A 56,377-nucleotide genomic window follows, 5' to 3' on the forward strand; every position below is an offset into this window, starting at 1 on the left:
CGGCGCAGGACTCCTTTCGTGGTGCTGTGCTTCGTGGCCATGGCAGCGGCGCTCCTGACCGTCCTGGTGCTGAACATCTCCGTATCCACCGCGCAGTACCAGTTGGTGCAGCTCAAGGCGCAGGCGGCCACCCTTAACAAGGAAAACCAGGACCTGACACAGAAGAAGCAGAACTTCGAAGCTCCACAGAATCTTGCCGCCAAGGCTACAGAATTGGGAATGGTACCTTCCACGGTCAAAGGCCAGATCGACCTGAACACCATGACGGTGACCGGGAAGGCAACTCCCGCAGTCAAGGGCGAGAACCCCGGGGCTGTTCTCGCTCCTCCGGCCGTCGGGGGAGTGCTGGATGTTGTTCCCTCGGTGACCACCAAGGATCCGTTGGAGAACCTCAAGCCGGTTACCCCCGCGGCGCCGGAAGCGTCGGCAACGCAGGCAACTCCGCCGGCAGCCCCGGCTTCCCCGGCAGCGACACCGCCGGTGGATCTTCATGGCGGGTCGGTCCCGGCCCCCCAGCAGAAGACTCCCGGACAGTAGTCCATCCGTCCACTGAACAAGTCCACTGAATCAAGGCCAGCAGCAAGGAATCAACGTGGCTCAGAACCCCGGCACATCGAATAAAACGAAGACGCCGGCGGCACGAAGGCGGCTGCGCGTCGGGCTCGGCATCATGCTGACCCTGCTGCTGGTCGTCGGGGGTAAGTTGTTCATGGTCCAAGGCCTGGACATGGGCGGCATGGCTGAGGCTGCCCTCGCCAAGCGCCTTACTCCCCAGGTCCTCCCTGCCGAGCGTGGCCAGATACTGGACGCGAACGGCACTGTCCTGGCCAGCAGTGTCATCCGGTACAACATCGTGGTCGACCAGACAGTGAACACGAACACTGAGACTTTCCACCGCTACAACGAAAAAACGGAAAAGCTCGACGAAATCACCCGTGACCAGGGCATTGCCGACCTTGCCGCCTTGCTCGGGACCGACGTCGCCAAGGTCCGTGAGTCCTTGACAGGGGACAAGCGGTACTTCGTGGTAGCCAAGGACATCAAGCCCGAGCTGGAGGACCGGATCACCAAGCTGTACATCCCGGGCCTCAAGGCTGAAGGCATCAGCAAGCGCGTCTACCCGAATGGCAGCGTGGCCGGCGGGGTAGTGGGTTTCCTTAAGGACGGGACCACCGGCCAGGCAGGCATTGAACAAACCCAGGACGAGATCCTGCGCGGCACTGAGGGCAAGCGCGTCTTCGAGATCGGTGCCGACGGCCTGCGGATCCCCGTGGCTACTGACGAACTGACGCCCGCCGTCGACGGCAGCGACGTCAAGCTGACCATCAACACCGACATCCAGTACTTCGCTCAACAGGCCATCCAGAGCCAGGTCAACAAGATGAACGCCGAGTGGGGTTCCATCGTGGTGATCGATACGAAGACCGGTAACCTGATCGCCCTGGCCGACACCAATGCCCCGGATCCGAACGATCCCGGCAAAGTCGATGCCAAGGACCGTGGCGTGCGTTCTGTGACTGCCGCCTACGAGCCCGGCTCCGTCCAGAAAATGATCACCGCTGCGGCGGCCATCGAGGAAGGCAAGTCCTTTCCGCTGGACCACTTCACCATTCCACCGTCGTACACGATTGATGGACAGACCTTCACGGACGCTTTCGAGCATGGCACCGAAGAGCGCACTCTGGCGGGCATCCTGGGCTGGTCCATGAACACCGGCACAGTGATGGTCGGAAGCCGCCTGAGCAAAGAGCAGCGGTATGACTACCTGAAGAAATTCGGAATCGGGGAGCAGACGGACATCGGGCTGCCCGCCGAAGCAACAGGCATCCTAGCCACACCCGACCAATGGGATGAGCGCCAGCAGTACACGGTGCTCTTCGGCCAAGGTGTGTCGCAGTCGACGCTGCAGACCGTCAGGGCATTCCAGAGCATCGCCAACAACGGCGTGATGCTCCAACCCCGGCTGATTGACGGTTACATAGGTCCCGACGGCCAGGAGCAGAAAGCCCCTGCCAAGGACTCCCGCCAAGTGGTCTCCAAGGAAACCGCCCAGCAAGTCAGGGACATCCTGGAGAGCGCCGTGACCGAGGGACAGATCAAGGACGCCGCCATCGACGGCTACCGCGTTGGAGCCAAGACGGGTACCTCCCAGGCCCCGCGCGAAGACGGACTGCCGGGATTCGATGGCTACACGGCCTCCATGGTCGGCATGGCCCCCATGGATGACCCCCGGTTCATCGTGGAAGTGGTCTTGCAGCGGCCCAAGGGAAACATCTATGGAGTCACCAACGGACCGGTGTTCCGATCGGTGATGTCACAGGTGCTGAGGACCTACAACGTGGCCCCATCCACCGGAACTCCCGCACGGCTGCCCCAGTTCGTCAAGTAAGCTTCTTGGGCGTCTGTTTCGGCCATCATTCGATCCACCACTAACGGCCCGGGCGCCGCTGGCCCCCGGCCGGTCGTTCCACGAGCACCAACGGAGAACTACGTGTCAGAGCACAAAGAGGCAGCTTCCAATACCGCGACGCCGGAGGCCGGCCGGTCAGGTTTCCGTCCGGCATCCGTTGCTGCGGTGCCCCTGGCCACCATTGCCGGAGCGCTGGGAGTAACGGCCCCTGACGGCAGCCACGACCTTGGCGTCACAGGCATTACGCTCAATTCCCGCGCCGTTGAACCAGGCGACCTCTATATGGCCCTGCCGGGCGCTACGCGCCATGGTGCGGATTTCGTTCCCCAAGCCGTGGATGCCGGTGCTGTCGCCGTGATTACAGACGACGCCGGTGCACGCCAGCTTGCGCTGGCAGCCGAGCAGCCGGTCCCTGTCCTTGTCATCGAGGAGCCGCGGGCCGCCGTCGGGCCTTTGGCCGCGCTGATTTATCGCAGCCAACCGGAGGATGCGGCCTTCCCGTCGCTGTTCGGTGTCACCGGTACCAACGGCAAGACCACCACCACCTACTTCATCAACTCGCTGTTGCGCGCCCTGGGCAAGCGGCCGGGACTGATCGGGACCATCGAGATTGTGGCCGGGGGAGAGCCCATTCCGAGCCTCCTGACCACGCCGGAGTCCCCGGATGTCCACGCGCTGCTCGCATTGATGCGCGAACGGGGCCTGGACGCTGCGTCCATGGAGGTCTCGTCGCACGCGATCTCCTACCGACGGGTGGACTCGGTCATGTTCGACGTAGCCGGATTCACCAACCTCACCCAGGACCATCTGGACCTCCACGGCAGTATGGAGGAGTACTTCAACACCAAAGCCGAACTTTTCAGCGCGGCACGTGCACGCCGGTCCGTGGTCACGGTCGACGACGAATGGGGCCGCAAGCTTGCCGGTCTGGCGGACATCCCGGTCACCACGCTTTCGGCGGCCTCCGGCGGCGCGGCCGATGCTTCCGGAGGCGCCTCGGACGCTGACTGGCGTGTGGCGTCCGTCAATCCGCGCGGGTTGGGATCGGAATTCGAATTGCGGCACTCGGACGGTCGGACCCTGCGCGTCCACACAGGGCTGCCGGGTGACTTCAATGTGGCGAACGCGGCGTTGGCCACCGTCATGGTCCTGGTCTCCGGGGTGGATGAAACCGAACTCCAGAACGCCCTGGATGCGCACGATCCTTTTACGGTTGCAGTTCCCGGGCGTATGCAGCTCGTCTCAACCGAACCCGCTTCAGTTGTTGATTTTGCCCACAATCCCGATGCCCTGGCCCGGGCGCTTATGGCGGTCCGGTCTCCTGAAGAAGGATCGAGGGTTATCGTGGTCTTCGGGGCAACAGGACAACGTGACCAAGGCAAAAGGCCCACCATGGGAGCCATCGCGGCCCGTCTGGCCGACGTCGTGATCATCAGCGATGACGACCCCCACGACGAGGACGCCGCGGCAATCCGCGCCGATGTGCTGGAGGGTGCCTACGCGGCGCGTGAAGAAGAGAACCTGGCCAGCGAGATCATCGAGTCCTATCCGAGGGATGCTGCCATCCGCCTCGCCGTTGACCTGGCCACGGCGAAGGACACCATCCTCATCGCAGGACGCGGCCACGAGGTGTGGCAGGAAGTAAATGGCGTTAACCTCGCCCTGGATGACAGGGTCGAGTTGAGGGCTGCCTTGACATCCAAGGGATTCAGCGTTTCATCGGACCAGCGGATAGAGTCCTAAACCGAGATGATTGCACTTACTGCGGCGGAGATCGCCGACATCACCCATGGCCGTTTGACCGGAGATCCGGGCACCGTGCCCTCCTCTGTGGTTACTGACTCACGGGAGGCGACGCCTGGCTCGTTGTATGTGGCCAAACCCGGCGAGCACGCCGACGGCCACAACTTCGTCGACGCAGCGTTTGAGCGTGGCGCCGTTCTGGTCCTCGCCGAACGCGAAGTGACCGATGCGGACGGCAACCCGTATCCCGCCGTCGTGGTGGATGACGCTGTCCTGGCCATGGGCGCCCTGGCGGCTGAAGCGGTCCGACGCATCCGGGCCCACCGTGAACAGCGCGGCGAGCAGTTCACCGTTGTTGGGATTACCGGCTCAGCCGGGAAGACCACCACCAAGGACCTCCTTGCCGGCGTGTTGTCCACGGCAGGCGCCACTGTGGCGCCGCAGGGCTCATACAACGGCGAGGTGGGTGTTCCGCTCACGGTATTTGCCGCTGACACCGATACCCGTTTCCTTGTCATCGAGATGGGTGCCACCGGCCTGGGCCACATCAAATACCTCGCAGAGATGGTCAAACCGGATATCGGCGTAGTGCTGGTGGTGGGGACCGCCCACGCCGGCGAATTCGGCGGTGTGGAGAATATCGCCAAAACCAAGGGCGAGCTTGTCGAAGCCCTCAGTGAGAACGGCACCGCGGTCATCAACCTGGACGACGGCCGCGTAGCTGCCATGCGCGCGCGCACCAAGGCCAAAGTCCTGGGGTTCACCGCCTCGCCCGCCACCACCGAAGAGGTGGAAGCCCGCAACGTCGTGGTCAATGCCCAAGGCCACCCGGACTTTGACCTCATACTTCCCGACGGCGGCCCTTCAGTCCAGGTGCGGAGCCGCCTGATAGGTGGCCACCACGTGACCAATCTGCTGGCAGCTGCGTCAGCCGCGTTCGCCGCCGGTATTCCAGCCGCTGACATTGCGTCATCGCTCAGCTCCCAGTCGGCGGCCAGCCGTTGGCGCATGGAGCGCACGGAACGTGAAGACGGCGTGACCATCATCAACGACGCTTACAACGCGAACCCGGAATCGATGCGCGCGGCGCTGAGGACCCTTGCGGACCTCGGCCAAGGCAGGAGGACCTGGGCTGTCCTGGGTGCCATGCTGGAGCTCGGCGAAGACTCCATCCGGGAGCACACGGCAGTTGGTACGCAGGTTGTCCGACTGAACATCTCCAGGCTGGTCGTGGTGGGGCGCGAAGCCCGCGCTCTCTATGTGTCGGCCATCCAGGAAGGCTCCTGGGGAGATGAGTGTTCCTTCACTGAAACCGTGGAGGAAGCCTACGAACTCCTGCAGAACGAACTCAGACCAGGTGACCTCGTCTTGTTCAAGTCCTCCAACGGAGTGGGGCTGAGGCATTTGGGTGATCGGATAGCATTACCTCCACGGGCCGAGCCCACCGGAGAAAGCGCGGCTGAAGCTGCCGCAAGCGAAGGGAACGAGCAGCTGTGATTGCACTCTTGATCGGCGCCGGCGTCGCCCTTCTGGTGGCCTTGATAGGCACGCCCCTGTTCATCAGGTTCCTGGTAGCCAAGAGCTATGGGCAATTCATCCGCGATGACGGCCCCACCTCGCACCACACTAAGCGCGGCACCCCCACCATGGGTGGAACCGTTGTGGTGGCGGCTGTGCTCATCAGCTATTTCGTGACGCACCTGATCATGTGGATGATGAACCCGCGGTCCGCCGGCCCCTCGGCATCAGGGCTTCTTTTGCTTTTCCTCATGGTCGGTATGGGCTTTGTGGGATTCCTTGATGACTACATCAAGATCTCGAACAAACGCAGCCTTGGCCTCAATGCCCGGGCCAAGCTCATCCTCCAGGCGGCGGTAGGCATCATCTTTGCCGTGCTGGTTCTGCAGTTCCCCAATGAGGACGGGCTGCGTCCGGCCTCGACGCAGATCTCGCTGGTACGGGACATTCCCTGGCTGGATCTCGCCTTTGGGGGGACAGTGCTCGGTGCGATCCTGTTCATCGTCTGGTCCAACCTGATCATCACGGCGGCCACCAACGGCGTGAACTTGACCGACGGCCTGGATGGGCTGGCCGCCGGCGCATCCATCATGGTCTTCGGCGCCTACACCATCATGGGAATCTGGCAGAACAACCAGGCGTGCGGTTCTCCCAAGGAAGCGGGCAGCGGTTGCTACCAGGTCCGCGACCCCATGGACCTTGCCCTGCTCGCAGCGATCCTCAGCGCCGCCTTGGTCGGGTTCCTGTGGTGGAATACATCACCGGCCAAGATCTTCATGGGTGACACCGGCTCATTGGCCATTGGTGGAGCCGTGGCGGCCTTTGCCATCCTCTCCCGCACCGAGCTGCTGCTGGCCTTCATCGGCGGCCTGTTCGTTCTCATCACGCTCTCGGTCATTATTCAAGTGGGCTTCTTCAAGCTCTCAGGCGGTAAACGGGTCTTCAAGATGGCGCCGCTCCAGCACCACTTTGAATTGAAGGGCTGGGCCGAAGTCACCGTGGTGGTCCGCTTCTGGATCCTCGCCGGGCTGTTCGTGGCCGCAGGCCTGGGAATCTTCTACGCTGAATGGGTGGTGCTGCTGTGAACGAAACCCCTGGGACCATGTCCCCTTCATCCGATCGGCTCAAGGAACTGACCAGCTGGGATGCCAACTGGAGGGGACTGCGGGTAGTGGTGACGGGCATCGGCCTTTCAGGCTTTTCCGCTGCCGACACCCTGATCGAACTCGGAGCCAAGGTTGTGGTGGTGGACGCTGCAACCACTGACAAAGCCAAAGCCCAGGCGGACACTTTGAAAATCGTGGGTGCCGTGGATGTCCTGCTGGGGGAGGACGCTGTCAGTGCCCTCCCCATGATCGAGGGCGGCCTGCCCGACCTCGTGGTGACCTCCCCCGGGTGGCGCCCGGACCAAGCCCTGCTGGCAGCGGCCAAGCGCAAGCACATCGCCGTGTGGGGCGACGTCGAACTTGCATGGCGTCTCCGGGTCCGTGAAGGACGCAAGACCACCGACTGGCTGACCATTACCGGCACCAATGGCAAAACCACCACGGTGGGGATGACGGAGTCCATGTTGCAGGCTGCCGGGCTGAAGGCCATCGCGGTGGGCAACGTGGGAACCCCGATCCTGGATGCCTTGCGGGACCCGGTGGACTATGACGTCTTTGCTGTGGAACTGTCCAGCTTCCAGCTGCACTGGAGCCAGTCGCTCTCGCCCGTGGCAAGTGTGTGCCTCAATGTCGCCGAGGACCACGTGGACTGGCACGGTTCCTACGCGTCCTACCTCGCGGACAAGGCGAAGGTGTACGGGAACACCCAAAAGGCCGCGGTCTACAACGCCGAACAAATCGAAACTGAGCGCATGGTTGAGAATGCGGACGTCGTGGAGGGTTGCCGGGCCATCGGGTTTACCACCAACACGCCTGCCATCAGCATGCTCGGCGTAGTGGACGGCCTACTGGTGGACCGCGCCTTCATCGCCGAGCGCAAGGATTCGGCAGCGGAACTCGCTGCCATGACCGACCTCGGCCCGGTGGCCCCGCGCCACATGGTGGCCAACGCACTGGCCGCTGCGGCACTGGTCCGCGCCTACGGCGTGGAACCTGCGGCTGTGAAGCAGGGCCTGGTGAACTACCTGCCCGGCGCGCATCGTATCCAACTGGTGGCCAAGCACAGCGACATCCTGTGGATCAACGACTCGAAGGCGACCAATCCGCACGCTGCCTCGGCGGCGCTCTCGGCCTTCCAGAACGTGGTTTGGATTGCCGGTGGCCTGTCCAAGGGCGTCAACTACGACGAGCTGGTCAAGGAACATGCACGACGACTCAAAGCCGTAGTACTCATCGGAACCGACACTGCTGCCCTGGAAGCCTCCCTCCAGCGACACGCGCCCGATGTCCCGGTGATAGCCCAACCAAAGGGTGACACTGAGAGTGTGCAGACCGCAGCCGGTAACGCCGCTTCGCCAATTTTCGGCGAGACCATCATGGCCCAGGCCGTGGCGTCCGCGGCCGGAGTGGCAACCTCAGGCGATACCGTCCTGATGGCACCGGCGGCTGCATCCATGGATCAGTTCTCTTCCTACGCTCACCGTGGCGACGCATTCGTCCAGGCAGTTCGCGAGCTTGTGGAAGGGCAGGCACAGACCACCGAGGAGTAACAATGGTCAGCACGCCCACCCGCACCCGCGGCAAAGAGCCGCAGGACGGGAAGAACAAGGCCACGCCCCCGGCCGGCAGGCAGCCCAAAGGGCTACGCCGGCACTGGCGCAGCTTCTGGGAGAGCCTGGAAGGCAAAAGCAAGGCGCCCAACAGCTCCACTTACTACCTCATTCTGGGTTGTGCCCTGGCGTTGACAGCCATTGGCATCATGATGGTGTTGTCCGCTTCCAGTGTCGAAGCCATCTCGGAAGGAAAGTCCCCCTACGCTGATGCGTTGAAGCAGGCCGTGTTCGGCGTCGTCGGACTTGTTGCCATGTACGTCATTTCACGGACCAACGTGAACTGGATGAAGAAATTGTCCTGGTGGGCACTTGGCGCCGTTGTGGTGCTTCTTGCCTTGGTCCAGGTCATGGGCAACAGCGTCAACGGCAACAAGAACTGGATCGACCTCGGAGGTGTCACGCTCCAGCCTTCGGAGATGTCCAAGCTGGTCCTTTGCGTCTGGATTGCTGCAGTGCTGGCCCGGAAACAGAAGCTCCTTAACCGTTGGATGCACGTGATCATCCCCGTGGTGCCGGGTGCCGGACTGGTCATCGGTTTGGTGATGCTCGGCAACGACCTCGGAACCGTCATTGTCATTGCGGCCATCGCCGCCGCGGGCCTCTACTTTGCAGGTGTTCCGGGACGCATGCTGGGCATCGCCGGTGCCGTTGGCGTCGTCGGGGCCGTCCTGGCAACCGTCAGCAGCGCCAACCGGATCTGCCGCATCACGTCCTGGCTTGGTACGGCCTCAGCCTCGTGCACCGAGCAATTCGACTTTGATTTCCAGTCAACCAACGGCATGTACGGCCTGGCCCAGGGAAGCTGGACCGGCCTGGGCCTTGGCCAAAGCCGGCAGAAGTACAACTGGCTTCCGGAAGCCCACAACGACTTCATTTTCGCCATCATCGGCGAGGAACTCGGCCTCGTGGGAACCATTGTGGTCCTGGTGCTTTTCGCCATTCTCGGCATTGCGATTTTCCGGGTAGTGGTTCGCCAGACCGACCCCTTCCAACGGACCCTCGCCGGCGGGATCATGGTGTGGCTCCTGGGCCAGGCAAGCATGAACATGGCGGTGGTAACACAGTTGCTTCCGGTGGTGGGAGTGCCCCTGCCGTTCATCTCATATGGTGGCTCGGCGCTGATCATGTCCTTGTGCGGCGTGGGCGTAGTGTTGTCCTTGGCCCGCGGCCAGCTGCCACCCCAGCAACGTCCACGATTCCTGCCGCGCCGCACACCCAAACCCGCACGAAAGCGTACCTAGTACTTCATGACTTCAGATTCCCACGCCTCCAAGCCTTTGTCGGTCGTCCTCGCAGGCGGCGGAACTGCCGGGCATATCAGCCCCCTGCTCGCCATCGCCGACGCCATCAAGGAGAAGCGTCCGGAGGCGTCCATCCTGACTGTTGGCACGCCGTCGGGAATGGAAACCAGGCTCATCCCGGCGGCCGGTTACGAACTGGCTACCATCGACCGTGTTCCGTTTCCCCGGCGGCCTTCCGTCGATCTGCTCAGGCTTCCGGGCCGCCTGGGTGGTGCAATCAGGCAAGCCCGGCGGATCCTGGAAGATTCCCGGGCCGACGTCCTGGTAGGGGTAGGCGGCTACGTTTGCACCCCCATGTACCTTGCAGCACGGAAGCTCGGCATCCCGATCGTGGTCCATGAGGCCAACATGAAGGCGGGGCTGGCCAACCGGGTCGGTGCCCGGTTCAGCAACCACGTCGCCGTTGCCTTCGCAGGGACCCGGCTGAGGGGGGCCCGCCACGTGGGCATGCCCATGCGGCGTGCCATCTCCACGCTCGACCGGAGCGCATCAGCTCCGGCGGCAAAGGCCATGCTTGGCCTCGATCCCGAGCGTCCGGCCCTGATCGTGACCGGAGGCTCATCAGGCGCGCTCAGCATCAACCGCGCCATCGCCGCGGCTTTGCCGGCATTCGCCGCGGCCGGCGTCCAGACCCTCCACATCACAGGTGTCGGCAAAGCCGTCAAGAACGACGACGGCGGTCTCCTCGCCGGTGACGGCTACCGACAGGTTGAGTATGTGCACGGCATGGAGAACGCCTACGCTGCTGCTGACGTCCTGCTCGCCCGCGCGGGGGCCGGAACGGTCAGCGAAGTCGCAGCAGTTGGCGTCCCGGCGGTCTTCGTGCCTTTGCCGATCGGAAACGGCGAGCAGGCCCTGAACGCGGCTCCCTTGGTTGAGGCCGGCGGTGCATTGCTGGTCGCGGACCAGGACCTTGACCCGCAGTGGCTGGAACGCGAGCTTGTTCCCCTGCTCTTGGACCGCGACCGACTGAACGACATGGCCCGGAAATCCGAGGCCCTTGGTATTAGAAACGCCGATCAGCGCATGGCTGATCTCGTCCTGGAAGCGGTATCCGCATGACCACCAGCATCGCACCCCTCGAGACTCTCGGACGGGTCCACTTCATCGGTATCGGCGGCGTCGGCATGTCCGCCGTTGCACGCATCATGGTTGCCCGTGGAGTTCCCGTCAGCGGCAGCGACGCCAAAGATCTGCCAGTCATGCAGGATCTGGCTGCTGCCGGTGCGCGCATCGCCGTCGGCTATGACGCGGCAAACCTGGGTGACGCCCAGACCGTGGTGGCCGGTTCAGCCATCCGGGCCGACAACCCGGAGCTTGTGGCGGCACGCAGCGGCGGCCTGGCTGTCCTGCACCGTTCTGAAGGCCTGGCATCCACCATGGCAGGACACCGGGTGGTCACGGTTGCCGGTACGCATGGGAAATCCACCACGACATCCATGGTGGCAGTGCTGCTCAAGGAAGCAGGACTGGACCCGTCCTTCGCCATTGGCGCGAACGTTCCCGCGCTTGGTGTTAATGCAGCACACGGCACCTCGGACATTTTCGTGGCCGAAGCCGACGAGTCCGATGGTTCGTTCCTGAACTATCAGCCGCTCATCTCCGTGGTGACAAACGTTGAAGCGGACCATCTGGACCACTACGGGACACCGGAAGCTGTCTTTGCCTCCTTTGATGCGTTCGCAGCGTTGCTGCCGGCCGACGGCGTCTTGCTGGCGTGCGCCGACGACCCCGGGGCGCTGGCACTTGCCCAACGCACCGCGGCCAAGGAAAGCACCCGGGTACTGACTTACGGAACATCACCCGAGGCGGACATCAGGCTTCATGATGGCGGTCCCGGCGAGGTGTCGGTGGGTGTCGGCAATGACGTTCACCGCCTTGATCTCAAGGTGCCCGGACGCCACAACGCGCTGAACGCAGCGGCTGCGTTCGCCGTCGCCCTTGAACTCGGGGTTGCTCCAGCTGCTGCCGCGGCAGCATTGGGCCACTTCACCGGGGCCTCGCGACGTTTCGAACTGAAAGGACAGGGGAGGGGTGTGCGGGTGTACGACGACTACGCACACCACCCTACGGAGGTCCGGGCTGCCCTGTCGGCTGCCCGTTCAGTAGCCGCAGGGCACAAAGTCCACGTTCTTTTCCAGCCGCACCTCTTCTCGCGGACCCGGGAATTCGCCGGGGAGTTTGCCTCGGCGCTGGGGGCGGCGGACACGGCGCTGGTCCTGGATATCTATCCCGCACGCGAGGACCCCATTCCCGGCGTGACCAGTTCCCTGATCTCCGACCGGTTGTCGAATGGGCGCCTGGTGACCGGTGCCGAGGCTGTTGACGCCATGGCGGCGGTTGCCGAGGAGGGCGACGTCGTTATCACCGTCGGTGCCGGAGATGTCACAGCCTATGGGCCCGCCATTGTGGAGGCGTTGGGTGGCTAGCACCCGTAAGCCCACGTTCAAGCCGGCTGCCCGAAGCCCGGAAGCAGCGGCCGGCCGGCCATCCAGGACCGGCGGCCAGGACTCCGGCGGCCAGGACTCCGGTGGCGTCATCAGCGCCCAGCGGGATCTTGAACCTGATGTGACATCGACTGGTAAAGCTGCCGGGAGGGCCTCCTCCAAGGCCGCGGGGCACAGTGACCACAAGGCCGCCGGTAAGCCCGCTGGGAAGCCCGGCAGCACGTCCGGCGGATCCTCGGCGGACAACATCATTGCTTTTCCCGAACCCAAGCGCAGGCGCCAACGCCGCATCATATGGTGGACAGTTTCCGTGGTGACCGCATTTATTGCCGTGCTGATTGGCGGGGCCGTCTTCTCACCCGTCCTGGCAGTACGGACCATCACCGTTGACGGCACCACGCTGCTGACGCCTGACGCCGTCCAGAAGGCGTTGTCCGGCCTCGAAGGCAAGCCTTTGCCACAGGTCACCGAGGGGGACGTCAACGAGCTCCTCAAACCCTTGGTCCAGGTACGTTCGGCAACCATGGAGGCCCGGCCGCCATCGGGGTTGTTGGTGCACATTAACGAGCGCGTTCCCGTTGCCTTGTTGAAGCAGGGCGACGCCTACATCATGGTTGACGTTGACGGTGTCCAGTTGGGCGCAACGCAGGATCCCTCGGCCGTGGCGCTGCCGCTGATCGATGCCGGTGCCGGATCAACCAACACAGAGTTGTTCAAGGCGATCGCCGCGGTTCTGGATACCTTGCCTGCGGATGTCCGGGCCAGGATGTCCACGGCGTCTGCCGCCTCGGTTGACGCCGTGGAACTCAAACTCGTGGACGGAAAGACGGTAGTGTGGGGCAATGCCGAGGACAGGGAGCTGAAAGCGAAGGCACTCGAGGCTTTGCTCAAGATGCCGGCCGATCCCAAGGTTCCCGTCAGCGTCTATGACGTCAGTGTTCCCCGGCATCCATTCACCAAATAGGCAGCTTTGACGATGTAGCTCCGCTGCGGGCGGTAGCCTTAATTCGCGACATTCCCACGACACGCGCAAGCGGTCATTGCATGTGCGAACCATAGGAAATACCGTCGCAGTAGAGTTACTTGACATAACTATAACCTTCAACTAGAGGGTTAAGGTCCAAGGATTCAAGTTGGACTCGATCAGTTTCGCTATAGGACACAAGCAAGGGGCACGAAACGTGGCAGCACCGCAGAATTACCTGGCCGTCATCAAGGTCGTCGGCATCGGCGGCGGTGGCGTGAACGCAGTCAACCGCATGATCGAGGTCGGCCTTAGGGGAGTCGAGTTCATCGCCATCAACACTGACGCGCAGGCGCTGCTCATGAGCGACGCCGACGTCAAGCTTGACGTCGGACGTGAGCTGACGCGCGGCCTTGGCGCCGGCGCAAACCCGGAGGTCGGCAAGCAAGCCGCCGAGGACCACGCCGATGAGATCGAAGAAGTTCTCCGCGGCGCTGACATGGTCTTCGTTACCGCCGGCGAAGGCGGCGGCACCGGAACCGGTGGCGCCCCCGTTGTTGCGCGCATCGCCCGCTCCCTTGGTGCGCTGACCATCGGCGTGGTCACCCGTCCCTTCACGTTCGAGGGCCGGCGACGTGCAGGTTCGGCCGAGGCCGGGATCGATGCCCTCCGCGATGAAGTTGACACGTTGATCGTGATCCCCAACGATCGCCTCCTGTCCATCAGCGACCGTAACGTCTCTGTCCTTGACGCTTTCCGCTCCGCGGACCAGGTGCTTCTCTCGGGTGTCCAGGGCATCACGGACCTCATCACCACGCCCGGCTTGATCAACCTGGACTTCGCCGACGTCAAGTCGGTCATGCAGGGCGCCGGATCCGCCCTCATGGGTATTGGCTCGGCCCGCGGCGAGGACCGCGCGGTCAAGGCGGCGGAACTTGCCATCGCCTCCCCGCTCCTGGAGGCTTCCATCGATGGTGCGCATGGTGTTCTGCTCTCCATCCAGGGTGGATCGGACCTCGGCCTCTTCGAAATCAACGAGGCAGCCCGCCTTGTCCAGGAAGTCGCCCACCCCGAAGCCAACATCATCTTCGGTGCTGTCATTGATGACGCCCTGGGTGACGAAGCACGCGTGACTGTCATCGCCGCAGGCTTTGATGACGTCAAGGCCACCTCGCCTTCCATGGACCAGTCCCGCCCGGCCCAGAACCCCGTCCCGGCTGACCGTCCGGCCGCGCCCTCCAGCGCGCCGTCGAACGCCGCCGCTCCGCAGCACGCTACGGCAGGCATTGGTGCCGCCGGCTTGAGCAACTGGGGCCAGCAGCGTCCTGCCGCCCTGCCCGCTGACTCAGGCTTCGACGTCGACCTCCCCGCAGTGGTGGAGCCGGATCTCTCCGGCAACCGCTCGGACGATCTCGATGTTCCCGACTTCCTGAAGTAAGCCACGTTCGGAGAACAAGTACTTGGTGTTTTTGTGGCGCGATGAAGTCCGGCCCGGCGTCTCCGTAGCCTTTACGGATACGGACGCCGGGAACCTGGCCCTCCACGTGGGGGACAATCCCGGGGAAGTGGACCTCCGCCGCAGCCGGTTGGAGCAGTCCGCGGGACTGGGCTCCAGGCGATTCCAATTCATGGACCAGGTCCATGGAGAGCACGTGGAGTTCATCGCCTCTCACGGCACCGGCCCTACCGCCGATGCCATGGTTTCTGCGGCCACACAGCCCAACGGAGCGCCCCAACCGTTGGCAGTCATGGTCGCCGACTGCGTACCGGTGGTCCTGGTGGGGGCCGATTCCGGCGAACGCCCGGTCATCGCCGTGGCCCATGCCGGCCGACCAGGTGTTGCTTCCGGAATCGTTTCTTCAACAGTCGCTGAAATGCGCCACCGCGGCGCACTGGATATCCGGGCGTGGGTTGGCCCTTCCATTTGCGGAAAATGCTATGAGGTCCCGGAGCAGTTGCGCTCCGAGGTCGCGGCGAAGGTTCCAGCAACGTGGTCTTCCACGTCGTGGGGCACTCCCTCCCTGGACCTGCCTGCAGGTGTCCGGGCCCAGTTGGACGCGTCCGGAGTTGCCGTGGAGTATCTGGGGGAGTGCACCTTGGAGAGTGGCTCGCTGTTTTCATACCGGCGGGACTCCCGTACCGGTCGATTCGCAGGATTGGTGTGGACGCATGACTAGCCCAGGCAATGACGAAGCACGCTGGGACGGTGACGCCCGCGCCGCGGAGCTTGCCGGGCGTCTCCTCGCTGTGCGTCACCGGATCGAGGCCGCTACTGTGGCGGCCGCTCGCTCCGACGCTCCCCGGCTGATAGTCGTCACCAAGTTCCATCCCGCAGGCGATGTCCGCCGGCTGGCCGCCCTGGGGATCACCGATGTGGGGGAAAACCGGGACCAGGAGGCAGCCGCCAAGGCTGCCGGGCTGACGGACCTGGACGTCCGGTGGCATTTCATCGGCCAGCTCCAAAGCAACAAAGCCAAATCCGTGGCCAACTATGCGTCCTCGGTCCAGTCGATCGACAGGCCCCAACTGGTTGATGCCCTGGCGAAGGCTGTTGCCCGTGAGCAGGACGCTACCGGCCGGGCGGATCTCGATTGCTTCATCCAAGTCAGCCTGGACAACGACGCCGGTGCCCATCGCGGCGGCGCCGCTCCAGCGGTTGTCGGTGACCTCGCCGCCAGGATCGAGACTGCTGCCGGCCTGCGGTTGTGCGGGCTCATGGCGGTTGCGCCACTCGGTTCCGACCCTGAGGAAGCCTTCGCGGACCTGTCGCGAATTTCTGCCGCACTGCGCGTCGACCACCCGTCCGCGACGGCGATCTCAGCCGGCATGAGCCAGGACCTGGAAGCCGCTGTTAAGTTCGGGGCGACACACCTGAGAATTGGCTCCGATATTCTCGGTTCCCGTCCGGCCGTGGGGTAGCGTCAAAGTATTGGAATGACGGGCCGGGGTTCCAATATGTCAAGTCATGGCGGCCCGCCTACTGCAGAAATGATAGGAGTGCGACATGGCTGGCGCTCTGCGCAAGACAATGATCTATCTTGGGCTCGCCGACGGCGATGAACACTACGAATCCGAGCAGTCCGTCGCCGCGCACCACGACGAAGAACGCCCCCAGGCACAGGAACGGGAAGAGCGACGCGCGCCCGCTCCCGTCCGGGAAGTTGTCCGTGAAATGCCCCCTGTTGAGGTCGAAGAGGAATACCGCGCACCCGTGACACCAATTAAGCGTGCGGCGTCCAGCCGCGAAGATGCCTCTGGCTTGAGGCAGATCACCACCGTCCATCCCCGTTCCTACAACGATGCCAAAGTCATCGGTGAGAGTTTCAGGGATGGCATTCCGGTCATCATGAACGTCACCGACATGGGTGAAGCGGATGCCAAGCGCCTGGTGGACTTCTCCGCCGGCCTGGTCTTCGGCCTGCACGGCAGCATCGAGCGGGTCACCAACAAGGTCTTCCTGTTGTCGCCGTCGTATGTTGAAGTCATCGGAGATGACAAGAAGGCCAGCGAAACGCAGGCCAGTTTCTTCAACCAGAGCTGACAACCAGCTGTAAAGCGGATGCCAGGCGGGTCACCCTGCCTGGCATCTGTGTTGCAATAGTAAGGACCGATCGGCATTCCGGAACAAGTGGGAGATCTGAGCTAACTCGTGGGCATTGTTTTCGGCCTTATCCATATTGTGTTGTTGCTGTTCTTCATCGCCCTGATCATCCGTCTCGTCTTCGAATGGGTCCAGATGTTTGCCCGCCAGTGGCGGCCGCGGGGTGTGGTTTTGGTTACAGCACATGTGGTCTATTCCGTCACGGACCCTCCTTTGCGAAGGCTCCGTAGGCTGATACCGCCACTCCAACTCGGCGGAATTTCCCTGGATCTGGGCTTCCTGATCCTGATAATCGCCGTGAGCATAGCCATGGCAGTGACCTTCAACCTGGCGTAACTGCCCGCGGAACCTGGACCACCGAGGGTTCACAGGCCGCAAATTCGCCAATTCAACACGATGGTGTTGAATTGGAGGAACAAGATGATATTTAGGTACCGTAGTTTTGAACGGCCGGAAGGCCTACTGACTAACTAGACCAACGAGGTGACCAGATGGCTTTGACGCCAGAAGACGTTGTCAACAAGCGCTTTCAGCCGACCAAGTTCCGCGAAGGCTACGACCAGGACGAGGTCGATGACTTCCTGGACGAGATCGTGGTGGAACTGCGCCGCTTGAACCAGGAAAATGACGAGCTCCGCAAGAAGCTCGGCGAGGCTGGTTCGGCTGTGCCTGCTGCAACTGCTGCGGCTCCGGTCGTCGAAAAGGTTCCGGCTCCCGTCAAGGTCGACAAGGAAGCAGAGGCGAAGGCCGAGGCTGAAGCCAAGACTGCCGAAGCTGCCAAGAAGAAGGAAGCTGAGCAGGCTGCCGCCGCTGCAAAGGCACCGGCCGCAAGCAACAGCGTTACCCCCTCTGCTGAATCCGCTGCAGGCCTGCTCGCCATGGCGCAGCAGATGCACGACAAGCACGTCTCCGACGGTGCGCAGCAGAAGGAAAAGATCATTGCCGAGGCTCAGATCGAAGCTTCCAGCCTCGTGAACGACGCCCAGGAAAAGTCCCGCAAAATCCTTGGTGCGCTCGAGCAGCAGCGTTCCGTCCTGGAGCGCAAGGTTGAGCAGCTCCGTGGCTTCGAGCGTGACTACCGTTCACGCCTGAAGGCTTACATCGAAGGCCAGCTGCGCGATCTCGATGCCCGTGGTTCCGTTGCTGCCCCCGAGGTCGGCGAAGCAACCGCAGACGTTTAGCAAGTATTCTGAAAGCCGGTGGCTGAGGACTCCTCGGCCACCGGCCTTTGCTGTTAAAAGACCAGTATCAGACCGCCACACCTCCCGAATGAAAGCGCTATGACCGACGACCTTACCGATGACGCCTCAAAGCCGGCACCTGCCGTGCAACGTAAGTGGCGTCCGGCCATGCTTTGGCTTTTTGCAGGCTTCGCTGCGTTCGCCTACGCGTTCGACCAGCTCACCAAGCTCTGGGTGACCAGCACCATGACAGAGGGGGAGCGCATTCCTGTTCTGCCCCCGTTGCTGCACTGGTACTTCATCCGGAACTCCGGTGCTGCGTTCTCCATCGGCGAGAATGTGACGTGGATTTTCACGATCGTCATGGCTGCGGTCTCGGTGGCCATCCTGTTCCAGCTTCGGCGCCTTGGATCCGCGTGGTGGGCGCTCTCCCTGGGTCTCCTCCTGGGAGGAGCGTTGGGCAACCTCACTGACCGTTTGTTCCGGGAGCCTTCGTTCGCCATGGGCCACGTGGTCGATTTCATCCAGCTGCCGAATTTCGCCATTTTCAACATCGCTGACTCCGCGGTGGTATCTGGCGTCGTCATCATTTGTTTGCTGACGTTGCGGGGTATCGGCATGGACGGCAAGCGGCATGTAGCAGCGGCCAAGTCCTCCGGGGACGCCAAACCGGCCGGCGGAGGCCCTGCCGGTGAGTGACTCTGTGGTTGTACCTGACCAACTGGCCGGCGTCCGCGCCGATGCCGGTCTGGCCCAGCTACTGGACATATCCCGGTCTGCCGCGGCACTGCTGATCGCCGAAGGCAACGTTACGAGCGGCGGTGCGCCCTTGGGTAAATCGGCAAAGCTTGTGGCCGGCGCGGTTCTTGACGTCACGGTTCCCGACCGGCGTGACCCCCTTGAAGTGGTGGAGGAAGTTGTGGAAGGCCTGAAAATCCTGCTGGATGACGAAGACTTCGTTGTCATCGACAAGCCCGTGGGAGTTGCAGCGCATCCGTCACCCGGGTGGGTTGGTCCCACCGTGGTGGGTGGCCTTGCAGGGGCCGGGTACAGGATTTCGACGTCCGGAGCGCCCGAGCGGGCGGGCATCGTCCACAGGCTCGACGTCGGCACGTCCGGTGTCATGGTCGTGGCGAAGACGGAGCATGCGTACACGGTGCTGAAGCGGGCTTTCAAGGAACGCACCGTCGACAAGGTGTATCACGCGGTCGTCCAAGGGCTGCCCGATCCCTTGGTTGGAACCATTGATGCACCGATTGGCCGGCACCCGGGACACGACTGGCGCTTCGCCGTGATCGAAGACGGCCGACCATCCGTGACCCACTACGAGGTCCTGGAGGCCTTCGGCAAGGCGACCTTGGTGGAGGTGCACCTGGAGACAGGACGGACCCACCAGATCCGGGTCCACTTCTCTGCGCTGCGTCACCCGTGTGCCGGAGATCTCACTTATGGCGCCGACCCTCGTCTTGCGGCAACACTGGGGCTGACCCGGCAGTGGTTGCACGCCCGACAGCTCGGCTTTACGCATCCCCGCACAGGCGAATGGGTGGAAGTTGCCAGTGACTATCCGGCAGACCTCCAGTACGCCTTGGATCTGTTGGCATCAGGTTCGGCCTGACTGAAGTGATGTGACGTCCGGTGCCGTTTCGGTCAGTTTCCTCCCGGACCCGGGACGGTAGACTGTCGTGGTGACTTCCAGCAATGATTCGTTCGTCCACCTTCACACCCACACCGAATACTCCATGCTGGATGGGGCGGCACGGCTGGGGGAATTGTTCGACGAAACTGAACGCCTGGGCATGCCGGCCCTGGCAACCACGGACCATGGCTACCTGTTTGGCGCCTTCGATTTCTGGCGCAAGGCGACGGACAAAGGCATCAAGCCGATCATCGGCGTCGAAGCCTACGTGACGCCGGGAACCGCCCGCGGTGACAAAGAGCGTGTCCGTTGGGGAGATGAAAGCCAACGCAAGGACGACGTCTCCGGCGGTGGTTCCTACACGCACATGACCCTGCTGAGCTACAACAACGTGGGCATGCGCAACCTGTTCCGGGCTTCGTCCATTGCGTCCTTGGATTCTGTCTTCGGCAAGTGGCCGCGCTTGGACCGCGAACTGCTCAACACCTATTCGGAAGGCCTCATTGCCACCACGGGCTGCCCCTCTGGAGAGGTCCAAACGAAGCTCCGCCTGGGACTCTACCGCGAAGCCGTGGAAGCCGCGGCCGAGTTCCGTGACATTTTCGGCGCTGAAAATTACTTCTGTGAGTTGATGGACCACGGGCTGGACATTGAACGGCGCGTCACCGGTGACCTGCTCCGACTGGCCAAGGAGCTCAACCTGCCGTTGGTTGCCACCAACGATCTCCACTACACGCACGAACACGATGCCAAGGCTCACGAGGCCCTGCTGGCCATCCAGTCGGGCTCAACGTTGCTCGAGCCGACCTACGACAACGGCGGGTCCCGCTTTGCCTTCTCCGGCAGCGGCTACTACCTGAAGTCTCCGCAGGAAATGCGGGAGCTGTTCCGGGACCATCCGGAAGCCTGCGACAACACGCTCCTGATCGCCGAGCGCTGCGAAGTTTCGTTCAACACCGGCGCCAACTACATGCCCCGCTTCCCCTGCCCGCCAGGCGAAGACGAGACCTCGTGGCTGGTCAAGGAAGTGGACGCCGGACTGAAGTACCGCTACCCCCAAGGCATCCCGGACAAGGTCCGCAAACAAGCCGACTACGAGCTTGGCGTCATCACCTCCATGGGCTTCCCCGGGTACTTCCTCGTGGTGGCCGACTTCATCAACTGGGCCAAGAACAACGGCATCCGTGTGGGTCCCGGACGTGGTTCCGGTGCCGGCTCCATGGTGGCCTACGCCATGCGCATCACCGACCTCGACCCCCTCCAGCACGGTCTGATCTTCGAACGCTTCCTGAACCCGGACCGCGTTTCCATGCCTGACTTCGACGTCGACTTCGATGATCGTCGCCGTTCGGAAGTGATCGACTACGTCACCAAGAAGTACGGCGACGAACGTGTGGCCATGATCGTGACCTACGGAACCATCAAGACCAAGCAGGCGCTCAAGGACTCCTCACGCGTGCTGGGCTATCCGTTCAGCATGGGCGAGCAGCTGACCAAGGCCCTGCCGCCGGCCGTCATGGCCAAGGACATCCCGCTGGCCGACATCCAGAACCCGGAGTCCAAGCGCTACAGCGAAGCAGGGGACTTCCGGCAGCTCATTGCCACCGATCCCGAGGCTGCCAAGGTCTTCGAGACGGCGCTGGGCATCGAAGGCCTGAAACGCCAGTGGGGCGTCCACGCCGCCGGCGTGATCATGTCCTCGGACCCCATCATCGACGTCATTCCGATCATGCGCCGGTTCCAGGACGGCCAGGTCATCACCCAGTTCGACTACCCCACGTCCGAGGGCCTCGGCCTGATCAAGATGGACTTCCTGGGCCTGAGGAACCTGACGATCATTTCGGACGCCCTGGAAAACATCAAGATGAACCGTGGCGTTGACCTGGACCTGGAAAATCTGGAACTCGACGACGCCGCATCCTATGAGCTCCTGGCCCGCGGCGATACCCTGGGCGTGTTCCAGCTCGACGGCGGACCCATGCGGTCGCTGCTCAAGCTCATGAAGCCTGACAACTTCGAAGACATTTCGGCAGTCCTGGCCCTGTACCGACCCGGTCCCATGGGTGCCAACGCCCACACGGACTACGCCTTGCGCAAGAACGGGATCCAGGAAGTCATTCCGATCCATCCGGAGCTCGAAGAACCGCTCAAGGAGATCCTTGGTGGCACCTTCGGCCTGATCGTCTACCAAGAGCAGGTCATGGCCGTCGCCCAGAAGCTGGCCGGCTATTCGCTGGGCCAGGCAGACATTCTTCGCCGCGCCATGGGTAAGAAGAAGAAATCCGAACTGGACAAGCAGTTCGCCGGGTTCTCCCAAGGCATGCAGGACAACGGCTATTCCATGGCGGCCGTCAAAACGCTCTGGGACATCCTGCTTCCGTTCTCCGACTACGCCTTCAACAAGGCGCACTCGGCCGCGTACGGGGTTATTTCGTACTGGACCGCCTACCTGAAGGCGCACTATGCGCCGGAGTACATGGCCGCCCTGCTGACTTCGGTGGGCGATGACAAGGACAAGTCCGCGATCTACCTCAACGAGTGCCGGCGTATGGGCATTACGGTCCTGCCGCCGGATGTCAACGAATCGTCGCTGAACTTCACCCCGGTTGGAACGGATATCCGCTTTGGCATGGGAGCCATCCGCAATGTCGGCGTCAACGTGGTGGATGCCATGGTGGCCGCCCGCACCTCCGAGGGCAAGTACACCTCGTTCAAGGACTTCCTCTTGAAGGTGCCCGCCGTGGTGTGCAACAAGCGCACCATCGAATCACTGATCAAGGCCGGAGCGTTCGATTCGCTGGGGCACCATCGGCGTGCTTTGGCGATGGTCCACGAAGAAGCGATCGATTCCGTGATCACGCTCAAGCGCAACGAGGCCATTGGCCAGTTCGATCTTTTCGCCGGGTTTGAAGACCAGGAACCTGAAGCCTCGCTCACCACGGAAATTCCTGATCTCCCGGAATGGGAAAAGAAGGACAAGCTCTCCTTTGAACGGGACATGTTGGGCCTGTACGTTTCGGACCACCCCCTGCAGGGGCTTGAGGGTGTTCTGAGCCAGCATGCCGAGCAGTCGATTGCCTCGATTATCGCCGAGGACGGACCACACGACGGCGCGATAGTCACCATTGCCGGCATGATCACCTCCCTGAGCCGCAGGATTGCCAAGGCCAGCGGAAACGCCTATGCCAGGGCAGAGATCGAGGACCTCGGCGCTTCGATGGAGGTCATGTTCTTTGGCCAGGTCTACGGCCCCATCGCGTCTGTGCTGGCCGAAGACCTGATCGTAGTGGTCAAAGGGCGTCTGCAACGCCGGGATGACGGCGCCGTGACATTGAACTGCATGGAGCTTTCGGTGCCGGACCTCAGTGAGAGTGTCAATGGTCCCGTAGTGATCACCATTCCCACGTTCAAGGCCACGGAGGCAGTGGTGACGGACCTGCGGGACGTCCTTCGCACCCACCGCGGGAACTCCGAGGTCCGGTTGAAGCTGATGGGTGATACCAAGGTGGAGGTCATGGGATTGCCCGTGCATCTTCGGGTGAATCCCAGTCCCTCGCTCTTTGGAGACCTCAAGGTCCTGCTCGGTCCCGCCTGCCTGGACAACTGACAGCAGGGAAGGAAGCGGTCAGATCTCGTAGTCGAGCGGCGCCGGCTTGCTGTAGGCGCCGCCGTGGTACAGCAACGGGGTTCCATCCCCGCCCACTTGGCCGTCAACGACCTCAACCACAACCACTGCGTTGTTCTCAAAGGACAGGCGCATCTGGATCTTGCCCACCAGCCAGCCGCTGACGTCCTTGAGGATGGGAACGTCGTGGGGGCCGGGTTCCCAATGGTCGCCTTCGAACCGGTCGCGTGTCCGTGCGAATCTGTCGGCCAACGCCTGGTTCTCGAGCCCCAGCATGTGGACACCGATGTATTCTGCGTTCGCGACCGCGGGCCAGGAACTGGAGCTTCGGGCCATGTTGAAGGTGAAACGGGGTGGCTCGGCTGACAGCGACGCCACGGACGTGGCGGTGAAGCCGAAGGGTTTGCCGTTGAGGTTGGCCGTAATGATGGCAACCCCGGCGGCGTGCCTGCGGAACATCTCCCTGAAAGTTTGTTCGAAACCGGATGATTCGCTTGCCACGGTGGTGTTCTCCTGGGGTGGGCCTGTGCTCTCCTCCCAGAGTATTCCTCCCGCGCTGCGGTTCCCCCATTTTGCGGAGCCGGCCTAAACCTTTGTTAATGTGAGTGCATGACCGAGCCCAGTGTGAACCTCCAAGCTGTTTCCGAACCGGCTCCGGCCACCGCGTCCCGCCCGGCGGGAGACTTCCTTTGGCTGATCATCCCGGCAGTTTCCGGAATCGTTGTGGGCCTGCTCTGGTGGTTGCTGGCTCCGGGCGGCCTCAACCTCGTCTCCGGCAATCCCGATCTGTCGAATCCGGACAACCCTGAATCGTGGCTCCCGCGCGACCTGGTCCTGGCGGCGCTGATGCTGGTCTCGGGGTGCGCCACCGGACTCATGCTCGACGGAAAGCTGGAGCGAGCCAGCGCCTCACGGCGTTTGGTGTTCGCACTGCTGGGGGGTGCGGCAGGCGCACTCCTCGCGTGGCTGACCGGTCTGCTGGCCGCCCAATTGTGGGGGCCGCCGCCCAACCCGGCCCTGGGTCCAGGGTATGGATTCACGCTCCGGTCCTACGCGGTGCTCCTGTTGTGGACCGGTGCGACGGCGTTTGTCACCTTCATCCTGTCTCTATTCGGGGTTCTCTCAAAGAAGCCCGTAAAATAGCGGGGTGACCACTTCCTCCGATACTTCCGCCCCAGCCGCCCTTAACTTCCGGAGCATTGACTTCCGGGGCCGTCGACTTTCCCTGGCGGAGCTCCGCGGAGCTGTTCCCCGGGCGCGGCATCAGACCATGGCGGATGCGGAACAGAAGGTCCAGGACATCATTGCTGCCGTTCGCAGCCGCGGGTTCAGTGCTTTGGCCGAGCTGGCCCGCACGTTCGATGGTGTTGAGCAGTCGCATCCCAGGGTCTCCGCGGAGGCCCTGACCCAGGCCCTTGCCGGGCTTGATCCCAACGTCCGGGCGGCCCTTGAAGAGTCGATCAGCAGGGCACGGCAGTTTGCCGAGCGGCAACGACCCAGCAACGTGGACGTTTCGCTGGGGGACGGCGCCGTCGTCAGCCAGAACTGGATTCCGGTTGGCCGGGTGGGGCTGTACGTACCCGGGGGACTTGCTCCGCTGGCGTCGTCCGTCATCATGAACGTCGTCCCGGCGGTGGCCGCCGGCGTCGAATCCATTGCCCTTGCTTCACCCCCGCAGAAGGACTTCGGCGGACTTCCGCACCCCACAATTCTGGCTGCAGCCAAGCTTCTGGGCATTGAGGAGGTCTACGCCATCGGCGGTGCCCAGGCCATAGTGTCCTTCGCCTACGGAATTCCGGGCTCCGGGGATGAGCTGCCCATCGAACCTGTAGACGTCGTCACGGGCCCGGGAAACATCTTCGTGGCCACGGCCAAGCGGCTGGTCAAGGGTGTGGTGGGTATTGATTCGGAGGCCGGCACTACGGAAATCGCCATCCTCGCCGACTCCACTGCCCAAGCCCCGCTGGTGGCCGCGGACCTCATCAGCCAGGCAGAGCATGATCCCAAAGCAGCTTCAGTCCTGGTGACGGATTCGACCGAGCTGGCTGACGGCGTCGTGCGTGAGCTTGCACGCCAGGCAGCGGCAACCAAGCACAGCGCCCGCGTTCTTGAGGCGCTGTCCGGTCCGCAGTCCGGAGTGGTACTCGTGGATGACCTTGAGCAGGGGATCGCGGTCTGCAACGCCTACGCCGCGGAGCACCTGGAAATCATGACGGCGGACGCCCCCGCCGTAGCCGCACGGATCCACAACGCCGGGGCCATTTTCGTAGGAGATTACAGCCCCGTCAGCCTGGGCGACTACTGCGCCGGATCCAACCACGTTCTGCCCACCAGCGGTACGGCGGCGTTCTCTTCGGGACTGAACGTGACCACCTTCCTTCGAGCCGTACAGGTCATCAACTATGACCGCGGAGCCCTGGAAAAGGTCAGCAGCCACATTGTGAGCTTGTCCGGTGCCGAGGACCTTCCGGGCCACGGAGATGCCGTACGGATCCGCTTCGAATAGCAGGTGAACCACTACATATAAGGGTGCCCACCACTACATGTAGTAATTACAAGCTTGTCATTATGGTAGGTACCTACGTAAACTGGTGCCGGAAGTGAATCTTCCGGCACCTTTTGCGCATCCGGCGGCTTGCCGGGTGCCGGCTGTGCCGGAGTTGTCAGGGGAGGCCCAGCGTGTATTGTCCGTTCTGCCGGAATCCCGATTCCCGCGTCGTCGACAGCCGCATGGCGGACGACGGATCCTCGATTCGCCGCCGTCGGCAATGCCCGGAGTGCGGCCGCCGCTTCACCACGGTTGAGACAACCAGCTTGTCGGTTATCAAACGCTCCGGCGTGGGTGAGCCCTTTAGCCGTATCAAGGTCATCAGTGGCGTTCGCAAGGCTTGCCAGGGGCGGCCGGTCACGGAAGACGACCTCGCCATGCTCGCCCAGGAAGTGGAAGAAAACATCCGCTCTTCCGGCGCGGCCGAGATCGATGCCCACGAGGTCGGGCTCGCCATCCTTGGCCCGCTCCGCAAGCTGGACGAAGTTGCCTACCTCCGCTTCGCCAGCGTCTACCAGGCTTTTGAATCCCTGGAAGACTTCGAATCCGCTATTTCGCTGCTGCGCCACGAGCACGAAGGCCATGCGAAAGCTGGCAGCAAGCAACCCAAAGGCTCCGAGGCGAGCCAACTCTAGCTCCGGTGGCGGCAGCGGAGGGGAAGCCGCAGCCGCCACCGGCACCAAGGCAATGCCGTTCAGCGGCCGCCGGAGACCGGCAGCACCGCTCCCGTAATGTAGCCGGCGTCCTCGGACATCAGCCACATCACCGCTGATGCGATCTCCCCGGGTTCGGCTCCGCGGCCCATGGGAATGGTGGGATTGAGCCGCTCCACGCGATCCGGCATCCCGGCTGCGGCGTGCAACCCGGTATTGGTGCTTCCGGGCGCCACTGCGTTGACCCGGATTCCCTGTTGGGCAACCTCGGCGGCCAGGCCCACAGTCAGAACGTCCACTGCGCCTTTCGTCGCGGCATAGTGGACCCAGGTTCCGGGAGAGCCGGCCTTGGTGGCCGTCGAGGAGATATTGACGATGGAACCACCGGCGCCACCGGAATCCATCGAGAGCCTCCGGACGGCTTCCTGGCACATATAGATCAAGCCCGCGATGTTCACGTCGCACACCCGCTGCACTGTCCCGGCGGGAACGTCCACCAGTGGGCCGATCAGGTCGCCCGTGATGCCGGCATTGTTGATAACGGCTGTCACGGTACCCCAGCCGGCAGCTTCGTCGAACAAGCGCTCGACGTCGGCGGGTTGGCTGACGTCTGCCCGAACGGCGTGTGCCTCGCCGCCGCGGGCGCGGATGCCATTGACCACGGCGTCTGCGCCCTCGGCGTCGGAGGAGTAATTGACGACGACACCGTATCCGGCCAAGGCTGCTGCCTGGGCCACAGCAGCGCCGATACCGCGGCTTGCGCCGGTGATGATCGCAATGCCCGGCGGGGTTTCGGTACCTCCGGCCATGCCCGGGCTACTTGGCGAGCTTATGGTGCAAGGCAACTTCGAGGGCTGCGCCCACGATGCCGGCGTCGTTCTTCAGCTTCGCGGTGACGATCTTCGTGCGGAGGTCCAGATGCGGGAAGTACTCGTCCGAACGCTTGGAAATGCCGCCGCCGACGATGAAAAGTTCGGGGGAGAACAGGAATTCCACGTGCTGGAGGTAACGGTTGAGCAGCACGCCGTATTCGTCCCAGCTGAGGCCGTCCCGTTCGCGGGCTACGGCGGAAGCTTTGGTTTCGGCGTCGTGTCCGTCCACCTCAAGGTGGCCGAGTTCGGCGTTGGGGACCAGCTGGCCGTTGAAGATGAACGCTGACCCGATGCCGGTTCCCAGGGTGATCACCAGGACGGTACCGTCGACACCTTCGCCGGCTCCGTAGCGTGCTTCCGCGAGGCCTGCTGCGTCGGCGTCGTTGATGACCTCAACCGGACGGCCGAGGCGCTCCGTGAACTTCCTGTCAATGTCCGTTTCGAGCCAGGACTTGTCCACGTTGGCCGCGGAGTGGACTACCCCGTGCTGGATGATGCCGGGAAAAGTGACGCCCACGGGAGAATCCGCTGCCGGCGCGTCGGGCCGCTTGGAGAGTTCCGCAACGATCTCGGCTACGACATCGGCCACCGCTTCGGGTGTAGCAGGCTGCGGCGTGGGGACCCGGAAGCGGTCACCAATCAGCTTGCCCTTCTTGAGGTCGACGATGCCGCCTTTGATGCCGGTACCGCCGATGTCGATACCGATCAGCGGTGCGTTCTTGTGGGTTTTCTCATCCTTCTTGGACAATGTATTTCCGATCATGGCAGGAGGGGATGGGCAGGGCGCAGCCGGCCGGGCTGCGTGGACCTTCCGGTGGGCTCAGGGAAGGGTAAGGATTTCCGCGCCGGTCTCGGTGACCAGCAGCGTGTGTTCGAATTGGGCCGTTCGTTTGTGGTCCCGGGTGACGACTGTCCAGTCATCTGCCCACATATCCCATTCGATGGTGCCGAGGGTAAGCATGGGTTCGATGGTGAACACCATGCCCGCCTCGATCACGGTGTTGTACGCCGGGGCTGCGTCGTAATGCGGAATGATGAGGCCCGTGTGGAAAGCCTCGCCCACGCCGTGGCCCGTGAAGTCCCGCACCACGCCATAGCCGAAGCGCTTGGCGTAGGACTGGATCGCACGGCCGATTACGTTGATTTCGCGGCCCGGGGCCACGGCCTTGATGGCCCGGTTGAGCGACTCCTGCGTACGCTCAACCAGCAGACGGGACTCTTCGTCCACGTCGCCAACCAGGAAAGTGTAGTTGGTATCTCCATGCACACCGCCAATAAACGCGGTGATGTCGATGTTGAGAATGTCGCCGTCCTGGACCACGGTGGAATCCGGGATGCCGTGGCAAATTACCTCATTGAGGGAGGAGCAGAGGGACTTGGGGAAGCCCCTGTAGCCCAAGGTGGACGGGTAGGCGTTGTGATCCAGGAGGAACTCGTGGCCGACTTTGTCCAATTGGTCGGTAGTGACACCCGGTTCGATGTGCTTGCCTACTTCAACGATCGCCTGGGCAGCGATCTTGCTCGCTGCGCGGATCTTCTCAACCGTCTCCGGCGACTTCACTTCGGAGCCTGTGAACTTCGCGGGAGCCTTCTTGCCGACGTACTCCGGCCGCGGAATCGAGGCGGGGACGGGTCGTTCAGGGCTGATGGTTCCCGGGGTGAGGGCGCCGATGGGTGCAGTCGAAGCAAGAGAAGGCATAGATTGATCATATAAGGCACGCAAGAGACGCAAGTAACAATGTGAGGCAAGGTTCCTGAGGCCGCGCCAACGTTACGCGTTCAACGGCCCCCAGCCATGAGGAGGAGACGTGACGGAGTACTGGTACAACGTCAAGACGCACGAGATCGAAGAGGACGCCATGTCCGATTGGACCCAGCTGATTGGCCCCTATAAAACCAGGGAAGAAGCCGAGCACGCCTTGGAGAAGGTAAAAGCCCGCAATGATGCCTGGGATGCCCAGGACGACGAATAGCCAAGGCCCGGCTGGAAGGCAAGGCCCGCCTGGAAGGCAAGGCCCGGCTGGAAGCCAAGGCCCGCCTAGAAGGAGTGTTCCGGTCCGGGGAACTGACCGGACCGGACATCCTCGCCAAAGGCGGCGGCGGCGTCGCTGAGGGTTGTGCGCAGATCGGCGTACTGCTTGACGAACTTGGCCATCTTGCCGCCCCGGAGTCCGGCCATGTCCTGCCAGACGAGAACCTGGCCGGTGGTGTTCTTGCCTGCTCCGATGCCCACTGTTGGCACCCGCACTGCAGCGTCCACGGCGGCGGCCGTTTCGGCAGGCACCATTTCCATCAGGACGCTGAACGCTCCGGCATCCTGGAGGGCCAGGGCGTCCTCCACCAGCCGCTGCGCGTCATCCCCGCGTCCCTGGACGCGGTAGCCGCCAAGGCTGTGTTCGCTCTGGGGCGTGAAGCCGATGTGTGCCATGACCGGGATGCCTGCCTGGACCATGGCTTTGACGGTGTCCGCGTAGTACGCGGAGCCCTCGATTTTGACCGCGTGCGCCAGGCCTTCCTTGAGGAAGCGCACTCCGGTGGCAACGGCCTGGCCGGGGGAGACTTCGTAACTGCCGAAAGGCAGGTCGGCTACGACCAATGCCCGCTTGGCTGCACGGCTTACTGCCCTGGTCAGGGGAAGCAGCTCATCCACGGTGACGGGAAGGCTGGTCTCGTTGCCGAAGACGTTGTTGGAAGCGGAATCGCCCACAAGCAGCACTTCGATTCCGGCCTGGTCGAAAATCTCCGCCGTGTACTGCTCATAAGCGGTCAGCATGGCGAAGCGTTCGCCATTGTCCTTGGCTTGCTGCAGGTGGTGGATCCGGATCCGCCCGGCCGGCTTCCTGCCGGCCGCCGGTGGCGTCTGCGCGCCTGTTCCGGGCCCGCTCCCGTAAGGGGCAGGAACTTCGGCGGGCGTGTTGGACTCAGGAAGGTTGCTCGGGGCCATGGATAGAGCCTAAGCGGTGCCGACGGCGGCTGCCACCAGTGTGCCCAGCGTCACCTTATGTAAACGGTGTGTTACGCGCAGCTACTGCTGCGGCATTAGGAGGGAACTCTTAGTAGAGTGAAGGCTGAGCTGCCGTGGCTTCTGTCCCTTGAAACCAGCGGCATGGACAACGAATCGGAAAAGAGGCCCTATGGACCGCCAGCAAGAGTTCGTTCTGCGGACAATCGAAGAGCGTGACGTGCGCTTCGTACGCTTGTGGTTCACCGACGTCGTGGGCTCCCTTAAATCGGTGGCGCTTGCGCCTGCCGAAGTCGAGGGTGCCTTTGAAGAAGGCCTTGGCTTCGATGGCTCAGCGATTGAAGGCCTGGCGCGTGTGTTCGAATCCGACATGCTCGCGCAGCCGGATCCCTCCACCTTCCAGATCCTGCCCTGGCGTGGTGAGACCGAACAAACGTCAAGGATGTTCTGCGACATTCTGACTCCGGACGGCGAACCGTCGGCAGCGGATCCCCGCAACGTCCTTAAGCGGACTTTGGCCAAGGCCGCGGACATGGGCTTCACCTGCTACACCCACCCGGAGATCGAGTTCTACCTGCTCAAGTCCAAGGACCTGGGCCCGGACGGCTCCCCGGTCCCCGTGGACGAGGGCGGCTATTTCGACCACGTTCCCGGTGGTGTCGCGCAGGACTTCCGCAGGACTGCAGTCACCATGCTCGAATCCGTCGGTATCTCGGTGGAGTTCAGCCACCACGAAGGTGGCCCGGGGCAGAACGAGATCGACCTCCGTTACGCCGATGCGCTTCAGACGGCCGACAACATCATGACGTTCCGTACCGTCATCAAGGAAGTTGCGCTACAGCAGGGGACCTACGCCACTTTCATGCCCAAGCCGTTCACCGACCACCCCGGTTCCGGCATGCACACGCACTTTTCGCTGTTCGAAGGCGATACCAACGCTTTCTTCGAAGCAGGGGCCGAGTTCCAGCTCTCCAAGACCGCACGCCAGTTCATTGCAGGCATCCTCAAGCACGCTCCGGAATTCACGGCTGTCACCAACCAGTTCGTGAACTCCTACAAGCGGCTCTGGGGCGGCGGCGAGGCCCCGAGCTACCTGAGCTGGGGACACAACAACCGGTCCGCGCTGGTACGTGTTCCGCTCTACAAGCCCGGCAAGGGACAGTCGGCGCGGATCGAATACCGCGGCATCGACTCAGCCACCAACCCGTACCTGGCCTACGCCGTGTTGCTTGGGGCAGGCCTGAAGGGCATCGAGGAAGGCTATGAACTTCCCGCTGCCGCTGAGGACGACGTATGGTCCCTGACCACCGCGGAGCGCAAGGCGATGGGGCACGCGCCCCTGCCGGCCAGCCTCCACGACGCCATCCGGGCCATGGAGGAATCCGAACTGGTGGCCGAAATCCTCGGCGAGCAGGTCTTTGAGCACTTCCTCCGCAACAAGCGGGCAGAGTGGCAGGATTACAGGCTCCAGGTCACCCCTTATGAGCTGCAGCGCAACCTCGGCATTCTCTAGGCAGGGCCCGTGAGCCTTGCACGACGGCTCATCTCAGCCGGATTCAGTGACCTCGAGAAGGGAGAGCGCTTCCTTGCTGCCCCCGAACTGGAGGGCATTGACCAGGACGCGCTGTTTGCCGGACTTTCCATGGCGGCCAGTCCCGATACCGCCTTGCAGTCACTGGTCCGGCTTATCGAGAAGAACCCCGGCCTGAAGAAGCTGGCCGCGGCGGATCCAGACACCTGCGAGCCCCTGTACCGCCTGCTGGGAGCCTCGGAGGCGCTGGGGGAGTTCCTGATCCGCCGGCCGGAGCACCTGGATGTCTTCGACGCCCGTGTCAGCCCGGAACCCATGCAGGCCTCCGCAGACGAGCTCCGCGCCACATTGCTCCGGTCCGTCAAGGCTGAGCCGGGCGCCCACCGGCCTGTAGCAGGCATCACCGGGCAGCCAGCCTACGCCGCCTTGCGGACTGCGTATCGTCGGGGTCTGGCTGAGCTCGCCATCAAAGATCTCTGCGCGGCTTCGCCCCAGGACTTCATGCCTGCGGCAGGAGCCGAACTGGCCGACCTCGCCGGCGCCGCGATCGAAGCCGCCCTCGCCGTATCCCGGGCCGAGGCCGCAGGTCACTATGATGCCGACGAAATCGCCGACGTCGGACTGGCCGTCATCGGCATGGGTAAATGCGGAGCCCGGGAGCTGAACTACATTTCGGATGTTGATGTCATCTACGTCATCGAGTCCGGGGAACTGGAGGATGCCCGGGCCTCCACCATAGGGACCGCCCTGGCTTCGGGCATTTCCCGGGCGATTTCTTCCTTTGCCCCGGAACCGGGCCTCTGGGAAGTGGATGCGAATCTGCGGCCGGAAGGAAAATCGGGCCCGCTTGTGCGCACGCTTCCTTCCCACCTGAGCTACTACGACCGGTGGGCCGAAAGCTGGGAGTTCCAGGCGCTGCTCAAAGCACGGACCATTGCCGGTGACCGGGAACTTGGTCAGCGCTATGAAAAGGCCGTGGAGCCGCTCGTATGGTCTTCCGCCGGCCGGGAGGGCTTCGTGGAGTCCGTCCAGGCTATGCGCAGGAGGGTGACCGACTACATTCCTGCATCCGAAGAGCAGCGCCAGATCAAGCTCGGACGTGGCGGACTGCGGGACGTTGAGTTCACCGTCCAGCTGCTGCAACTGGTTCATGGCAAATCCGATGAATCCCTCCGTTGCAAGGACACGACGTCGGCCATCGCCGCACTGTCGGCCGGCGGCTACATCGGGCGCTCCGACGCAGCTGCCTTCGACAACGCGTACCGGTACCTCCGTCTGCTGGAGCATCGGATCCAGCTGTTCCAGCTGCGGCGCACCCACCTGATGCCCGTGGCCGAGGACGCCCAGCGATTCCTGGCCAAGGCTGTCCTGGGGCCGTTTTCCCTGGAACGCCCCCATCCGGACCAGCTCATGGCTGCATGGCAAAAGACCAAGAAGTCAGTGCGGGAACTCCATGAGCGGATCTTCTACCGTCCGCTGCTCAATACCGCTGCAAAGCTGAGCAGCGAGGACGCGAAGCTCAGTCCTGAAGCAGCCCAGGGGCGCCTGGCGGCCCTCGGCTACCTTGATCCCCAAGGGGCCCTGCGGCACATCGAAGCCCTGACTGCGGGTGTGAGCCGTCGTGCGGCGTTGCAACGGCAGCTGCTGCCGATCCTTTTGGGATGGCTCGCCGAGGGCGTCGACCCGGATGCCGGCTTGCTTGCCTTCCGCCGGGTCAGTGAAGCCCTTGGCACCACGCACTGGTACTTGGGCCTGCTGCGTGATTCGCAGGCTGCCGCCGAACGCCTGTGCCAGGTCCTGGCCAATTCGCGCTTGATCTCCGACCTTTTGGAAGTCTCCCCGGAGTCCGTTGCATGGCTGGGCAGCGACAAGGAATTGGCCCCGGTTCGTTTCGAAGCCCAATGGCAGGAAATCCAGTCCAAGCTGTCCCGGCATCCTGACCCTGAGAGCGCCATGAGGCTCATCCGGTTGATCCGGAGGCGTGAAACCCTCAGGACGGCCATAGCGGACAGCGCCGGACTCCTTGACCAGGACGCCGTAGGTTTGGCATTGGCTGAGACTGACCGCGCTGCCGTACTGGGGGCCTTGCATGTGGCCGAGGCAGTTGTGTCTGACTCCGGCCCGCTGAAAACCGATGTCCTTGTGGTGGCCATGGGGAGGCAGGGCGGCCGCGAGATCGGCTACGGCTCGGACGCGGACGTGATGTATGTACACCGTGCCCGCCCTGGCTTCAGCGACGCCGAGGCGCAGGAACAGGCGACGGCGATCGTCGCCAAGGTCTCCAGCTTCCTCACCCAGCCGCTCAAGCCCGCAATCATGGCCGAGCGGGTCCTGATGGTGGACGCGGATCTTCGGCCGGAAGGCAAGAACGGTGCGATGGTGCGGTCCTTGGATTCCTACGCTGAGTATTATCGCCGGTGGTCCTTGATCTGGGAGGCCCAGGCGCTGTTGCGTGCCCGTCCAATGGCTGGGTCGGATGAGTTGGCGGCAGATTTCGTCAAGCTGATCGATCCCATCCGGTATCCCAAGGAACTCCAGGAGCAGGATGTCCGGGAAATCAGGCGGATCAAGGCTCGGGTGGAGTCGGAACGGCTGCCCCGCGGTGCGGATCCTGCCAGGCACGTCAAGCTTGGCCGCGGTGGTTTGAGCGACGTCGAATGGCTGGTGCAGCTGATTCAGTTGCAGCATGCCGGGAAGCATCCCTCGCTGCGGACCAGCTCGACCCTTGAGGCTCTGGCCGCCGCTGAGGAACTGGAGTTCATCGGCCAGGACGACGCGGCATTGTTGCGGGAGGCGTGGCGTCTGGCCAGCCGTATCCGGTCGGCCAATGTGATCGTGACCGGTCGTGCCTCCGATGTGCTGCCGTCCTCCCGTAAAGACCTCGAAGCTGTCGCGCGTTGGTGTGGTTACCTACCCGGCCATGCCGGGCACTTTGAGGAGGATTATCTCAGGCTGAGTCGTCGGGCCCGGGCCGTATTCGAGAAGATGTTCTACGCCACCACCTAAAAGGGTGGCGGGCTAACGGGTGCCCGTGGCCGAAGCTGCCAGGTCCCGCGCATGCCGCAGCATGGTGACCACCGGTGCGCCGGCGACCAGCTTGCCGTCAACGACGTAGCCTTCTTCGCGGCTGGCCAGTGCTTCCACCATTCGTTCGCGCCACATGGTTAATTCGCTGTGTCGGGTTGCGTCATCGGCGAGGTTGTTGCGTTCTTGCGGATCGGCGTCGAGGTCGAACAGTTCCTCGGTGCCTTGGCCGGAACCCCATATGTACTTGTAGTGGCCGTCCGTGAGCCAGTGCAGGTTCTGCCCCCAGTACACGTGTTCGCCGTGCAGCAGCGCCCGGACGGCGTCAGTGTTTTCACCGCGGATGATCGACGCCAGGGACTTGCCGTCCACGGAATCCGGCACCGGGAGTCCGGCGAGCTCCAGCAGGGTGGGCATGATGTCCCTGAGTTCCACTACGTGGTCCACCACGGTTCCGCGGGCTGCATGCTCCGCAGTGGGTGCGTTGGCGATGATGAAGGGGACGCGCGCCGAGCCCTCATAAGGCACCGCCTTGCGGAACATATGATGATCGCCCATCATCTCGCCGTGGTCGCTGGTAAAGGCGATGACTGTATTCCGGTCGAGACCGAAGTCTGCCAGCGACTCCTTGATCCGGTTGATCTGCAGGTCGATTTGGGCCATTAACCCGTAGTATCCCGCTCTGGCTCTGTGTACAACGTGGTCGGGAATCCTGCCGTAGCTCGCCTGGTAGTCGCCGTCCTGCCGGTGGCTGTCCCAGTGGTGTTCCCAGTTGCCCTCCACCGGTTCAAAGGCAGGAATGCCGAGGTACTGTTCGAAAGCCCACGACGGCGGATCGTACGGTGGATGGGGGCGATGGAAGGACAAGTACAGGAAGAAGGGCTTGACGGGGTCGCGCCGGTGCATCCATTCAATGGCCTTGGTGCCGATCCAGTGGGTTGGATGCAGATTTTCTGCTTTGTCCCACGGGCGGGCGACGATGGAATTGCAGTTGACGCCGTGGTCGAAGTACTCGGATTCGGGGCCCATGCCGGGTTGTGTCCGGAGCCAAGGCACGTAGTCGTCAAACATCGCGAAATGCTGCCGGTGTTCCCGTCTGGCGTGGTGAAGGTAGCCGTCGTGGAGGATGACGTCGTCGAAACCGAGCCTCGAGCGTTCCGGCCATACGTGCATCTTTCCTATGGCCTGCGTGTGGTATCCGCCCTTTCTGAACTCCTCTTGTACCGTCACCGGGTGGACAGCATGGAAAGGGACGCCGTCGTTGTAGCCAACCCGGCCGTGCCGTTCCTGTGACTGCCCGGTGAACAGGGCTGCGCGGGCCGGCACACACGAGGGCGTAGCAGAATAGCCCTTGGAGAATCGGACTCCGTTCCTGGCGAGTTCGTCGAGGTGGGGTGTTTCCACATGCGGGTGACCGTCCGAGGACAGGCAGTCACCCCTCCACTCGTCCACGCAGATCAGGATGACGTTGGGCTGGTTCATCGGAGTGGTTCCTTTGCCGTAGGAAACTGTTGAGACAACCCTAAGGGGAGAAAGGCCATTAATGCTTGAACATGACTCAGATAAGGCATTTTTGATCGCAAGCGATCACGATTATGCGGGCGATGTGTGGTTGATTCCCCTGAAGAGGCTCGACGCCGATGCCCGCGCTGTCCAGCTTGGCGCCGTGGCGGACATGTCCATCGGGGATGAGCAGCGCGAGTTTGTGGGGGACCCGTTGCGCATGATGTTGCTAGCACTGGAGGAAGAGTCCAGGCTGCCCTACGTCATTGAGTCGGGCGGCGTGGGCGCAGGGGTGCTCACTCTGCAGAGCGGCGCGGCATCGCTGGCAGGGTGGGCGGATGATGATTCCGCATGGCTGCTCAGGGGTTTCCTTATCGACGCCGGGAGCCAGGGGCGTGGGCTGGGTACCATGGCTGCCCGGGCTGCCGTGGCCGAAGCCCGCAAACTTACGGCGCGGCTGGGAGGCGAACAGTCCGGCGTCGTGCTTTCTGTCAATGAACGCAACCCCGCAGGGTTGGCCGCCTACAAGAAGGCCGGCTTTATGGACCGCGGGCAATATCTGGGCGGCAACTCCGGGCCGCAGAGGACCATGTTCAAGGCCTTCGGCTGACGGGGGAGGCGCCATCGCTGACGGGCCGGGAGCGCGTGTTGCACATAAAACTAAGCATCCTTATAGACTTGGTGTGTCACTGATCTCGAATCGGAGGGAACGTCCATGGAATACAACGGAAGCCCCACTGAAAGGGCAATTCCTGCCGGAGAACTCGACCGGCGCCACGTGGGTCAATCGGTTAGCTTCCAACCCAATGACTTCACGGTGGTCTTCGGCACCATCGCAGGCATCGCGCGGACTGAGGCCCTTGTCTATCTGTCCCTCGACGGAGTTGGCGGCGGAACGCATCTAAAGGATGAATACGACCTGTCCATCGATCACAAGGTTTTCCTGCAGCTCGACCCCCTGGGCAGCGCAGAAAAGGGCCTTTCCGAGGCGGCAAGCTTCGTCAAGGAGAAGCTTGATGAGATCACCAGGAACCTCAGGGATCGTGATCAGGGGAAGTCTGAGCAGTAGTACCTGAACACAAAAAGGCCAGCCCCATCCTCGCGGATGGGGCTGGCCTTTTCAGTGTGCCCAGGGCTTAGACGCCGTAGTAGAGCTCGAACTAAACAATGCTGATTGTGGGTAGTTGAGAGCGGTTGAATACCGCTAAATGTAGGGGATTGCCGGCTGTTGGGGATGGTGCAATATTGGCCGTTTGTGGACCTTTTGCGGACTCGTTGCGGACTGGGCAATAGGCTTTAGCCATGACAACAAACGACGTATTTCAGCCCGAACAGGTCTTTACGGTCACAGAGGTGGCTGAATGGCTCCAGATCAGCAATAACCAGGTGACGTTGCTTGCTAAGCGTGAAGGCTGGCCACATATGAAAGTGGGCAACAGGCTGCGCTTCACTTCATCCCAGTTGAAGGACATTGCTGAGTTACTGAACGCGCCGGCGCCAGTACCAGTAGAGCCGCGCCGGAAGATAGGGTCCCGGTCCCGTCAACGCAGGATCACGGACTAGCCGTTAAATGGGGAAGGGGTCCGTGACACCACATCACGGACCCCTCAAAGCATTTCTTCAAACCACCACGTTTGAACTGCTATTAGATTAACAGAAATGCAGATTAGCGCAAGTCAGCCGATCGAAGATCTGCAAAAATGTGTATCGGGGCTTTCGTGGCAGGTACTCCGGATCCGGCTCCATATCCTCATAGAGGCTACGCACAACCACGCCGGCACGGTCCGCATCCAACTCGGCCATCATCTTCGGCTAACCATCAGGACCAAACTTCGCCATGAATCGGACAGTGCAAGGTGGGTGTGTGAGCAGTGTAGGGCAGCGAAAAGGCGCCCCACCACGTGATGGGGCGCCTTACTACGGGACTAGAAGCCCTTGTTTTCTGTTGTCGTTCGCTTGTGTAGCACCAGCACGTCAAAATCGGGAACCCTGGACGTTTCCTGAATCTCGGACTTGGTGACCGTGTAGTCAGCGCGATCCAGATCCGCAATGGATCCTTTGATGAGGGTCATTTCACCGGTCTCCACAAGCGGCTTGACCACCGTGTAGATAGTTCCGTCCTCGTCCACGAAGACATCGCCGCGGGTTAGTGATCCTTGAGGTGCAAAGTAGTTAGTCATCCGATCATCATATGCACGCGAAAGCGCTCAAGAATTCTCGTCTTCATCGAACGTACGAGCAATGTCGTCCAGCGAGCCGGCCCACCGGGAAATCCGCTGAGCGACAAGCGAGCGCGTAGAGGGCCTCCCTGGTGCCTGAGTGATCGTCATCGCCGCATCCACCTCAACCAAGTCATCGGGATTCCATTCCGCCCAAGGACGACCCTCCAGTTCCGACACATCAATGCTGATGTTGCCAAACTCGGATGCCAGCAACTCCCACTTCTTGCCATGGCTGACAGTGCGCAGAGTGCCGTGGACCGTTACATTCTCTGCATCCAACTTCTGTCCCGATATCACCTGGGCAATAAAAACCGCGTCCCGGGCGGACAGGTGGAAGCGAGTGGTGGCATGCAACGGCTGTGACCAAGTCATATCGAGGTCGAAATGGCTCGTAGATGCAGCTAAGGCAAAACCTTTTAACGCGCTTGCTGCTCGCGGCCCAAGTGAGCGGACTTCGGCGCTAAAAGGCGAGTCGTTCCGACCTGGCTGATGGTCAGCGGCTGCGTTAACCAGCACTTCAAGTTCAGACATAACCGCATCAACAAGTTGGGTGTCAGAATCGTTGAACAGTTCACCCTTATGGCGCAGCTCTCGTATAGGGTCGAGACGCGGCATGAGGTCCAAGATGATTGATCCAGGGCGCGGGGCAGCGCGTAGCCCGAGAATGGTCTTGGCCGAAAACTCCTTAGGGATCGGCCCCCTGATGTTTGTGAAGCCACCGAGTGACGCCCCTATCGCTGTCACGAGCCTTTGGAAGGCCAGCCCCAGCGACGTGACATCATCAAGTGCTGCTTCATGCCCGGTGACACCTTGTCCAGAAAGCCTCAGTGCGCCAACGGAGGGAGCGTCTCGGGCGAGGACACTCTTACCTTGGTGGCGTTCCATGCTTACGCGGCTCAGATCCTCCGCAGACAGAACCGGTTGCGCAGCTATTTCCTCGGCGAATAAACGGCGAAAATCATCGGGGGTGCTAGGCGACGAATCCATCCAAGACCACCTCCACATACCCTCGTACCGGTTCCGCGTCCGCTGCGGCGGGGGGCGCCTTACGGTCTAATTTATTTCGTTGCAACCAGTCATCCCAGTAGCCCCGAAAAGTGAGTTCACGGTGTTCGTGATCATTTTCGATACCGTTGGTTGCCCGCGGCGTCCAGTGAATGACGTAGCTATCAACAAGCAGACCTCGCTGCTTGAGCTGCTCGCCTCCACTGAACAAAGCGACTAGTTGCTTGTCAGCGTCGTCTTGAATGGCATCGTATTCTCGGCCTCGGACAATATAGACTGCATCCACATCTCCGGGCTCTTGCTTGCTGGAGAGAAAAGACCCTCCAATCCACACGGCTGCGATTGGCACGACGCCCCTTAGCGTCTCCGTGGCGAGCTTGAAGTGTTTCCACACGACGTGTCGGCGAGTCTCTCCAAATTGAGTCTCTGGAACGAACTTGGCCTCGACATCCTCCCAAGTCCATCGGTATCTGCCGGGTGGTAGGAAACTATCTGAGCTGTCAGACATGAACAACGCCGCCAGGACGAAACCTCGACAATTTGCCCCCAAGCCCAAAAACCTAAGAATTGACCACATTGAGCGCCTGACTGACTCTCTATTCTGCTTAATTGAACCACGCGTTGAACCCCTGTGTGCTTGTGGGACATATTGCTTCGGCTCCCGTTACGAGACGGCCTCAAACCGCCGTGGGGTCGGGTCGACTTACGGACCCCAACCCACGGCGGTTTGAGGCAGCGAACTAGCGGCCTTTGCGCATATAGGCGGACGACGCGTCGGCGTTTCCAATTTCGGATCGCGAAACTTCCGTAGCCACGCCACGGAAAGTGCCAAACACCTGCCCAGAATCAAGGATCAACGTCCCAGTCATTTGGGTGGGCCCGGAAGTTCCTGCCGCAGCGGCAGGACGAGAAGAAGCAGGAGCCCCAGCCGGCGCATACTCATAAGCCATAGGCTTGATCGGGGTAACGTCCCCACCGTTCATCCGGTCAAGGTTGTCGTAACCGATCTTCTTCGCAGCCGCAGCAGTAAGCACGTACTCATCCTTGGACAGGCGAGCATCCACCGAGTCCGAAGTTGTAGTACCCGGACCGAACACCCGCCCACCAGTCGCAAACGAACCCATGCGGCCCGTACCAGAAGCCCCACCGTTCAAGTCAGGGGCAGTGGAGCGGCGGTCAACACTGTCGAAATACTCGGTAGTGTAAATGCCGATGCGGACCTGTTTGCCGTCCAGCCCCTCAGCCTTACCCTTCACAGAATCCAAAGTCGCCGAAGCGTGGTCAGCAATCCACGCATCAATATTCACGTTCTTAGGGATACCCAAAGCCTTGCGAGCCATAGTGTCCGCAGCGTCACCAGTAATACCAAACTGCCCCGCAGCGGTAATAAGGTCGTCATAACTAGTGCGGAGGCCAGCTTGCAACTGCGCCTGAGCCGCAGCAGACCCCTGAGTCTTCAACGTTTCCTCAGCCGTCGCAGTAGCCGAAGTCATTGCAGCTTTAGCCACATCATTGAAAGCCGACTGATTAGCACGACCAGCGGCCGTATTGATATCCAGCGTCGTCCCGTTAGTCGCAACAGAATCAGTCAACTTATCAATGGCGTCTTGATACCCAATCGCGGCATCAGAAGCAGACAAAGACAGGATCCCAGCCGCGAACAACGAAGCCGTGAAAGCCTCAATGTTCGTGATCGCACCAGAAGCGCTAAGACCAACATCCTCAAGAGCCTTAGACATTTCCTCAGTCAGCGGGGCTGACGCACCAACCTTCGTCGTGTACGTCTCAACAGCACCACCAGCCTCCTGCATAGAAGCAGGAACCTTACCCATAGCGAAGTCCAGCAACTCCTGCTCAGTCAGGGTCTGACCGGACTGGTTAGCTAGCGAGAGAAGCGCGTCCTTGTAACCAGGAAGGTAGTCCAAGGCATCCTTGGCGCTCTTACCGTTCTTCTGAAACTCGGCAGTCAGCGCCTGGAAGGACTTCGCAGCAGTATCCGCAGCACCGTTTTTGACTAGGCTCCCCATCTGCTCGCCCAGGCCCCTCATCCGGTCCTCAAGCTGTCCAATGTCGCCCTTAGAACCAGTGACCCACTCACGGAAACCATCAAGGCCCTTATTCAGGGTGACATCCGTGAAGTTCTGATTAGTCAGCCGCTTGATGGCGTCAGCCGCGTTATCAATCCCCGGCGCGATGCCACCAAGGCTGTCTAGATCCTGAAAAGCAGAATCCAGACCTGAAAGCGAAGCGGCGCCTGACCGGGCTAGGTCCTGGACCTTGAGAAGTGCCTGCCCGTAATCCTCGGCGGACTTCGTATGCTTCTCACTGAACACAGCAGAAGCAGCTTGCAAGGCGACCAGCAGCGCAGCAGCCCCGCCCGCAGCCTTGCCAACATTCGTGATTGCGCTTCTCGCTCGCGAACCGGCAGGGGCGATCCTATTCAACGAGGCATGGAACTCAACGAGTCGCGGCAACGCGGTGAGTAACGCTCCACCCAACAAGAGTGCGCCACCAGCCATCCCAGCGATACCAACAGCAGCATTGAGTATCGGGGCAGGGATCTTGCCGACAGCATCAATAAGATCCTCAGCGCCCTGCACGATGCCACGCAAAGCCTCAGCAGCAGCACCACCGCCCTTGATCAGAACCGAATCAAACGACCCGCCCAGCTTCTCAAGATCACCAGCCAACGTGTCCTGCTTGATGCTTGCAGTGACAGCCGCATAGCCTGCGTCGTTGACGTTCTCAATCCACTTCGAAATACCATCCGCGCCCTGCTCATACAGAACATTCGCCGCACGCACAGCATCAGAACCAAACATCACACCCATAGCCGCATTACGGGCTTCCGGGGTCAGGTCCCGCATCGAGTCCTTCAAGTTCTGCGAGAACTTCGACAACCCAATGAAATTACCCTGAGCGTCATAAGCACTAATGCCCAACTCAGCCATCTTGTCCGCAGCCTCTTTAGACTGAGGCGTAAGGCGCTGCAACATCGTCTTCATAGACGTGCCAGCATCAGAACCAATCAACCCGGCAGACGCAAACGCAGCCAACCCGCCAGTGGTTTCCTCAATCGTCAACCCAGTAGACGCAGCAACAAGACCCGTCTGGTTCAACGCCATGCCCAGGTCATGCACCGAACCCTGAGCCTTACCAGCACCGGCAGCCAACAAATCCGCAAGGTGAGGGACCTTATCGCCAGAAAGCTTGAACTGGGTCAACGCCGAAGCGCTAATCTCCGCGGCCTCCGCAACCTCCAACGAACCAGCAGCAGCCAACGACAACGCACCCTTAAGGCCACCCCCAAGAATGTCCTTCGTGGAAACGCCAGCCTTAGCCAACTCATCAATGCCCTGCGCAGCTTCCTTCGCAGAGAAGGCCGTATCAGCGCCGGCATTGATGGCAGCCTCTCGCAACAAATCCATGTTCCCGGCAGTCTCATGCGTAGAGGCCTTCACCTCAGCCATAGCAGAGTCGAACTCCATGAACGACTTCACAGCCAGAACAGCGCCGCCCAACAACGCCCCACCCATGACCATGGACGCCTTGCCAACACGGTCGAAATGTTCCTCATTATCCCGAGCGAACTTCGCCGTACGGTTAGCGAAATCCTCCGCAGACTTCGCCGCTGTTTTCATCCCCGACACAAAGTCGGTTACCTTCGCCTCGAGGGCGATACTGATAGATCGATCCGCGATTGGGACCACCTCTTTCCGAGCCCCAAGCCGCACGTGCAGCCTGTTTCCGGGCATGAAAAAGCCCGCCATGAGCGGGCTTGTCATATGTGCCGAAATCAGCCGGCATGAGTCAATCAGTGTTGCGCTAAAGGGTGGACGCTCCGAGGGGGACCTAGTCAGTCTTGAACTGGGTTAGCATCTTGGCATGACTAGTGACCCGGTGCATGATCGCTTGTTTGCTGCTGAGAAGGACGCCAAGGAGCATCTCGATTCGTTACTGAAGGAGAAGGGCGATGAACTCGGGATCGACTCAACTGTCGAGCCCGTACCGGTTGAACCTAGTGACGCGGAAATCATCGACACAACCGATGAACACCACGAGGCAAAGCTACAAACCCAGGCGCATGACGCCATGGAGTGGGGTGTCAGCCCTACAGAAGACCATGACTAGGGTAAGGATGAGGGAGCGCTGATTGGGCGCCAGTCATTCAGCTTCTCGTAGGAGAAGCACTCCGAATGGCGGGCGAGGATGTTGCCGCGCCCGTAACCACGCCATATCCCAAGGTCCCTGAGTTTCTGGTGGTCAACGCCACCCCACTTGTCCACAAATCCCTCCCGCCTCGCCCAAGTGTCAATACACCACTGCCGGAGCCCCGGAGGATGCCGGAAATAGGGGTCCGGAGGGCAACCCAGCCGCTCCCGTTCACACCATTTCTCTACGTCTGCCCTTGTGTCCCAGAAGCCGCCCGTTTCGGCATACTCCAAGAACACTTTCGGGACCTTGCCGCCCGCGGCCCTAGAACCACTCCGCTCAAGCCGTCTACGACTCATGCCGGATCACCCAGCCCAGCGCCAACATGCCAGCAGGAGTCAGGCCAAGCTGCCCGCCAAGGTGGCGCATCTCCTGTGCCTGCCAAGCACTAGCCGAACCCTCATAAATGGCTCGCGCATGGCACACATAAGCAGCTACGGCAGGGATGAAACTGTCATCCCACTCGTTTGCTTGGGGTGATTTCCATAGATTTCGCCACAATTTCTTGTCTTCTGGCGTCCAATTCCCTGATTTAGGTAGTGGAGGAACAGAGAACGGGCAGACACCAGCAGGCAGCTCGATGAGCCCAGAACGTGCGCCAGGACTGCGATGCCGGGAGTTCGGTTTACTTGGATTAGCTTTCGGGCCAGGCACTCTGGCCTCCTTTCAGTTGGGTCTATCTGCTTACCGCGCACTTTAAAGCCCTCACCGGCGGTCTGGCTCACTGTCCCCCTTTGGTCCCCTCCCCTGGGGGTGTGGGGGGCTGTCAGTCGCTAGGGTTGTCAGGTGAGTACTGATGATGCGTTGCCCAGTCGCCCGAGGTTCTTAACCATCGAACAGGTAGCTGATGAGCTTGCTGTTGGCCTTCCTACTGTCCGTCAGTTGTTGAATTCAGGTGAGCTGCGTGGCTTCCAGATGGGTGGGCGAGGCATCTGGCGTGTCGGGGGCAAGGATCTTGAGGATTACATTGAGCAGGCGTACTTGGTAACTGCCCAACGGATAGCCGCCGGCGAAGTGCTTGACGGCGTCCTAGCCGAGGACCAGGTAGGTTAGGTGTGGACCCTACATCGTCCTTCGTTATGGCGTTGGCGGCTCTGGTCCTCACCGTCGCGAACATCACCGCCACTGTGGTCAACTTCAGGAAGTCCGCAGGACATGTAGTTGTCGAGATGAACGCCGCGCTCCTAAACCCAACACGCAGCCTTCTCTCGAATGACAAAGGTACGTGGGGTTTGCTCCTTGGCGAATACAGATCTACTGGATTCGAACTGGCAAAGATAGTAATTGAAAACCCGGGGCGAACGGCCGCGACCATAACTCAGTTGGATCTCAGGGTTACAGGTTCGTCCAATCCAGCGTTTGCCATGGGAGTCAAGGCAATAACGGTCAAGAAGCTTAGTGAGACGTTGGGTGGAGTCACGACATCTGAGGGCTTGCCATACAGGCTGGAACCCTTTGATCAGGCGGTCTACCTTGTGGACTTCTGGGCCGTTGTTCGTCATGTCTTTACCCAAGAGCCGCACTTACGTGAGATCAACGTGTGGGTGTCCGTGAAGATTGCTGGGCAGCCCAGACCTTATGACTCGAAGAGCCATGGCTACTGGACCATCCGGCGGGAGTGGGTCTCCTTTGTCTCGCCGTATACGCAGCGTTCGGCGCATAGCATCATCCTTGCTGAATTGATGAACGTGTTTGATGACCCGGGAGAAATCAGATGGCTGCCGCAATTGGCTTCAAGGATCGAGCAGAAGATAACGCCCGAAAGCGACCCGATAGACATAACCTCCGTCCTACAAGAGATCATCGGCCCAGGCTGGGATAGCGGAGGCTCATCTCTCGGACCGCATGATGTGTGGCGATTGATGTTTTTTGGCGACGAGGTGAAGCAACGCCTCGATGCCATCGGCAAAAATGTTATATGGGATCCGACGCCTGATACTCATCACTAGTGGGTTGTGTCCGTAGCCGCCTTAACCCAACTACGGACACAACGACTGTCAGGCCGCGAGCCCCACGTTGATCAAGGCTGTACGCATCGCATTTGTTAAAGCGATGGTGGTTGCCAGATCAGTCGCCGCCGCCGGAAGTGTCGGCCTAGCAACTGGTGTGGCGCCGTTGAACGCCATCTTCCCGTCACGAGAGAACCGCATAACAGTTGATTTCAGAACACCCGCGTCCGTGTAGGAGCGGAGGTAGAAGTCACTGCCAACATCAGATCCGGTTTCGCCCGCGTTGCCGGCGCCCAAGGACCAGCGTTGAGAACCAGCCGTCGAAATCCTGTACTCACGGAACACGCTCGCGGGGCCGTTGACCTGCATGTAATAGCCGTCGCCAACGGTTGCGCTGTTAGACCCCGAAGACAACCCGCCTGTGAACGTCTGCACGCTGCCGGCTATTGTCTTAGCGGTCTCCGTAAGAATCTGAGAGTTACCGACACCCCAATTAGAACCCTGCGAATAGAAAGTACTGTTACTTGCGTTGTTCGCCGCGTAGATCATCCGGGTTGGTAAGCGAAGATCAACGAACAGGTTGTTTGTCGAGCGGACGTTGTTCGTTGTGGACTGGGGGTAGCCCGTACCAATCAGAACGTTCGTGCCAAAGTTGTGCTGCACCGTCGTAGTGCCCACAGGCGTAACACCATCAGCCAAGAACTCAGAGCCAGGGTTGATGATCGTGTTGCCCGTAATGAGGCACCCACGCACACCAGCCCTAACAAGCACACCGCCACGGGACAGGCTGAACCCGTTGTCCATCGAACGGCGGGACACATTGTTAGTGGCAATGCCGTTCTCGTAGAAGATCCAGCCAGGGTCGAGGCAGTTCTCAATGAGCGAGTTCGTCAGCTTGGAGTATCCGCGTGTGCCTGAGAAATAGATAGGCAGGCCCTCAACAAGGCCCACAAATTTGCAGTTCTCAATGAGGATGTCACGCGCCTCGTACGTTACGCCGGCTGTTGGATGTAGGTCGCCCTGAATCTTGATTGCCGTGCGAAAGCTAGGCCCTGTGGTGGTCCTGCTGCGGCGTGGTCCTGTTGCGTCGTCAACGCCTGGACCGACAAAGCCAAGGTTCTTGAACGTCAGCTTCGAGCAGGCAGAAGTGTTATAGAACAGCACGAACAGGTTGGAGGTGCCTGTGATGATCGTGCTGTCTTTACCGAGACCTTCAATGGTGCAACCATGTAACCCACCGAAGTTAACCCCAGTAGCGCCGAACACATAGGAGTTGGACTCAGCAACGATCCGCTTAATACCAGTCGTTTTCGCGAGGTCCACGGCACGCTGCCAAGCAACCGCAATCGTCGCGTCACCCGGCTGCACCATGTCATCCACAGAAATGTAGGGCTTTTCGGGCCGATACAGTTCGTCAAGTTCGTGCCGGGTGTCGCTGTCCTCATCTCTGACAATCAGGCTGACAACATCGTCGGCTAGTTCAATAGGGTTGCCTGGGAAGCCTGCTGACTGCTCCAACAGAGCAAGGCGAGCCTTCCCCTCGGCGTGCAGGTCTTGTGCTTTTTGGGCGTTGGCGGATATTACGTCGTTTCCTTGCCGGAACGGTTCGTTGCCGTCCGGTTTCTGGAAACCAAGGGGTGTTGTTTCGATAGCCACAAAGGGCTCCTTGTCTGTTTTGGGTACAAAAAAGCCCGCCATGAGCGGGCTTTCCATATTTGGTCCTGGGTTAGTTAGGCTGGCGTGATGAGAGCATCGGAAGAACACCGCCAGTACAACCGTAAAGTCTCAGCATTAATGGATGACGTTGAGACTAAGCGATCAGCATTAGAGGCCTTGATTGCCAGCACTCCCGGGGGCGCTAAGGCGCTTGAATTGGGTGTCCCACCAGTTGTCATTATTGGCAGTCCCGCCGAGGCAGCAGCCAACGCGTTGGCGGAAGCCAACAAAGCGCTGTACGACGCGATGTCTTCCCAGCCTGACGGAGTCCGCAACTATCGGGTGCTTAGCCTCGATGGTACTGAGGAATACGAGCGCTTTCGCTGCGATTACGCCGCGGCGCCCGTAACAGCCCAGAAGCTCCTTTTTGAGAAACGCATTGAAAGGTATCGCTTAGAAGAACAAGTCCCAGACGGAACCTGGGTGCCGTACTGGGCCCCGCGAGAATCGAATTAACTCAGGCTTCACTGGCGATGGCTTCGATCTGGGATTCAAGGTGGACGTTGCCGATTTCGGCGGGCTTTTCGAGGTGGAAGGCTGAGTAGTTTTCGAGTGCCTGGCCGAGGTTGGTTTCGTTTTCGGGGCTGCCTTGGTTGAGGTACCAGAGTTCTTCGACCATTTCTCCGTAGTAGGGGTGCGCTTCGATGTAGGAGTTGGCTACGTTGACCCACCCGGCTTCAAGTGCACGGTTCACGACGGCGGCGGCGAGGATAGTGTCACCTGAGAGCTGCGCACGGTCGAACAGTTGCGCTGCTTTCGCTTCGTCATCGGATCCGAGGTTCGCCGCCCTGTCCTGTGCGTCACGGTAAGAGATGACATCCTGCGGGCCAGGGTTCCCGGAGAGGCCGAACACGGTTTTGCGGATGTGATTAATCCGATCAGTGCGGGTGGTGGCTGCCTGTTTCTCGAGCTTGCTTACTTCCTGCTTGTTGCGGAGGTAGAGTGCCGCGATTTGGGCGCGCTTGCCGGCTGGGGTGAGGTTGCGGTTCTGCCGGATGGCCTCGAGCTGTTCCCGCTGGCCGCTGCGGAGCTTTTCGGCTGCGAGGGCTTCGGTGGTTTTGGTGAGGTCGTACTTCGCCATGGTGGTTCTCCTACGCCGCTTTGGCGGCTTTGAAATGTTCGATGTCTTCGGTGCTGATGCGCCAGCGTCCGTCCAGGTTGGTGGCGTGCAGGCGTTTCTCTTGGATGGCTAGCCGTACAGCCCGGTCGGTGATGCCTAGCCGTTCGGCGGCGTCCGTAGTGCTGTACCACTTTGATTCTCGCGCGGCTTCCGGTTCGGGCGCTTGGGGGCTTCCGGTGGCGGCAGTACGCCATGTAAGTGCCGCCAGTCGTAGAGCGTTCAGAACGCTATCGACTTCCGGGTCCGCTCCGCGGGCGTTGATGCGGATTTGGTTAAGGCCGGCGTTCCGTTCAAGCCACGCAGCGATGCGGGCAGGCACTATGACCACTGGCGCGTTGATGCCGTGGACGTACGCTGCGGGTGGACGAACCTCGCCCCTTGGTCGGCTCAACGACGCCCCTCAACATAGGCCCGCAGTTCAGCCTCAACATCGTCGTACTCCTGCTGAAGCAGGCCAAGTTTCTTGTGGGCTCGATTGATGATCGATTGCCTTGTCTCTGCAATCGCTCTCCAATACTCCAAGGATCCAGGGGGGTGGCGGGTCATGAGTCAGCCTCCAATTCCCTTACTCGCTGCTTGAGGTCACGGACTTGTTGGAGCAGTGCCACCGTATGGGCGATCCAATGCCCCGCCTCCACGTCCGCAGTGGCGTCGGCAGGTGGCTGGTTTGCTTTGAGGTAGGCGAGCACTTCCGGATCAAGGTGCTCAGCAACCCTGGGGTCGTCCAGGAAGGCGCTCATGCTGCCGCTCCATACTGGGCTTCGTACTGGGCGGCTTTGCGCTGGTAGAAGGCAGCGCGGCGGGCTTCGTGCTCTGCTTTCTCTTTCCAGGCTGCTGCCTGAGCTGCCCAGTCCCACTGTGTTAGTTGACGTTCGCTGTATTCGTAAGCCATTTGAGCTACTTCCTGTTCTTGCGTTCTTTTTCGACAGCACTAACTGCTGCGTTGCCTGTTGGGTCGCGATGAAGGGTTGTTTTCCCGTAGTGGCGTTCGGGTCGGTTCTTCGTTGCTAGTAGCTGCTGGTGGTACACGAGGGCGAGGTTTCGCCAGTGGATTGTTTGGTATTTCCAGTACTCAGCGAGTTCCGCGTCGGTCATGCCGCAACCTCCCCAAACATTGCTGTTCCTTGTTCCTCGGGAACGGTATAGGTACTGGGTACTGGCGGTGTTCCTGTTCCTTCACCCTCTGTGTGGGGAACGGGGAACGCGTCCCGAAAAACCTTGAGGGCTAGCTGTGCACGGTTAGTTCCCCAGCCAAGCCGATCCTTCACGTCCCGCACACTGACCGGAGGGGGAATCATTGCCTGTAGTTCGGCTAGGTCCACCCCAGGTGCCGCTTGAGGTGTCCGTTCACCGTCCTCGGGGGCGAAGACAGCAAAGCTAGAATCAGCGAACATCTTAAACGTTCCCGCTAGCGGTTCCTTGTCGCCGCTTGGGGATGATGCCCTGAGCCCACCGTGACGATCCTTCTTGATGTTCAAGTAACAGGATCCGCCGTGACCGGGGCTGAACTGGTCCTTTACGGTTACCCGGAGCATTACCCCTCCCACTGCACGAGCCTTGGCTACGGTTCCAGTAGGCCCCTGGGCTTTCGACTCCGCGTTCTTGGCTACGTGGTCGATAGCTATGACGCACGCCCCCGACATGGCTAGGGGCTTGAGCACCGAGGTGTGAGCGATGGTGAAGTCGTCGGGGCTATTGCTGTTCAGTCCTAGCGCCGGCAGTAGTTCACCGATGCTGTCTACCCCCACAACCTGGGGGCGCCATGCTTTCAGGTCCGCGACGGTAGCCATGAGGTCTATCCGGTCCTCTGGCTCCTTATAACGGAACCTGTCCAGGCTAGAGAGTGTTTCTGGTGGGACCCCGAAGGCTAGGAGCCTAGTGACGATGGCTTGAACCCCGTTGTGGTCCATGTCGATGAACACTGCCCGCTGTCCTGCGTTGAGGGCTCGTGCCAGGGCGCCTATGACGACGAACGTTTTACCGCTTTCAGCTTCCCCGAATAGTAGGTTGAACTGACCGCTGTAGAACAAGCAGTTGCCGTCTGAGCGATGGAAAACGGATGGTGTTGGAGCGGGTGGCAGGTTACCGGAGAGCAGGCCGGCTACGTCGCCATAGATAACACCGTTCCCCGTTCCTGACACAGGGGGTAGAGGAACAGGAACACTACTAGGGTGCTTCGAAAATTCGGGAAGATCAGGTATATGGGGCGAGCTATAGGCGGTCAAGTTCAGTCCTTGCGTCCGTTGTGGTCTGTTCCATCGGGGTCTTGCACCTGCCGGGGTGGGCGCTCATCTCCACGCCGGCAGTATTGGCTACCGTCAAGCAGCCTGTTTGTTTTGTCGTATGCCCGCGGCTTGCCGGACGAACAGTTCTTCCCAGTCCGCCGCGACCTCGTGGGAGTCGGCGGTAATGATGATGTGCAAAGCTTCTGTTGCACCCCAGGCATGAGGGTTGGGGAACATCGCCGGCCCGTACTCGTTTGGGTAGCGGAAGGGCCTGTAGCTGTGCACCAAGACCTCAAGGACTGCGCCTTGAGGTAGACGGGAGATGTCCCAGGAGTGGTTGCGGTCCAACTCGGTTGGGTCGTAGGACACGGATCCGCGGGTGCTCGTGTCGTATCGGGCCACGTCGATAACCACCTTTTTGCTGATCACGCCGGTTCTCCTGGCAGTTCGGTGAGTTGTTCCTGTGTCGAGGTGAACGCTGCGGCGACGGTGCGGCGCGTTAGTTCCTCCAATTCGATTACTTCCAACCCGCGGGATCCGTAGGTGTGGGCTTGGAGAAGTCCGCGAATGGGGCCGGCTGACCATTCGGGGCGGATCGTGCAGACGAACGCGGCTAGCTTTATTGCCTGCTCCTGCGTCATACGGCGGATAGTCGGCACGGTAAATGCGGTGCTGTTCATTTTGAGGCCTTTGTTTAGTTCGTGTGGTGTGGTGGTGGTTCGGTCGTGCATCCCGCCGTGTTCCCCCATGGAACAGTGCAGGGCCTTGCAGCAGCTTGGTGAGCTGCGTAATTCAGGGTGCATGTTCTGAACACCCGTTGTTAGTACGCTTAGGCGGCATCCTGCTCGAATGCCTTGTTGATGTAATCGTTGATGTCTGACTCGCGGAAAAGCCTGCGGCCTCCGATTTTGGCGGATCGTGGGGCTGTCCCCTGATGCAGCATCCATCTGAGTTGAGCTTGCGATTTCCGTAACCGCTCGGCGGTTTCTGCCAGCGTGAGTAGCGTGGCGACAGGTGTCCCCATTTTAACTCCTAGTCTTCAGAGAACTAAACTAGATAGTCCTGATATGACTATGGTGGCTGATGGTTGTCGGCGTTGTCAACCCCCATGGGAATACATAGACTATGCCCATGGGAACTAATAGTGAGCCTGAGGGTATAGGTGAAGCGGCTGAGCGAGCCTTCGGCACGAGAGTGCGGGAGTTGCGCACAGCGCTGGGCATGACGCAGGCAGAACTTGCAAGCCGGATGACTGACCTGGGCTATGGGATGTCTCAGACGATGGTTGCCAAGTTAGAACGCGGAGTTCGCCCCACCTCAGTGGGGGAACTCGCCGTTCTGGGTGAAATTCTGGACGTCCCCCTGGCCGATCTCTTGGCAGGTGAGTCTTTGCCTCCGGAAATAGCGCGGATACACGAAGCGCGGCTCCGCGTGTACAACAAAGCGGCGGCCGTCCAGGAGCATAGACGGGAACTCGAAAGGGCTGCCACGTCTTTGGAAGTTCAACGGGTCGGCTTGGAGGGATCCGTTCGCGTCTACAACGAGGCGCTGGCGGAGGCCCGCAATGCACACGGCGATGAGTGGTTGTCCTCGTGGGGCGTTGACCCAGGCGCCGAACTTGATATGAGCAGGGATCTCGCGGGGTTTTTGACCAATGGCTAGCATCCAGAAGCGTGAAAATGGTTCTTGGCGTGCCCGGTATAGGGACACCGCCGGCAAGGAACACGCTCGGCACTTCCCCCGAAAGATCGACGCTCAACGGTGGCTCGATGAAGTAACAGCATCGGTCATCGCGGGTACGTATGTGGATCCAAAGACTGCGCTGACAACAGTTCAGGATTGGTCGGTCGTCTGGCTCCGAGGCTACGAGAATAACCGCCCTTCTACTGTCCGCCAGGCAAAGTCGCACTTGAAGCGGATCAATGATGGATTCGGCAACCGGGCGCTCAAGAGTGTGCGCCCGTCTGAGGTCAAGGCTTGGACTGCACGTCTCAGTGACGAGGGGCTTGCGGACTCGACCGTTTACGCGCTGCACTCACGGCTCGGGCAATTGTTTGCAGATGCCGTGCACGATGGGCTGCTGCCCAAATCACCGGTGAGTCGGCGCACGGCTCCGAAGGCTGGGAAGCAGCGAGCCTATGTAGCGACAACGGAACAGGTTTGGGCGCTTCATGACGCCGTGCCTGCGGGTCTACAGCCCGCCATCCTCTTGGCTGCGTTTGCTGGCCTGCGAATTGCAGAGGCCGTCGCGCTGAGGGTGTCAGATGTGGATTTCATGCGGGGCATCATCACGCCGGCAATCCAGTATCCGGGTGTTGAGCTTAAAACCGAGGAATCGAAGAACCCGATCCCGATCCCTCAGAACCTTTGCCTGGAGCTGTCAGTGAATCATGCGCGGTGGGGGAGCGAGACGCTGGTGACGAACGAGTGGGGGCGTTCCATATCGCCACATCGTTTAGAGCATTACTTCCGGGAAGCCCGAAGCGCGGTCAAGGGACTGCCGGAGGGATTCCGTTTCCACGACCTTCGGCATTATTTTGCATCATTGCTGATCGCTCAAGGGCTTGATGTGAAGGTGGTACAGAAGAGTCTTCGCCACTCATCGGCCAAAACCACGCTCGACACCTACGGACACATGTGGCCCGACAAGGAAGACACTGCGCGGGCTGCTGTTGCAGGTGTCCTTGCGGAGCGCCTGTCTACACGCGCTACAAGAGAGGCTTGAAGGGCGCCAAACATGACAAAAGGCCGGCCCCCAGGTGGTGAAACCTGGGGGCCGGCCTTTTCTGTGCATTGATTCTTGCGGACTGTCTGCGGACTGTGCCCGCGTCTGCCGCATGATCTAGCTAGACGCCGTAGTAGAGCTCGAACTCGTAGGGGTTCGGGCGGAGCGACAGCGGGCGGATCTCGTTCTCGTACTTGTAGTCAATCCAAGTGTCGATGAGGTCCTGGGTGAAGACGCCGCCGGCCTGCAGGAACTCGTTGTCCTCGCGCAGGGCCTCCAGGGCTTCTTCCAGGGAACCCGGAGCCTTGGGGATGTCCTTGGCTTCTTCGGCCGGGAGCTCGTAGAGGTCCTTGTCGATCGGAGCCGGGGGCTCGATGCGGTTGCGGATGCCGTCGATGCCGGCCATCAGCTGTGCAGCGAATGCCAGGTACGGGTTGGACGAGGGGTCCGGAGCGCGGAACTCGATGCGCTTGGCCTTCGGGTTGGTGCCCGTGATCGGGATGCGGATACCGGCAGAGCGGTTGCCCTGCGAGTAAACCATGTTCACGGGAGCCTCGAAGCCCTTGACCAGGCGACGGTAGGAGTTGACGGTCGGGTTGGTGAACGCCAGGACTGCCGAGGAGTGCTTCAGCAGGCCGCCGATGTACCAACGGGCAGTGTCGGAGAGGCCGGCGTAGCCCTTCTCGTCGTAGAACAGGGGATCGCCGTTGCTCCACAGCGACTGGTGGCAGTGCATGCCCGAGCCGTTGTCACCGAAGACAGGCTTCGGCATGAACGTCACGGACTTGCCCCAGGCGTCAGCGGTGTTCTTGATGACGTACTTGAACTTCTGCAGGTCATCAGCAGCTGCGGTCAGAGTGGTGAACTTGTAGTTGATCTCAGCCTGGCCGGCAGAGCCAACTTCGTGGTGGGAGCGTTCGACCTCGAGGCCGGCCTTGTCCAGCTCAACGCACATGGCGTCGCGGAGGTCAGCCTGCTTGTCAGTGGGGGACACCGGGAAGTAACCGCCCTTGACGGGGGTCTTGTAACCGAGGTTGCCGCCTTCTTCCTTGCGGCCCGTGTTCCAGTGTGCTTCTTCGGAGTCGATCTTGTAGAAGCTGCCCTGCGGGGAGGACTCGTACTGGATATTGTCGAAGACGAAGAACTCGGCTTCCGGAGCGAAGAACGCAGTGTCGGCGATGCCGGTGGAGGCCAGGTAGGCCTCTGCCTTCTCGGCCACGCCACGGGGGTCGCGGTGGTAAGGGTCGCCCGTGCGGGGGTTCACGATGGAGAAGTTCAGTGCGAGCGTCTTCTCGATCCGGAAGGTGTCGATGAAGGCCGAGGTCACATCCGGGATGAGCTGCATGTCCGACTCGGCAATGCCCTGGAAGCCGCGGATGGAGGATCCGTCGAAGAGCTGGCCGTGGACGAAGAAGTCCAGGTCAACGCTCTTGGCAGGCACGTTGAAGTGCTGCTGGACACCAGGAAGGTCGGTGAAGCGGATATCGACGAATTTGACGTCTTCGTCTTTGATGAACTTGAGGACTTCGTCCGCAGTCTTGAACATCTATGCTCCTTATGCATATCAAGTAACAGGCCCGGAAGGCCGCGTGGTGCAGCCCAGACCAGGACGCAGGAAACACAAAAAGGTCCCCTTGCCATGGCGGCTGGCAACTCATACCACCATAGGGAGGTGGGATTTCCCGGGGGTGTCAGTATTGTTTCCGGCAGGTTACAGAATCATCTGTTGTGTAAACGGTAGTCTGCTTTTCGGCGCCAGGTCCACGCCGGTCCGCTGGTCGAACACACAACCGGCGCAAACCCTGCCCCGGGGGCCCTGCCCGTCATGCCCATCTCCACTCCAGCGGCTAGGCTTGGAGGGTGGTAGATCGAAAAGACATTGGCTCTTGGTTGAGCGGTCCGGACACTTCCGGAATCTCCAAATATCCCGGTGAGAGACTCGGTCTGCCCGAGTCGGGTCCTGGTTCCATGGCGCGTGCCGGGCGCCGGATCCTTGGCATCGTGATCGACTGGACCATCGCCCTGGTCATCAGCAACTTTGCCTTCGGCGGAAACCAGTGGGCTACGCTGGCCATCTTTGCAGTGGAACAAATCCTGCTGATTGGCACATTGGGTTACAGCGTTGGACACAGGATCGCCGGTATTCACGTGGTCCGCTTGGGCGGAGGACCTGCAGGCCCGCTGGCGGCTGTTGTGCGCACGCTCCTGCTGTGCCTGGTCATACCGGCCGTTGTTTTCGACCCTGACCAACGCGGTCTTCACGACAAAGCCATGAACACCATCCTCATCCGCATGTGATTCCGTGGGGCGGGCCGGTGAGAACGCCGGGTGTCCCCACGCCAACGCCGAACAAAAGACCGCCCCGCCTCTGGGACCCAGAGGCGGGGCGGTCTTTTTGGTTCAGGAATCAGCGGCCGCGTGCGGCTTTGCGGTCGGGACGGGCCTTGTAGGGATCGATGCCCTTGGGGATCGGAAGGCGGTTCCCAAGGGAGTTGATGCGCTTGGAAACTGCGTTGACCTCAACCTTGGTCAGTTCGTTCTTCATCTTGCCCATGGTCTTGGCGAGCTTGTTGAGGGGGACCTGGCCCTCGCCCCGACCCGACTCCAGGACATGGATGGTGACGTTGGGCAGGATACGCGCAAGGCGCTTGCGCTCCGCATCCACCAGCGTCTTCACGCGGTGGCTGGGTCCCTCGCTGACCAGTACGACGCCGGGGCGTCCGATCGCCATGAACACGGCATCCTGGGTGCGGGGGTTTACGGCAACCGGCTGATCCTGGGTAACCCAGCCACGCCGAAGTGTGCCCAATGCAGCACCAGAAGCGCCGGGCTGGTTCTCGATTTGCGCGAAGGCGGCTTTCTCCGCACGGCGGGAAAGAATGAAGACCGCTGCCAGAAGGCCCAGGGGGATACCGATGATCAGGCCGGTGACCCAGTTTTCCAACAGGAAGCCAATAAGGAA

Annotated in this window: 58 protein-coding genes (2 of these 58 cut by a window edge); 35 read left to right on the top strand and 23 right to left on the bottom strand. The window is 61.3% G+C overall.

The annotated features are described in order from the left end of the window. From IEY62_RS08305 to dnaE, 19 genes are all read left to right on the top strand, one after another. A protein-coding gene (locus IEY62_RS08305; RefSeq protein WP_189015920.1) for a hypothetical protein crosses the window boundary here: on the top strand, nt 1-537 show its 3' portion. It extends 135 nt beyond the left edge of the window; 537 of the gene's 672 nt are visible here — the last part of the coding sequence; the start codon falls outside the window, past its left edge; its stop codon occupies nt 535-537. Between the two features lie 55 nt (nt 538-592). Then, complete coding sequence (locus IEY62_RS08310) at nt 593-2,389, top strand: peptidoglycan D,D-transpeptidase FtsI family protein (protein ID WP_189015923.1); 1,797 nt, start codon at nt 593-595, stop codon at nt 2,387-2,389. Nucleotides 2,390-2,491: 102 nt separating this feature from the next. Further along, the gene (locus IEY62_RS08315) at nt 2,492-4,153 is read left to right on the top strand and encodes a UDP-N-acetylmuramoyl-L-alanyl-D-glutamate--2,6-diaminopimelate ligase (protein ID WP_189015926.1); all 1,662 of its coding nucleotides are present in this window, start codon (nt 2,492-2,494) and stop codon (nt 4,151-4,153) included. A gap of 6 nt (nt 4,154-4,159) precedes the next feature. Continuing rightward, nucleotides 4,160-5,650 (top strand): UDP-N-acetylmuramoyl-tripeptide--D-alanyl-D-alanine ligase, encoded by a 1,491-nt coding sequence (locus IEY62_RS08320; protein WP_189015929.1) that lies wholly within the window; start codon nt 4,160-4,162, stop codon nt 5,648-5,650. Then, nucleotides 5,647-6,756: a phospho-N-acetylmuramoyl-pentapeptide-transferase gene (gene mraY, locus IEY62_RS08325; protein WP_018779291.1), complete on the top strand. Its 1,110-nt coding sequence runs from the start codon at nt 5,647-5,649 to the stop codon at nt 6,754-6,756. The genes IEY62_RS08320 and mraY overlap by 4 nt, the downstream gene beginning before the upstream one ends. Next, nucleotides 6,738-8,327 carry a UDP-N-acetylmuramoyl-L-alanine--D-glutamate ligase gene (gene murD / locus IEY62_RS08330; protein ID WP_189015932.1) on the top strand — a complete coding sequence of 530 codons (1,590 nt, stop codon included), beginning with the start codon at nt 6,738-6,740 and terminating at the stop codon, nt 8,325-8,327. The genes mraY and murD overlap by 19 nt, the downstream gene beginning before the upstream one ends. 2 nt (nt 8,328-8,329) lie before the next feature. Then, nucleotides 8,330-9,631, top strand: a complete 1,302-nt coding sequence (gene ftsW, locus IEY62_RS08335) for a putative lipid II flippase FtsW (RefSeq protein WP_189015935.1) — start codon at nt 8,330-8,332, stop codon at nt 9,629-9,631. A 6-nt stretch (nt 9,632-9,637) separates the two neighbouring features. Further along, entirely contained in the window at nt 9,638-10,753 is a 1,116-nt protein-coding gene (gene murG, locus IEY62_RS08340; RefSeq protein ID WP_189015939.1) for an undecaprenyldiphospho-muramoylpentapeptide beta-N-acetylglucosaminyltransferase, read from the top strand. Further along, the gene (murC, locus tag IEY62_RS08345; protein WP_189015942.1) at nt 10,750-12,120 is read left to right on the top strand and encodes a UDP-N-acetylmuramate--L-alanine ligase; all 1,371 of its coding nucleotides are present in this window, start codon (nt 10,750-10,752) and stop codon (nt 12,118-12,120) included. Before murG ends, murC begins: the two co-directional genes overlap by 4 nt. Next, entirely contained in the window at nt 12,113-13,102 is a 990-nt protein-coding gene (locus tag IEY62_RS08350) for an FtsQ-type POTRA domain-containing protein (protein ID WP_189015945.1), read from the top strand. Before murC ends, IEY62_RS08350 begins: the two co-directional genes overlap by 8 nt. A gap of 217 nt (nt 13,103-13,319) precedes the next feature. After that, on the top strand, nt 13,320-14,540 hold the full coding sequence (gene ftsZ / locus IEY62_RS08355) for a cell division protein FtsZ (RefSeq protein WP_189015948.1): 1,221 nt from the start codon (nt 13,320-13,322) through the stop codon (nt 14,538-14,540). 25 nt (nt 14,541-14,565) lie between these two features. Next, nucleotides 14,566-15,279: a polyphenol oxidase family protein gene (locus IEY62_RS08360; RefSeq protein WP_189015950.1), complete on the top strand. Its 714-nt coding sequence runs from the start codon at nt 14,566-14,568 to the stop codon at nt 15,277-15,279. Then, nucleotides 15,272-16,021: a YggS family pyridoxal phosphate-dependent enzyme gene (locus IEY62_RS08365; RefSeq protein ID WP_189015953.1), complete on the top strand. Its 750-nt coding sequence runs from the start codon at nt 15,272-15,274 to the stop codon at nt 16,019-16,021. Before IEY62_RS08360 ends, IEY62_RS08365 begins: the two co-directional genes overlap by 8 nt. An 85-nt stretch (nt 16,022-16,106) precedes the next feature. Further along, nucleotides 16,107-16,643 (top strand): cell division protein SepF, encoded by a 537-nt coding sequence (locus IEY62_RS08370; protein ID WP_144662567.1) that lies wholly within the window; start codon nt 16,107-16,109, stop codon nt 16,641-16,643. A gap of 108 nt (nt 16,644-16,751) precedes the next feature. Beyond that, on the top strand, nt 16,752-17,039 hold the full coding sequence (locus IEY62_RS08375; RefSeq protein WP_189015956.1) for a YggT family protein: 288 nt from the start codon (nt 16,752-16,754) through the stop codon (nt 17,037-17,039). 155 nt (nt 17,040-17,194) lie between these two features. After that, complete coding sequence (locus IEY62_RS08380) at nt 17,195-17,884, top strand: DivIVA domain-containing protein (protein WP_189015959.1); 690 nt, start codon at nt 17,195-17,197, stop codon at nt 17,882-17,884. A gap of 99 nt (nt 17,885-17,983) precedes the next feature. Then, complete coding sequence (gene lspA, locus IEY62_RS08385) at nt 17,984-18,583, top strand: signal peptidase II (protein WP_189015962.1); 600 nt, start codon at nt 17,984-17,986, stop codon at nt 18,581-18,583. Then, nucleotides 18,576-19,502 carry an RluA family pseudouridine synthase gene (locus IEY62_RS08390; protein ID WP_189015965.1) on the top strand — a complete coding sequence of 309 codons (927 nt, stop codon included), beginning with the start codon at nt 18,576-18,578 and terminating at the stop codon, nt 19,500-19,502. Before lspA ends, IEY62_RS08390 begins: the two co-directional genes overlap by 8 nt. Before the next feature lie 70 nt (nt 19,503-19,572). Beyond that, a complete protein-coding gene (dnaE, locus tag IEY62_RS08395) occupies nt 19,573-23,130 on the top strand; it encodes a DNA polymerase III subunit alpha (protein WP_189015968.1) in 3,558 nt (1,185 codons plus the stop codon). Nucleotides 23,131-23,148: 18 nt separating this feature from the next. Here dnaE and IEY62_RS08400 read toward each other — a convergent pair whose 3' ends face one another. Then, complete coding sequence (locus tag IEY62_RS08400; RefSeq protein WP_189015971.1) at nt 23,149-23,649, bottom strand: flavin reductase family protein; 501 nt, start codon at nt 23,647-23,649, stop codon at nt 23,149-23,151. Nucleotides 23,650-23,757: 108 nt separating this feature from the next. On the opposite strand from IEY62_RS08400, the gene IEY62_RS08405 reads away from it, so the two are divergent. From IEY62_RS08405 to nrdR, 3 genes are all read left to right on the top strand, one after another. Beyond that, nucleotides 23,758-24,291, top strand: a complete 534-nt coding sequence (locus IEY62_RS08405) for a hypothetical protein (protein WP_189015974.1) — start codon at nt 23,758-23,760, stop codon at nt 24,289-24,291. Between the two features lie 4 nt (nt 24,292-24,295). Beyond that, on the top strand, nt 24,296-25,654 hold the full coding sequence (gene hisD / locus IEY62_RS08410; RefSeq protein ID WP_189015977.1) for a histidinol dehydrogenase: 1,359 nt from the start codon (nt 24,296-24,298) through the stop codon (nt 25,652-25,654). A 173-nt stretch (nt 25,655-25,827) separates the two neighbouring features. Continuing rightward, nucleotides 25,828-26,331: a transcriptional regulator NrdR gene (gene nrdR / locus IEY62_RS08415; protein ID WP_189015980.1), complete on the top strand. Its 504-nt coding sequence runs from the start codon at nt 25,828-25,830 to the stop codon at nt 26,329-26,331. 59 nt (nt 26,332-26,390) lie between these two features. On the opposite strand, the gene IEY62_RS08420 is transcribed toward nrdR, so the two are convergent. From IEY62_RS08420 to map, 3 genes are all read right to left on the bottom strand, one after another. Further along, nucleotides 26,391-27,158 carry an SDR family oxidoreductase gene (locus tag IEY62_RS08420; RefSeq protein WP_189015983.1) on the bottom strand — a complete coding sequence of 256 codons (768 nt, stop codon included), beginning with the start codon at nt 27,156-27,158 and terminating at the stop codon, nt 26,391-26,393. A gap of 7 nt (nt 27,159-27,165) precedes the next feature. Continuing rightward, nucleotides 27,166-27,969 (bottom strand): polyphosphate--glucose phosphotransferase, encoded by an 804-nt coding sequence (gene ppgK / locus IEY62_RS08425; protein WP_189017219.1) that lies wholly within the window; start codon nt 27,967-27,969, stop codon nt 27,166-27,168. A 72-nt stretch (nt 27,970-28,041) separates the two neighbouring features. After that, nucleotides 28,042-28,920: a type I methionyl aminopeptidase gene (map, locus tag IEY62_RS08430; protein ID WP_189015986.1), complete on the bottom strand. Its 879-nt coding sequence runs from the start codon at nt 28,918-28,920 to the stop codon at nt 28,042-28,044. Nucleotides 28,921-29,029: 109 nt separating this feature from the next. Between map and IEY62_RS08435 the strand changes: the two genes are divergently transcribed. Then, a complete protein-coding gene (locus IEY62_RS08435; RefSeq protein WP_189015990.1) occupies nt 29,030-29,194 on the top strand; it encodes an SPOR domain-containing protein in 165 nt (54 codons plus the stop codon). Between the two features lie 65 nt (nt 29,195-29,259). Here the strand turns inward: IEY62_RS08435 and panB are convergent, their stop codons facing one another. Further along, nucleotides 29,260-30,165, bottom strand: coding sequence for a 3-methyl-2-oxobutanoate hydroxymethyltransferase (gene panB / locus IEY62_RS08440; RefSeq protein WP_189015993.1), 906 nt, complete (start codon nt 30,163-30,165; stop codon nt 29,260-29,262). A 190-nt stretch (nt 30,166-30,355) separates the two neighbouring features. On the opposite strand from panB, the gene glnA (IEY62_RS08445) reads away from it, so the two are divergent. Together glnA (IEY62_RS08445) and IEY62_RS08450 are read left to right on the top strand one after the other, a co-directional pair. After that, a complete protein-coding gene (gene glnA / locus IEY62_RS08445) occupies nt 30,356-31,696 on the top strand; it encodes a type I glutamate--ammonia ligase (RefSeq protein ID WP_018779314.1) in 1,341 nt (446 codons plus the stop codon). A 9-nt stretch (nt 31,697-31,705) separates the two neighbouring features. After that, nucleotides 31,706-34,720 (top strand): bifunctional [glutamine synthetase] adenylyltransferase/[glutamine synthetase]-adenylyl-L-tyrosine phosphorylase, encoded by a 3,015-nt coding sequence (locus tag IEY62_RS08450; RefSeq protein ID WP_189015996.1) that lies wholly within the window; start codon nt 31,706-31,708, stop codon nt 34,718-34,720. Nucleotides 34,721-34,732: 12 nt separating this feature from the next. On the opposite strand, the gene IEY62_RS08455 is transcribed toward IEY62_RS08450, so the two are convergent. Beyond that, a complete protein-coding gene (locus IEY62_RS08455; protein ID WP_189015999.1) occupies nt 34,733-36,220 on the bottom strand; it encodes an arylsulfatase in 1,488 nt (495 codons plus the stop codon). 61 nt (nt 36,221-36,281) lie between these two features. Here IEY62_RS08455 and IEY62_RS08460 point away from each other — a divergent pair, with 61 nt between their 5' ends. The 3 genes from IEY62_RS08460 to IEY62_RS08470 all read left to right on the top strand — a co-directional run bounded on the left by IEY62_RS08460 (nt 36,282) and on the right by IEY62_RS08470 (nt 37,804). Beyond that, nucleotides 36,282-36,851: a GNAT family N-acetyltransferase gene (locus tag IEY62_RS08460; protein ID WP_189016002.1), complete on the top strand. Its 570-nt coding sequence runs from the start codon at nt 36,282-36,284 to the stop codon at nt 36,849-36,851. A 105-nt stretch (nt 36,852-36,956) separates the two neighbouring features. Continuing rightward, nucleotides 36,957-37,310 carry a hypothetical protein gene (locus IEY62_RS08465; protein WP_189016005.1) on the top strand — a complete coding sequence of 118 codons (354 nt, stop codon included), beginning with the start codon at nt 36,957-36,959 and terminating at the stop codon, nt 37,308-37,310. Nucleotides 37,311-37,543: 233 nt separating this feature from the next. After that, the gene (locus tag IEY62_RS08470) at nt 37,544-37,804 is read left to right on the top strand and encodes a helix-turn-helix domain-containing protein (protein WP_189016008.1); all 261 of its coding nucleotides are present in this window, start codon (nt 37,544-37,546) and stop codon (nt 37,802-37,804) included. Nucleotides 37,805-38,166: 362 nt separating this feature from the next. Here the strand turns inward: IEY62_RS08470 and IEY62_RS08475 are convergent, their stop codons facing one another. The 4 genes from IEY62_RS08475 to IEY62_RS08490 all read right to left on the bottom strand — a co-directional run bounded on the left by IEY62_RS08475 (nt 38,167) and on the right by IEY62_RS08490 (nt 43,238). Further along, nucleotides 38,167-38,421: a hypothetical protein gene (locus tag IEY62_RS08475; RefSeq protein ID WP_189016011.1), complete on the bottom strand. Its 255-nt coding sequence runs from the start codon at nt 38,419-38,421 to the stop codon at nt 38,167-38,169. A gap of 27 nt (nt 38,422-38,448) precedes the next feature. Continuing rightward, the gene (locus tag IEY62_RS08480; protein ID WP_189016013.1) at nt 38,449-39,450 is read right to left on the bottom strand and encodes a hypothetical protein; all 1,002 of its coding nucleotides are present in this window, start codon (nt 39,448-39,450) and stop codon (nt 38,449-38,451) included. Continuing rightward, nucleotides 39,434-40,045 (bottom strand): DUF6932 family protein, encoded by a 612-nt coding sequence (locus IEY62_RS21895; RefSeq protein WP_407671484.1) that lies wholly within the window; start codon nt 40,043-40,045, stop codon nt 39,434-39,436. Before IEY62_RS21895 ends, IEY62_RS08480 begins: the two co-directional genes overlap by 17 nt. Nucleotides 40,046-40,208: 163 nt before the next feature. Beyond that, nucleotides 40,209-43,238, bottom strand: coding sequence for a phage tail tape measure protein (locus tag IEY62_RS08490; protein WP_189016019.1), 3,030 nt, complete (start codon nt 43,236-43,238; stop codon nt 40,209-40,211). 115 nt (nt 43,239-43,353) lie between these two features. Here IEY62_RS08490 and IEY62_RS08495 point away from each other — a divergent pair, with 115 nt between their 5' ends. Further along, the gene (locus IEY62_RS08495; RefSeq protein ID WP_189016022.1) at nt 43,354-43,599 is read left to right on the top strand and encodes a hypothetical protein; all 246 of its coding nucleotides are present in this window, start codon (nt 43,354-43,356) and stop codon (nt 43,597-43,599) included. A 369-nt stretch (nt 43,600-43,968) separates the two neighbouring features. Here IEY62_RS08495 and IEY62_RS21960 read toward each other — a convergent pair whose 3' ends face one another. Continuing rightward, the gene (locus tag IEY62_RS21960) at nt 43,969-44,334 is read right to left on the bottom strand and encodes a phage terminase small subunit (protein ID WP_456152519.1); all 366 of its coding nucleotides are present in this window, start codon (nt 44,332-44,334) and stop codon (nt 43,969-43,971) included. Between the two features lie 132 nt (nt 44,335-44,466). Between IEY62_RS21960 and IEY62_RS08500 the strand changes: the two genes are divergently transcribed. Both IEY62_RS08500 and IEY62_RS08505 read left to right on the top strand, forming a co-directional pair. Continuing rightward, the gene (locus IEY62_RS08500; protein ID WP_229785149.1) at nt 44,467-44,733 is read left to right on the top strand and encodes a helix-turn-helix domain-containing protein; all 267 of its coding nucleotides are present in this window, start codon (nt 44,467-44,469) and stop codon (nt 44,731-44,733) included. 2 nt (nt 44,734-44,735) lie between these two features. After that, nucleotides 44,736-45,629, top strand: coding sequence for a hypothetical protein (locus tag IEY62_RS08505; protein ID WP_189016025.1), 894 nt, complete (start codon nt 44,736-44,738; stop codon nt 45,627-45,629). A gap of 48 nt (nt 45,630-45,677) precedes the next feature. On the opposite strand, the gene IEY62_RS21965 is transcribed toward IEY62_RS08505, so the two are convergent. Further along, nucleotides 45,678-47,342: a hypothetical protein gene (locus IEY62_RS21965; protein ID WP_229785151.1), complete on the bottom strand. Its 1,665-nt coding sequence runs from the start codon at nt 47,340-47,342 to the stop codon at nt 45,678-45,680. 30 nt (nt 47,343-47,372) lie between these two features. Here IEY62_RS21965 and IEY62_RS08515 point away from each other — a divergent pair, with 30 nt between their 5' ends. After that, the gene (locus IEY62_RS08515; protein WP_189016028.1) at nt 47,373-47,801 is read left to right on the top strand and encodes a hypothetical protein; all 429 of its coding nucleotides are present in this window, start codon (nt 47,373-47,375) and stop codon (nt 47,799-47,801) included. Between the two features lies 1 nt (nt 47,802). On the opposite strand, the gene IEY62_RS08520 is transcribed toward IEY62_RS08515, so the two are convergent. The 9 genes from IEY62_RS08520 to IEY62_RS08560 form a co-directional block, all read right to left on the bottom strand. After that, nucleotides 47,803-48,426: a hypothetical protein gene (locus IEY62_RS08520; RefSeq protein WP_189016031.1), complete on the bottom strand. Its 624-nt coding sequence runs from the start codon at nt 48,424-48,426 to the stop codon at nt 47,803-47,805. Nucleotides 48,427-48,436: 10 nt separating this feature from the next. Further along, nucleotides 48,437-48,856 carry a helix-turn-helix domain-containing protein gene (locus IEY62_RS08525; RefSeq protein WP_189016033.1) on the bottom strand — a complete coding sequence of 140 codons (420 nt, stop codon included), beginning with the start codon at nt 48,854-48,856 and terminating at the stop codon, nt 48,437-48,439. After that, nucleotides 48,853-49,011, bottom strand: a complete 159-nt coding sequence (locus IEY62_RS08530) for a hypothetical protein (RefSeq protein WP_189016036.1) — start codon at nt 49,009-49,011, stop codon at nt 48,853-48,855. Before IEY62_RS08530 ends, IEY62_RS08525 begins: the two co-directional genes overlap by 4 nt. After that, complete coding sequence (locus IEY62_RS08535; RefSeq protein WP_189016039.1) at nt 49,008-49,205, bottom strand: hypothetical protein; 198 nt, start codon at nt 49,203-49,205, stop codon at nt 49,008-49,010. Before IEY62_RS08535 ends, IEY62_RS08530 begins: the two co-directional genes overlap by 4 nt. Then, complete coding sequence (locus tag IEY62_RS08540) at nt 49,202-49,357, bottom strand: hypothetical protein (RefSeq protein ID WP_189016042.1); 156 nt, start codon at nt 49,355-49,357, stop codon at nt 49,202-49,204. The genes IEY62_RS08535 and IEY62_RS08540 overlap by 4 nt, the downstream gene beginning before the upstream one ends. 199 nt (nt 49,358-49,556) lie before the next feature. Then, the gene (locus IEY62_RS08545) at nt 49,557-50,495 is read right to left on the bottom strand and encodes an AAA family ATPase (protein ID WP_189016045.1); all 939 of its coding nucleotides are present in this window, start codon (nt 50,493-50,495) and stop codon (nt 49,557-49,559) included. A gap of 288 nt (nt 50,496-50,783) precedes the next feature. After that, on the bottom strand, nt 50,784-51,119 hold the full coding sequence (locus tag IEY62_RS08550) for a hypothetical protein (protein ID WP_189016048.1): 336 nt from the start codon (nt 51,117-51,119) through the stop codon (nt 50,784-50,786). After that, nucleotides 51,116-51,370 carry a hypothetical protein gene (locus IEY62_RS08555; protein ID WP_189016051.1) on the bottom strand — a complete coding sequence of 85 codons (255 nt, stop codon included), beginning with the start codon at nt 51,368-51,370 and terminating at the stop codon, nt 51,116-51,118. The genes IEY62_RS08550 and IEY62_RS08555 overlap by 4 nt, the downstream gene beginning before the upstream one ends. A 149-nt stretch (nt 51,371-51,519) precedes the next feature. After that, on the bottom strand, nt 51,520-51,714 hold the full coding sequence (locus IEY62_RS08560; RefSeq protein WP_189016054.1) for a helix-turn-helix transcriptional regulator: 195 nt from the start codon (nt 51,712-51,714) through the stop codon (nt 51,520-51,522). 107 nt (nt 51,715-51,821) lie between these two features. On the opposite strand from IEY62_RS08560, the gene IEY62_RS08565 reads away from it, so the two are divergent. After that, on the top strand, nt 51,822-52,352 hold the full coding sequence (locus IEY62_RS08565) for a helix-turn-helix domain-containing protein (protein ID WP_189016057.1): 531 nt from the start codon (nt 51,822-51,824) through the stop codon (nt 52,350-52,352). After that, nucleotides 52,345-53,415, top strand: a complete 1,071-nt coding sequence (locus IEY62_RS08570; RefSeq protein ID WP_229785153.1) for a tyrosine-type recombinase/integrase — start codon at nt 52,345-52,347, stop codon at nt 53,413-53,415. Before IEY62_RS08565 ends, IEY62_RS08570 begins: the two co-directional genes overlap by 8 nt. 121 nt (nt 53,416-53,536) lie before the next feature. Here IEY62_RS08570 and glnA (IEY62_RS08575) read toward each other — a convergent pair whose 3' ends face one another. Then, entirely contained in the window at nt 53,537-54,961 is a 1,425-nt protein-coding gene (gene glnA, locus IEY62_RS08575) for a type I glutamate--ammonia ligase (RefSeq protein WP_018779319.1), read from the bottom strand. Nucleotides 54,962-55,275: 314 nt separating this feature from the next. Here glnA (IEY62_RS08575) and IEY62_RS08580 point away from each other — a divergent pair, with 314 nt between their 5' ends. Then, nucleotides 55,276-55,713, top strand: coding sequence for an RDD family protein (locus IEY62_RS08580; RefSeq protein WP_055977749.1), 438 nt, complete (start codon nt 55,276-55,278; stop codon nt 55,711-55,713). 109 nt (nt 55,714-55,822) lie between these two features. Here IEY62_RS08580 and IEY62_RS08585 read toward each other — a convergent pair whose 3' ends face one another. Then, nucleotides 55,823-56,377, bottom strand: the 3' portion of a protein-coding gene (locus tag IEY62_RS08585; RefSeq protein WP_189016060.1) for a DUF4191 domain-containing protein. The gene runs 207 nt beyond the window's last position; the window shows 555 of its 762 coding nt (coding positions 208-762); the start codon falls outside the window, past its right edge; the stop codon is at nt 55,823-55,825.

The sequence above is a fragment of the Paenarthrobacter histidinolovorans genome (assembly GCF_014647595.1).
Taxonomy (GTDB): Bacteria; Actinomycetota; Actinomycetes; order Actinomycetales; family Micrococcaceae; genus Arthrobacter; species Arthrobacter histidinolovorans.

Excerpts from the sequence above, each read along its gene's own strand:
- IEY62_RS08320 (WP_189015929.1), top strand. The coding sequence starts at position 4,160 with ATGATTGCACTTACTGCGGCGGAGATCGCCGACATCACCCATGGCCGT.
- murD (WP_189015932.1), top strand. The coding sequence starts at position 6,738 with ATGGGTGGTGCTGCTGTGAACGAAACCCCTGGGACCATGTCCCCTTCA.
- ftsW (WP_189015935.1), top strand. The coding sequence starts at position 8,330 with ATGGTCAGCACGCCCACCCGCACCCGCGGCAAAGAGCCGCAGGACGGG.
- murG (WP_189015939.1), top strand. The coding sequence starts at position 9,638 with ATGACTTCAGATTCCCACGCCTCCAAGCCTTTGTCGGTCGTCCTCGCA.
- murC (WP_189015942.1), top strand. The coding sequence starts at position 10,750 with ATGACCACCAGCATCGCACCCCTCGAGACTCTCGGACGGGTCCACTTC.
- IEY62_RS08365 (WP_189015953.1), top strand. The coding sequence starts at position 15,272 with ATGACTAGCCCAGGCAATGACGAAGCACGCTGGGACGGTGACGCCCGC.
- IEY62_RS08370 (WP_144662567.1), top strand. The coding sequence starts at position 16,107 with ATGGCTGGCGCTCTGCGCAAGACAATGATCTATCTTGGGCTCGCCGAC.
- IEY62_RS08380 (WP_189015959.1), top strand. The coding sequence starts at position 17,195 with ATGGCTTTGACGCCAGAAGACGTTGTCAACAAGCGCTTTCAGCCGACC.
- lspA (WP_189015962.1), top strand. The coding sequence starts at position 17,984 with ATGACCGACGACCTTACCGATGACGCCTCAAAGCCGGCACCTGCCGTG.
- IEY62_RS08405 (WP_189015974.1), top strand. The coding sequence starts at position 23,758 with ATGACCGAGCCCAGTGTGAACCTCCAAGCTGTTTCCGAACCGGCTCCG.
- IEY62_RS08420 (WP_189015983.1), bottom strand. The coding sequence starts at position 27,158 with ATGGCCGGAGGTACCGAAACCCCGCCGGGCATTGCGATCATCACCGGC.
- map (WP_189015986.1), bottom strand. The coding sequence starts at position 28,920 with ATGCCTTCTCTTGCTTCGACTGCACCCATCGGCGCCCTCACCCCGGGA.
- panB (WP_189015993.1), bottom strand. The coding sequence starts at position 30,165 with ATGGCCCCGAGCAACCTTCCTGAGTCCAACACGCCCGCCGAAGTTCCT.
- glnA (WP_018779314.1), top strand. The coding sequence starts at position 30,356 with ATGGACCGCCAGCAAGAGTTCGTTCTGCGGACAATCGAAGAGCGTGAC.
- IEY62_RS08455 (WP_189015999.1), bottom strand. The coding sequence starts at position 36,220 with ATGAACCAGCCCAACGTCATCCTGATCTGCGTGGACGAGTGGAGGGGT.
- IEY62_RS08460 (WP_189016002.1), top strand. The coding sequence starts at position 36,282 with ATGCTTGAACATGACTCAGATAAGGCATTTTTGATCGCAAGCGATCAC.
- IEY62_RS08465 (WP_189016005.1), top strand. The coding sequence starts at position 36,957 with ATGGAATACAACGGAAGCCCCACTGAAAGGGCAATTCCTGCCGGAGAA.
- IEY62_RS08470 (WP_189016008.1), top strand. The coding sequence starts at position 37,544 with ATGACAACAAACGACGTATTTCAGCCCGAACAGGTCTTTACGGTCACA.
- IEY62_RS08475 (WP_189016011.1), bottom strand. The coding sequence starts at position 38,421 with ATGACTAACTACTTTGCACCTCAAGGATCACTAACCCGCGGCGATGTC.
- IEY62_RS08480 (WP_189016013.1), bottom strand. The coding sequence starts at position 39,450 with ATGGATTCGTCGCCTAGCACCCCCGATGATTTTCGCCGTTTATTCGCC.
- IEY62_RS21895 (WP_407671484.1), bottom strand. The coding sequence starts at position 40,045 with ATGTGGTCAATTCTTAGGTTTTTGGGCTTGGGGGCAAATTGTCGAGGT.
- IEY62_RS08490 (WP_189016019.1), bottom strand. The coding sequence starts at position 43,238 with ATGGCGGGCTTTTTCATGCCCGGAAACAGGCTGCACGTGCGGCTTGGG.
- IEY62_RS08495 (WP_189016022.1), top strand. The coding sequence starts at position 43,354 with ATGACTAGTGACCCGGTGCATGATCGCTTGTTTGCTGCTGAGAAGGAC.
- IEY62_RS21965 (WP_229785151.1), bottom strand. The coding sequence starts at position 47,342 with ATGGAAAGCCCGCTCATGGCGGGCTTTTTTGTACCCAAAACAGACAAG.
- IEY62_RS08515 (WP_189016028.1), top strand. The coding sequence starts at position 47,373 with ATGAGAGCATCGGAAGAACACCGCCAGTACAACCGTAAAGTCTCAGCA.
- IEY62_RS08520 (WP_189016031.1), bottom strand. The coding sequence starts at position 48,426 with ATGGCGAAGTACGACCTCACCAAAACCACCGAAGCCCTCGCAGCCGAA.
- IEY62_RS08530 (WP_189016036.1), bottom strand. The coding sequence starts at position 49,011 with ATGACCCGCCACCCCCCTGGATCCTTGGAGTATTGGAGAGCGATTGCA.
- IEY62_RS08535 (WP_189016039.1), bottom strand. The coding sequence starts at position 49,205 with ATGAGCGCCTTCCTGGACGACCCCAGGGTTGCTGAGCACCTTGATCCG.
- IEY62_RS08540 (WP_189016042.1), bottom strand. The coding sequence starts at position 49,357 with ATGGCTTACGAATACAGCGAACGTCAACTAACACAGTGGGACTGGGCA.
- IEY62_RS08555 (WP_189016051.1), bottom strand. The coding sequence starts at position 51,370 with ATGAACAGCACCGCATTTACCGTGCCGACTATCCGCCGTATGACGCAG.
- IEY62_RS08560 (WP_189016054.1), bottom strand. The coding sequence starts at position 51,714 with ATGGGGACACCTGTCGCCACGCTACTCACGCTGGCAGAAACCGCCGAG.
- IEY62_RS08565 (WP_189016057.1), top strand. The coding sequence starts at position 51,822 with ATGGGAACTAATAGTGAGCCTGAGGGTATAGGTGAAGCGGCTGAGCGA.
- IEY62_RS08570 (WP_229785153.1), top strand. The coding sequence starts at position 52,345 with ATGGCTAGCATCCAGAAGCGTGAAAATGGTTCTTGGCGTGCCCGGTAT.
- glnA (WP_018779319.1), bottom strand. The coding sequence starts at position 54,961 with ATGTTCAAGACTGCGGACGAAGTCCTCAAGTTCATCAAAGACGAAGAC.